Raw genomic sequence first — 56,290 nt, forward strand, 5'->3', positions numbered from 1 at the left:
CGAGGTTAACCCTCGTAAACCAATGCCTGCAACCCCTACTTCCTAAGTCAAGCAAATTATTCCGGACAGCAGTGCGCGAAGGCGGGAACCCAAGTTGTATGCGTCGCCTGCGGTCGGCGAATAGGCCGCAGGCTATGCTGATAACTTAGGTTCCCGCCTGCGCGGGAACGACGGTCTGAAGGTTTCGTGGCGGCCGCTCCAGCCACGAACCACTTCCTGCAATTCCCACGGTGCACCCCTCCCCCGCCTCACGCGGATGCGAACAAAGGCCGAGCCCATGAAATTCAACACCCCCGCCACCACCAACCCCATCGACACCCTGCACCACGTCGGCAAGCCGTACGACCGCGTCGACGGCCCGCTCAAGTGCACCGGCCAGGCGCCGTACGCGTACGAACACCACGCCGCAGTGCCAAACGCCGCCCACGGCGTCATGGTCGGTTCCACCATCGCCAAGGGCACGATCCTCGCCATCGACGATGCGGTGGCCCGCCGCGCCCCCGGCGTTCTGGCCATCGTCACGGCCGCCAACGCCGGAAAACTGGGCAAGGGCCTGAAGAACACCGCCCTGCTGCTGGGCGGCCCGCAAGTGATGCACTACCACCAGGCCGTCGCCCTGGTGGTGGCCGAAACGTTCGAGCAGGCGCGCGCCGCCGCCCACCTGGTCAAGGTCACCTACCGTGAAGGCAAGGGCAGCTTCGACCTGGCGAGCGTGAAGGACACGGGCATTGCCCCGAAGCCCGAGCGCGACTATCCGCCCGACACCCGCACCGGCGACTTCGAACGCAATTTCGACACCGCCCCGGTCAAGCTCGACGCCATCTACACGACACCCGACCAGTCGCACGCGATGATGGAGCCGCATGCGACCACCGCGTGCTGGGACGGCGACAAGCTCACGGTCTGGACCTCGACCCAGATGGTCGACTGGTGCCGTACCGACCTGGCCAAAACGCTGAACATTGCCAAGGACAAGGTGCGCGTCGTCTCGCCGTATATCGGCGGCGGTTTTGGCGGCAAGCTGTTCCTGCGCGCCGACGCCGTGCTGGCCGCGCTCGGTGCGCGCGCGGCCGGGCGCCCCGTCAAGGTGGCGTTACAGCGCCACCACATCTACAACAACACGACCCACCGGCCCAAGACCATCCAGCGCCTGCGCATCGGCGTCGGCCGCGACGGACGTATCCAGGCCATCGGCCACGAAACCTGGAACGGCAACCTGCCGGGTGGCCGGCCCGAGGTCGCGACACAGCAGACACGCCTGCTGTACGCGGGCGCGCACCGCATGACCACCACACGCGTGGCCGTGCTCGATCTGCCAGAGAGCAATTCGATGCGCGCGCCGGGCGAGGCGCCGGGCCTGATGGCGCTGGAAATCGCGATGGACGAGCTGGCCGAAAAACTCAAGATGGACCCGGTGCAGCTGCGCATCCTGAACGACACCAAGGTCGATCCCGAAAAGCCGATCCGACCGTTCTCCGAGCGGCGCTTCGCCGAATGCCTGCGTACCGGCGCCGAACGCTTCGGCTGGAAGTCACGCAATCCGACGCCGGCCCAGGTTCGTGAAGGCCATTGGCTGATCGGCCATGGCGTCGCGGCGGCGTTTCGTAACAGCCCGGTGGTGAAGTCGGCCGCGCGCGTGCGACTTGGCGCGGACGGCATCCTGACGGTGGAAACCGACATGACCGACATCGGCACCGGCAGCTACACGATCATCGCGCAAACGGCCGCCGAGATGCTCGGCCTGCCCCTCGAGCGCGTGAAGGTGACACTCGGCGACTCGGACTTTCCCGTGTCCGCAGGGTCAGGCGGCCAGTTCGGCGCCAACAGCGCCACGGCCGGCGTGTACGCGGCCTGCGTCAAGCTGCGCGAGCAAGTCGCGTTAAAACTCGGCATGCCTGATCCGGTATTTGCCGACGGCGCGGTGCGCGCGGGCGGCGCCAGCCAGCCTCTCGCCAAGGCGGCGGCAGGCGGCGAACTGGTGGCCGAAGACGTCATCGAATTCGGCGACCTGGCCAAGAAGAACCAGCTGTCCACCTTCGGCGCCCACTTCGTCGAAGTGGCCGTCGATTCGATCACCGGCGAAACGCGCGTACGGCGCATGCTGGCCGTGTGCGCGGCGGGGCGCATCCTGAACCCGAAAGCGGCGCGCAGCCAGGTGATCGGCTCAATGACGATGGGTGTCGGTGGCGCGCTGATGGAACACCTGGTGGTCGACGGGCGTCACGGCTTTTTCGCCAACCACGACATGGCCACCTACGAGGTGCCGGTGCATGCCGACATCCCGCACCAGGAAGTGATTTTCCTGGACGAGGAAGACGAGTATTCGTCGCCGATGAAGGCCAAGGGCATTGGTGAACTGGGCCTGTGCGGCGTGTCGGCGGCGATCGCCAACGCGGTCTACAACGCGACCGGCGTGCGGGTGCGCGAGTATCCGGTTACGCTCGACAAGCTGCTGGAGAAGATGCCGCTGCCGGTCTAGACCCGGGCTGCGGCCGGCGCCGCGTCGCCATCGGCCACCACGCGATTGCGCCCGCCGTCCTTGGCGGCGTACAGCGCCTGGTCGGCCGCCTCGATCAGCGCCGCTTCGTCGTTCAGGCGCGCGCGGTCGAACGCGGCCACGCCGACGCTGAGCGTCACATGGCCGTGGTGCGCCGCTGGCGCCTGCGGCAACTTCAACCCTTCGATGTGGGCGCGAATGCGTTCGGCCATCGCGCGCGCCTGCTCGGCGCTCGTGTCGGGCAGGATCGCCGCGAATTCTTCGCCGCCGTAGCGCGCGGCCATATCGCCCGGCCGCTTCAGGATGCCCGCGATCTCTTGCGCCACTTTGACCAGGCAGGCGTCGCCCTCCTGGTGGCCGAAGTGATCGTTGTAGGCCTTGAAGGTATCGATATCGAACAGGAGCAGCGCCAGATTCGACCCGGCGCGCTGGGCGCGGCGCAGTTCGCGCGTCAGCGCCACGTCGAAATGACGGCGGTTGGCAATGCCGGTCAGCCCGTCGATGAACGAGCGGGCGCGCATGGCTTCGGCGTGCTCCAGCAGGCGCCGTTCACGGTCGGCGCTGTCGCTGACGTCGCGGATCTCGATCAGGCAAAAGCGTTCACCGGCGTCGTCGAAGGGCGTGACGGCCACGGCCTGGTCGATCAGGTCACCGTCGAAACTGCCGGCGGGCCGTAACGGGAATGGGGTGCGGTTGCCGGCGTCGGGCACGTGGCCGGTAGCCATGCCGTCGGTCAGCGCCGCCTGCACGGCCGCTTCGACGCGCGAGCCGCGCAAAGCCGGGAAGACCTCGATCAGCGGATGGCCCGTGACGCGCGCCGCGCCGCGGCCGGAGCGTGGCACCAGCCAGCCGCTCCAGTGAACGATGCAGGCCTGCGCGTCGAGCACGATGACGCCGCAATCGATGAGATTGAGCACGCGGGACAACAGCCCGATGTTCGGTTCTTGGGGTTGCACCAGCATCGCGTCAGCCTTGCGGGCCGAGCATGTGCCAGGCCATGGCCACGCACACGATGACCACGCAGACCAGCAAGCCATAGACGAAGATGCGCATCGACGTGGCCAGGCCGGTGACGGCGCGGTTGGCGTTCTCGCCCAGCTTGCCGCGCTTGCGCGCGCTGTTCATCAACATCGAAAAGAAGATGAACAGGGTCGCGCAAATCAACACTACTTTCATGACAGCCTTCGCGTGACTAGGTGCGTACTGCCACGAGCACCAGGGCCACCACCGACAGCAGGCCCGACAGGGCGGCGGTCACACTGAGCCACGTCATCTTCTGGCGCTGGGCATCCATCTTGGCGATGAGTTGCGCATTCTGGTCGGCCAGGTTGGCGATGATCTCGGACGCCGAGCGCATCTGGTTGCGCAGATCGGTCACCTCGGCATCATTGCGCTCGACACTCCTGATCAGGATGTCGAACACGTCTTCTTCTTGCCCCGCCATCTCGGGCGCAACGCCCATTGGCGCATCGGGCATGCCTTGCCGGTTGCGGTTGACGGTGTCCCACAGGCGCCGCGCGCCATTGGCCACCTGCGGCGCCGCGCTGATCACTTCGCTCCAGGGAACGGTTCGTAATACTGTCCACCAACCTGCTGCCATACCTGCTCCTCATCAATCGTTGTATCCCTGAGCATACCATTGCGGCGTGCCGCGGCCAAACCCCGCACGCGCTCGCGTCCAGCCTGAACGTGGCGCGACACGCGAGGGCGCCTTGCGCTACCATGGATCGCATGTGTGGACGACTTGACCAGAGCCAGACGGCCCGTTACTACGCCAGCGTGATCGGCTGGCTCGATGCCGTGTACGACAGCGAATCCGAACCGGCCTATAACGTGCCGCCCGGTACCTACCGCCCTGTGCTGCATATCCAGGACGGCGAACGGCGCGTGGACGACGTGTACTGGAGCTATCAGGCGCGCTGGGCCAAGGGCAAGGTGCCGGTGACAATCAACGCGCGCCTGGACAAGCTCGATAACCGCTACTGGCGCGGCCTGCTCAAAACGGGGCGCGCCGTCGTGCCGGCATCCGGCTGGTACGAGTGGACCGGCGAGAAAGGCAGCAAGCAGCCGTGGCACATCCATCGCAAGGATGGTGCGCCGCTGTTCATGCTGGCGCTGGCCAATTTTGGCAGTTTCACCGAGAACCGCGCCGAGGCCGGTTTCGTGATCGTCACTGACGATGCATCGGGCGGCATGCTGGACATCCACGACCGGCGGCCGGTCGTGCTCGCCGCGCAGGATGCCGAGCGCTGGCTCGATCCGGCGCTCTCGAGCGAAGAAGCGTTGGCGCTGGCCCGTTCAACCGCCCTGCCCCCGGATGCGTTCGCGTGGCACGAGGTCAGCACGCAAGTCAATCGGGCCGGCGCCGGCGGGACCGGGGTGGCGCAGCGCATCGACAACTGATATTCAGTGGGTCGGCGCTGGTTACGGCTCGGCATGGGGCGCGTTCGCCGCAGAATCCGCACCATCCGGCTGCGCCTGAGCGCCATACGCCATGTCGCTACTGGCCTTGAACAGCTCTTGCGCGCTGGTAGGGCCAGCGCTCGTTGCACCATCGACTGGCGCCACGTCGACCTGGGCCACCGTCGCGGCAGGCGCCGCGTGCGGCTGCGATAAAGGTTGGCTGGCTTCCACGGCCGCCAGCGATTGCTGGCCCGCCATGTCGTCGACATTACCGCCACAGGCAGCCAGCAGCAGCACCGCGCCAACGCTCAGGACGTGATCGATACGGCGTGGCATGAAAGTCGAGAATGCATTCATCAGAAGATCCGGTCAGGAATATTGGCTTCTTTTGAGCTGCGGAAACTTTCAAAGTTCAATCACAGGCCAATTTTTCTGATTGGCGTGAGCTGCCATAGCGAACGCGCCATCGAGTTTCCTTAACGAAATTAAACATTTGTATGATGTGGATCGAATCTGGGATGCAACCAAACGCCGCGCTCGGCAGTCTGAACGAATTGCTACCACACGCGAGGTGATTCCATGGGCGAATACATGCAAATACGGGGCCTGCTGCAAGAGGGTGAAGAATACGCCGGTCTTATCCTGGGCAAAGACGAACCCGATTACCACCTGGTCTTGCTGCCAGGCGACAGCGCCGACGTCAGTTGGCCCAGCGCCGCCGACTGGGCCACCAGCCGCGGGGGGGCGCTGCCAACGCGGCGCGAACTGGCGCTGCTGTTCGCCAACTTGCGCGAGTCGTTCGAGCGTAACTGGTACTGGTCCAGCGAGCCGCACGCTACCCGCGCGCAACTGGTCTGGGGCCAGAATTTCGCCAGCGGCATCCAGACCATCTATGGCCGGCCGTATCGCGGGCATGCGCGCACGATACGGCGGATCAGCACGGCAGCTTGAGAAGCGGGGGATCGAGAAGCGGCGACTTGCTGCCGCACGGGCACGCTGGCGTTAGCGCTCCGGCACGCTCGAGCGGCCGATCGGCTGCTCCATATTGGCCAGGTACCAGGCCGTCGCCGCCATCAACGCCACATTGCGGCGCAGGCTGTCGGGGTCGACCTTGTCCAGCGTATCGGCTGGCGTATGGTGGTAATCGAAGTAAGCCGACGTGTCGACGATCGGCGCGAAGCTTGGCACGCCGGCGCGTTCCAGGCCTGCCAGATCGCCCGTCGCCAGCACATCCTGGCGCTGGAACACGCCGGCGCCGATCGGCTGCAGCGCTGCTTGCAGGGGTGCGAACAGCTTGACCGACTGCGGCGTGACGCTGGCGCGCAGGCCGAACGGGCGGCCGACGCCATTGTCGCTTTCGATGGCGCCGAAGTGCCGGCCTGCGTTCGCCTGTTCGGCGGCAAGGTATGTGCTCGCGCCGCGCTGACCATTTTCTTCGTTCATCCAGGCAATGAAGCGGATGGTGCGGCGCGGGCGGTAGTCGAGTTTTTTCAGCACGTCGAACACCGCCATCGCACTGGCCACGGCGGCGGCGTCATCGTGCGCGCCCGGCGACAAGTCCCACGAATCGAGGTGGCCCGAGACAATCACGATCTCTTCCGGCTTCTCCGTGCCCGGCAGGTCGGCGATCACGTTGAAGCTGTCGGCATCGGGCAGGTTTTGCGGGGTCAGCACGAGCTTCAGCTTGATCTGGCCGCGCTTGGCCAGGCGCGCCATCAGCATCGAATCTTCCGCCGTCACGGCGGCGGCCGGGATGCGCGCATCATCGCTCAGACCAGATGAGCCCGTGTGCGGCAAGCGGTACGCCGCGCCGCCGACCGAGCGCACGAGCGCGCCCACAGCGCCCAGTTCGGCTGCCATGCGCGGGCCGTTGCGGCGGTAGTTCGAGCCGGCGCCGTAGGCCTGGCCAGCCAGGCCGCGGTCGGCCATGTGCTGGTCAAAGGCGACGTCGAACAGCACGATCTTGCCCTTGACTTCGGCGGCGCGTGTTTTAAGTTCGTCGAAGCTCTTGAGCACCAGCACCGGTGCGACGAGGCCATCAGCCGGCGTGGCGCCCGAACCGCCCAGCGCCGTGAGCACGACCCGCTGGGTCACGCCTTGCGGGCGGCCCGTGTACTCGACCAGCTCGCCCGTCTCGACCCCGCGCACCCAGTGCGGCACCTTCACCGGCTGCAACGTCACTTTCGCGCCGAGCTTGCGCATGGCCTCGGCGACCTGGGTCACCGCCGCCGCCGCGCCAGGCGAACCCGACAGACGTGGGCCGATCAGGTCGGTCATGTCTTCCGTGCGTTGCCAGGCGTAGTCGCTCGTCATCGCCGCTTCGCGGATCTTGACCAGTGCGGCGGGATCATTGCCTGGGCTCGCGGCCAGGGCCGGGGCGCCCATCAATGTGGCGGCGATGGCGGTCAGGATGGGGAGGCGGCGAAGATGGCGAGCAGAGACGTTCATGCGAGAATCCTTTGCGATGTCGAAAGGATTCAAACAATAGCGCATTCAGCAACTTTTCGCCGCTATTTTCTGGATCAATGGAAATAAATGGGACGAGTATTCAGGCCGGCACGAGGCGTACCAGCGTGATCTCCGACGGCGCGCCGAAGCGCTTTGGCGGCCCCCAATAGCCGGTGCCGCGGCTGGTGTACACCCACATCTCGCGCACCCGGTTCAGGCCAGCCACGAACGGCTGCTGCAGCGGCACGAACAGATTCCACGGGAAGAACTGCCCGCCGTGCGTGTGGCCCGACAACTGCAGATCAAAACCCGCCGTCGCTGCCGCCGGCGCGCTGCGCGGCTGGTGCGCCAGCAGCACGCGCACGCCCACCACTAGCGGCGCCCCGGCGGCGGCCCGTTGCGGATCGCTCTTGTGCTCGGGGTGAAAGTGATGCGCGTTAAAGTCGGCCACGCCGGCGATCATGAGGCGCGCGTCGCCCCTCTGCACGATCACGTGCTGGTTCATCAGCACGCACAGGCCCAGGCGCCGCACCTCGGCGATCCACTCCAGCGCGCCCGAGTAATACTCGTGGTTGCCAGTGACGAAATACACGCCGTCGCCGGCGCGCAGACGGCCCAGCGGTTCGGTATGCAGCGCCAGGCGCTGCACGCTGCCATCGACCAGGTCGCCCGTGACGGCAATGGCGTCGGCGCCGAGCGCGTTGACTTTGTCGACGATGGCGTTCAGGTAGGCGCGCTTGATGGTCGGGCCCACGTGCACGTCCGAGATCTGGGCGATCGTGTAACCGTGCAGGTCGTCAGGCAGGTCACGGATCGGCACATCGACCCTGACGATGCGCGCGACGCGGCGCGCATTGATGTAGCCGATGAACGTCACGGCCAGCGCAATCAATGGCGCAGCCAGCGCGCTTCCATGCAGCACCGGCACCGTTACAGCGCCAGCAAGGGTCAGCACGAGCAGTACCAGGTCGCGCAGCACGGTCGTGACCAGCAGCGACGAAAACAGGCCCATCGATAGCAAGCCGACCCAGGCGACACCATCGGACCAGCGGCGCCGGCGCATCGACGCCGACATCAGCCCGACCGGTACCAGGATCCCCAGCAGGCACAACGACAATCCAGCGATGACGTTGCCACCCATGTTCAACGCCAGATCAGGCAGCAGCCGCATGCCGATATACACCAGCAGCAAGACCATCAGAGTGAGTACGACGAGGAAGCTTCGGCTTGGGCGCATTGGATGGCAGATGAACAGCGAGACGAACTACATGGGGTGCATGCTTGAAGATGCAAGCGAGAATGTTACAGATGGGGCACGTTTGTAAGAATCTGTATTAGCTGATGGAACTATTCGGAACCAAGAATATAGTGAAGTCATACCCGGTGAGCGAGAACATCATTCCGATCTCCGCCAGGGCATAAAGGAAAAAGCCATGTTGAAATCGAAGACCTTTGGTGCTGTGCTGCTGGCCGCCGTCGCCGTATCGCCGGCGGCAATGGCCGGCGATCGTGGTACGAATACGGCCGTCGGCGCCGTGCTCGGCGCAGTCGTTGGCCACACTGTCGGCGGTACCGGCGGTGCTGTGGCCGGCGGTGTGATCGGCGCGGCGGTGGGCAACTCCATCCACTCGGGCCACGACCGTCGTCACGGCGGCAACCGCGGTGGTTACTATGACGATCGGGGCGGTTACTATCAATCGCAGCCAGTGTATGTACAGCAGCGTCCGGTGTATGTCCAGCCGCGCCCGGTGTATGTGGAATCGCGTCCGGTGTACGTGCAACCGCGCCCGGTCTACGTCGAGTACCGTGAACGTGGCCGTGGCTGGGATCGTCATGACCGCCACGACCGTCGCGATCGCGACGACCGTTGGGACCGCGACGATCGTCGGGGCCACGGCCGCTAATCCCGAAAGCCGCGCACTGCGCGGCTTTTTTTGCGCCCGCCTGTTCGCCCGCTTATCCGCTCGCTGTTCCGCCACTTTTCTCTCTCCCTCCGCTCTGTTCCCCCATCGGCGCCATGCGCCACGCTCGGGGGATACCATGTACGACGCAGGCACCGTCATTTCGCTCACCGGCGGCCAGTACCGCCTGTGCGCACCGCTGGCCGGCTCCGCCTATGGCGTCGTCTGGCGCGCCGACAGCCTGCATGCCACCGGCGCCGTGGCGCTCAAGCTCGTCAACCTCGAACAGATGGAACGCGCCCCAAGCACCCTGCGCACCCGCTGGCTGGCCAGCGCCACCACCGAGATTGCCTTCTTGCGGGGCCTGGCGCCGTGGGATGGCCGCCACATCGTGCGCCTGCTCGACAGCGGCGAGCACCTCGGCCTCCCGGCCATGGCCCTGGAAATGCTCGACGGCGACCTGGCCGCCTACCTTGCGGCGCAAGCAGCCGCCGGCCGCACGATCGCGCCGCAACGGGCCCTGGACTGGATCGGCCAGGTCAACCAGGCCCTGGCCAAGGTCCATGCCAGCGGCTGGCGCTACCTCGACCTCAAGCCGGGCAACCTGCTGCTCGACCACGCCGCCGACACGCTCAAGCTGGCAGATTTCGGCACCAACCGGCGCCTGGATGACCTGCGCGCCCATACCTACGCCGGCACCGCCAACTGGCAGGCCCCCGAACAGTTCTTCCCCGATGCCAACGGCTATGCCACCGAAGCGCGCACCGATTATTTTGCCCTCGGCGCCCTGCTGTATTACCTCGTCTGCGGTCGCCTGCTGCGGTTCAGCAGCGCCTGCGGCCAGGCCTGGCAAACGCACGGCCGCGAGGCGGCGGCCACGCTGCTGGCCGAGCGCCGGGCCCGACCGCCCGTGCTGCAACTCGATGAAGCGACGCTGTTCGCCGGCCACCTGGGCCGGGCCGCCGTGCCGGGCCTGGCGTTGCTGCGTCGCCTGCTGGCCGATAGCCCGGCCGAGCGCCCGCAACATGCGCTGGAGATCAGCCGCCTGCTTGGCCAGGCAGCCAGCCTGCTCGGCGCACCGTCGATCCGGGGCGCCGCATGAAGCCCACGCGTCATCGCATGGCATTGGGCGCCGCGACGGCCTGCATCCTGCTCGCGCTGCTGTGCGCCGTGCAGTTGCTGGCCGTGTTGCGCGCGCCCGCCGCCTGGCTCCCGCACACCATCGCGGTGACCCTGCGGGCCGGCGAGTCGATCGTGCTGGGCCGCCACGAACTGGGGGCGCCACGCGCCGCGCCGCGCCAAGTGACGTTGCGGCGCGATGCCGCCGGCGCCTGGTGGCTGCGCAATCTGGAGCCTGCCCAGCCCATCGTGCTACGCTATGGCGACGAGCGCACGCGCAGCAGCGACGTGCCGCTGGCGCGCGGCCAGCAGATCCAGGCCGGCGCCACCCGGTTTGCCGTGCTCGCGCAGGATGACCGGCACGTGGCCCTGTCGGATGGCGAGCGCACCTGGACCTACGACGGCGCCACCCTGCTGCAAGACGGCGCGCTGCAACCGGCCTGCCCCGATGCCCCCATCGCCAGCCGCGCGCTCGCGCTCTGGAACCGCGTCCTGCCGCAAGCTTTCGGTCTGGCACGCCCTGTCAGCATTGGCGGTCTGCTCTATTGTGGCAACCGGCTCGCCAGCAGTGCGCTCGAGGCAGGCACTGCCTTGCTGGCGCGCCTGCCCGATGGGCGCATCGCGTTATCGGTGCGTGGCGAGCAGCCGGTGCTGATCTCGACCATTGTCTCGAACATGAACGGCTGGGAGGATGCCGCCCAGCGCGACCTGCCGCTCGCCGGCAGCGATGCCTTCGCCGTTGGCCGCACCGTTTTTACGCTAGCCCCGGACGGCGACACACTGCGCTTGACCCCGGCGGGTCAGGTCGCGTTGTCGACGGCGCCGCAGACGTTGCTGTCCGACGCAGTGCGCTGGCAGTGGCAAGAACGCACGCTGTTCGCCCTGCCGACGCCCTCGCCGCTGGCCTGGGCCGCCGCCATCGGCGTTTTTCTGCTCGGCGCGAGCAGCGTTGTTCCTCTGCTGCGCCAGCGCGCCAGCATCGTCATGCCGCTGGCCGCAGCACTCATCGCCGCGGTCGCCGCCATGCTGCTGGTGGCCCAGCGCAGCAGCGGCGCCCCCGGCGTCGGCGTCTCGCTCGTGCTGGCCTGGGCCACGCTGTGGCTGACCTTGCGCTATCAACGGCATATCGGCCTGCTGGCCGCCGCCGCCGTGCTGCTGCTGGGCGCCGGCTTGCTCGTGCAACTCGAGATGGGCCTGGGTGCGAGCGACACCGCCTGGCTACGCCATTTCCAGAACACCACCGCGCTGCTGGGCCTTGGCTTGCCGGGCGCACTGCTGCTGTTGTCGAGCGTCGGCCGCAACAACCTGTCGCGCCCCGTTACCGAGCGCGTGCTGCTTGGCCTGGCCGCGCTGGCCCTGGCCGGCGTGCTGCTGCAGGTGTGCTTCGGCAGCGAGACGGGCGTGTTCGACATCCAGCCGTTCGAATTCGCCAAGTTCGCGCTGGCCGCGCTCAGCGCCCATTGCCTGGCGCTGGTCGCGGGCGGCGCGACGCACCAGCAGCGCAACTGGCGCTTCTGGCTGCGCATGGCCGCGCCGGTGCTGCTGTTCTTGTTCCTGCTCGGCGTCGCGCTGGTGCGCGTGGATGATTATTCGCCGCTCGTGCTGCTGCTGGTCTGGAGCGGCGCGATGACCCTGGCCTGGTGCGCCAGCCGTGGCCGGCGCGCCGCCGTCGTCACCACCGCCTGCGCCGTCTGCCTCCTGGTCGCCGGCGGCGCCGCAATGCGGGGCGGCGGCGAACTGCTCGGCGCGCTGGGCTTTTATCCCGAACGGTTCCAGGTCTGGAGCGCGCCCACGGTTCACCCGCACACGGGCCAGCAGATGCTTCTCGGCGCGCGCGCCATCGCCCAGGGCGGCTGGCTGGGGGCCGATGGCGCGTTCGGCCTGGCGGCGCTGGGCGGCGCGGCAGGCGACGCGCTGGCCATCCCGGCAATCCAGGACGACTTCGCGCCGGCCTTCCTGCTCCAGCGCCACGGCCTGGCTGCGGGTCTCGCGCTGTGGACGCTGCAGGCGCTGTTCCTGGTTGCGCTGGTGCGCGTGGCCGCCAGCGCCTGGGGTCGGGCGCTCGCGGCCAATGATTTCCGGCGCGCCTGGCTCGGGCGCTTCCAGTGCTTCGCGCTGTGCGGCGGCGCGGCGTTCGTCGCCGGCCACCTGCTGCTGTCGTGGGGAACCAACCTGGCGATGTTCCCGATCATGGGCCAGCCGATGAGCTTTTTGTCGGCCGGCGGCTCGCACCTGCTGTTTTTCATCTGCCCCCTGCTAGCGTTTGGCATGGCAAGCACCCCATTCAACGAGGAGATCCAATCATGCCGGTCTATGTCCAACACGAAGTCCTGGGCAAGGTAGAAGATGTGTTCAATGCCGACGCGCTATGGCAGGCGCCCGGCCTGGCGCTGTTCTCGCGCCGCGCGCTGCTGCGCGACCTGCTCGAACGCTCGCCGCGCGAATTGCGCGGGCGCGCAGCGACGCGCTGCTTCTCCCACGTGACGCTGGTGCTGCCGCAGGACGACGTCGACGACGACCGCCACCTGACGCGCGGGGCGCGCGTGCGCGACCTGGCGCAGTCGCTGGCCGCCCTGCACCAGAAGGATTTCGGCGACCTGCTCGGCGGCGACGAAGTGCGCTACTTCATTTCGGGCGACGACAGCATCGCCCCGGGCGAAGTGCAGGTCAAGTTCGGCCACGCCGTGTACCTGCCGGCGCCGGGCGAACAGGTGCAGTACACCGTCACTGCCTCACGCGACAGCGCGATCTGGCAACCGGTGTGCGCCATCTATCCGAACCAGCGCCTGACCCTGGTCGGCCTTGACGCCGCCAACGCCACCTTCACGGTACCGGGCTGGCCGTTCGGCCCGGAAGGCGGCCTGCTGCTCGTAAACGACGGGCCTGACGCGCCGCTCGAGCTGCAGGTGCGCCCGAAGGACAGTTTCGAGTGCGTGCTTGACGCGGCCAATGGCTATTACGTCTTGCGCGGCAAGGGCGCGAGCGCCCAGCGCCTGCTGCTCAAGATCAGCCGCACCGGCGCCGCCGTGCGTCCGCCCGCACCTGCACCCGCCCCTGCACCTGCCGTGCCAAGTTCCGCTCTGCAGCGCAGTCCCGCCGTCTGGAAGTCGCGCAGCATCACGCCGCCGGCCGACCTGACCGCAATGCCGCTCGCTGCGCCTGCGCCGGCATCAACACCAGCATCGACGCCGGAAGCCGACGCCACTTACGCGCCGGTCGCGCGCCACCGCATCACGCTGGCCGCGCTGGCCATGCCGCGCCTGAGCCGCTATCGCGAAACGGGCGCCCAGGCCCTTGAGGTGGGCCTGAACGCCCAGTTGCTGCCGACGGCGCCCGGCAAGGACAACGTGATCCGCTTTGCCGTCGACGAGGCCGACGAACTGCACGCGATCACGCCTGCCGGCCGCCAGCGCATCGCCGTGCCGTCGCAGTTCTCGCCAATGGACCAGGCCAGCATCCGCCTCCTGGCTGCGCCGCAATCGATGACGGAGCGTTACAGCGCATTGCTGGTGCTGCCGCAAGGCCCGTCACAACCGGCGGCAGCCGGCTCGCGCCTGACGTTCGGGCGCGGGATGCCATCGCTGGCCGCGCTGCGCGTGCTCGATGCGCCGCAATTCGTGCGCCAGGGGGACGGCGTTGCCGCCAGCGCCGACCGGCTGGGCCTGTCACGCAGCGCGTTCAGCTGGGAGGCATCGAGCGACGGCTTGCGCGTGGTGCGCCTGTCTCCGACCCAGGCGCTGTATCACCTGGATGACCAACTGGCGCTAGTGGCGCAGATCGACGCGGCCACGCAGGATGCGCCATACCTGATCCCGCCGGGTCACCACCTGGTGGCCGGTCACTACGTGCTGCGCTTCGACGCCTGAGGCCTGCATGCCATCGTCGATCCCCATCGCGGCGCATTTTGCTACGCATCTCGCCACGTACTTTGCCGCGTTCGGCGCGGCCCTGGTGCTGACGCTGTGCGCCTGCGCCTGGCTGACGCCGCGCACCTGGTGGCGCCGGCCGAACGCGCGCGCACTGGGCGTGCTGGCTGCCGGCACCGCTGCCGGCGGCGCGCTGCTGCTGGCGCTGTTCGATCGGCCACCGGCTGCGCAGATGGCCGAGGCGCCCGTGTCGACGCTGGACGTGCCGGTGGCCGGCGCGCCCTACCGCGTGCGCGATGCGCTCAATCTGCGCGTGGCGGGCGGCATCGGCGCCGAGCGCCTTCTGGTGGTGCCGGGCGGTGCGCGCGTGATCGCCACGGGCCGGCGCGACGGCGACTGGTGGCAGGTGCGCGCCACGCTCGATGGCAAGCCTGTCGAAGGCTGGGCCAGCAGCCTGTGGCTGCGCCGCGCGGACGAGCGCTGATGGCGCACCCAGGCCCGGCGCCGGCGCTGGCGATCAATCGCGCGCCGTGCGCCATTCCTGCTGCTTCGCCGGTTCTTCATCTTTCGGACAGGTGGTGAAGCGCTGCTTGCCGTGCATTTCGATCATCTCGACGTTGGTCGTCGGCGCGCGGTCGGTCAGGCAGTAGGTGCGATTCCCGGTGATCACGCGCGTGCGCCGCGCGCCGTCGCCGGTGTTGTTGACCAGTTCGACGACGCGCGGCGCCTCCCACATGCGTGGTGGCGCCATCTCGCGCGCATGCTCGATGCCCCGGCGCAGGCGGATCTGCGGGCTGTCCGGCGGCAGCACGATCGTCGGCTGGCGTTCCTTGCGCAGCGCGCGATCGATGTCGCCGATGCTGCGGCGCGCGCTGTTCATGATGGCAGCGGTGTTCGGGGCAACCGGTTCGACCGGCGCTGGCGGCGCGTCGGGCGCAGGCTCGGCTACCTGCGCCTGCGCCTGTGACTGTACTTGTAAAACAGGCGCCGGGCGTACCTGCGTGCGGCGTTTCGGGATTGGCGCAAACTCTGTCGGCGGCGCGATCGACGGCGTGGCATCGCGCAACGCCGGCACCCGCAACCACAACATGGCGTCAGCGTCGCCGGCAACCGTTGGCGGCACGGTGCGCGCCATCTGCCAGGCCAGGATCAGGAGCGCATGCACGAGCAGGGTAACGCCCAGGCCTACCTTGCGCGGATGGGTGGCAAGCGGGGCTGGCAAGGCGATTCGATGACGTGAGGCGGCGCTGTGCATAGCGGCACAGTATAGCCAGCCGGATGGCCGCACTTACTCATCAATTCTCACAGCGTCAGCAAACGGCCTGTCACGCCATGAGCGACGCCTGTTCGTTCGCGGCGCGCAGCGCGATCAGCTTCGCGACCATGTGCGCCGGCAGCGGGCGGCTGACCAGGTAGCCCTGGATCTGGTCGCAGCCATGCGCCACCAGGAAGGCCTTCTGCCCGATCGTCTCGACGCCTTCGGCCACCACCTGCACGTTCAGGCTGTGCGCCATCGTGATGATCGCGTTGACGATGGCGGCATCGTCGGCATTGGTGGTCACGTCGCGGATGAACGCGATGTCGATCTTCAGCTTGTCGATCGGGAAGCGGCGCAGGTAGGCCAGGCTTGAATACCCGGTGCCGAAATCGTCGACCGACACCTCGATGCCGCGCGCGCGCAGGTTGCTCAGGCACTGCATGGTGCGCTCGGTGTTGATCATGAGCGAGGTCTCGGTCAGCTCCAGTTCCAGCAGCGCGGCCGGCACGCCATGCTCGGCCAGCGCGCGCGTCACGTCGCCTTCGAGGTCACCCTCGGCGAACTGGCGCCCCGCGATATTGACCGACACCTGCATCGGTCCCGTCGTCCCGAGCGTCCAGGCCTTGATCTGGCGGCAGGCGCTGTCGATCACCCAGCGGCCGACCCGCACGATCAGGCCCGTCTCTTCCAGCACCGGCACGAACAGGGCTGGCGAGACCAGGCCATGGCCGGGCCGGTTCCAGCGCAGCAGCGCCTCCATGCCGACGATGGTGTCCGGCCCGAGCAGCATCTTGGGCTGGTAATACAGTTCGAATTCGTCGTTCTCGACCGCCTTGCGCAGCGCGTGCTCGAGATCCTGGCGCTGCAGCGCATCGGCATTCATCTGGGCCGTGAAGAAGCGGTAGGTGTCGCGTCCGGCGTGCTTGGCCTCGTACATCGCGGTGTCGGCGTACTTGATCAGCACCTCGGGGTCGGCGCCGTCCTGGGGATGGACCGTGATGCCGACGCTGGCCGTGACGATGACCTCGAAGCCGCGCAGGTTAAACGGCGGATACAGCACCTCGGCGATCCGGCCGGCCACCGTGGCTGCACGCCCCGCGTCCCGGTCGAGCATCAGGATCAGGCCGAATTCATCGCCGCCCAGGCGCGCGACCGTATCGCGTTCGCCGATGCAGGTGGCCAGGCGCGCGCTGAACTGGACCAGCAATTCGTCGCCCATGGCGTGCCCCAGCGTGTCGTTCACGTTCTTGAAGCGATCGAGGTCGAGGAACATCACGGCCACGCGCGGGCCGGCGCCCTGCGTCATCATCAAGGTGCTGTGCAGGGCTTCGTGGAACCAGGCCCGGTTGGGCAGGCCGGTGAGCACGTCGTGGCTGGCCTGGTACTGCAGGCTTTCCTGCGCGCGCCGGCGCTCGGTGATGTCGCGCATTACGCTGACGATGATCCAGTCATTCCCCGACAACAGGGCCTGGCGGTGGATTTCGACGTCGACCAGCCCGCCATCCTTGCAGTGCAGCGTGACTTCGCTGAGCCTGGGCTTGATGCGCCCGCCCATGGCGGGCTCGAACATCTGTTCGAGTTCCTCGTGCGTGGCCGCGCCCAGCGCCACCGGTCCAAGGGTGAGCATCTCGGCGTGCGTGTAGCCGAGCATCGTGCAGGTGGTGTCGTTGACTTCGACGAAGCGCATCGTGTCGCGGCTGACCAGCATGATGGCGTCGGGCGTGGCGTTCATCGCCGTGCGAAAGCGCAGCAGGTCGGCGGTGCGGGCGGCGACTTGCTGCTCGAGCACGAGAACCTGGCCTTCCAGTTCGCCCATATCCTTCAGGCGCAGCAGATTGCGCACGCGCAGCCCGAGTTCGGCGGGATCGACCGGCTTGCTCACGAATTCCCCGGCGCCCGCCGCCAGTCCGGCCTGGCGCATGCCGATGTCTTCCATTCCGGTGACCATGATGATCGGGATGTTTTCGGTGGCCGGGTTGGCCTTGAGAATGGTAGCAACCTGGCAGCCGTCGATGCCCGGCATCGTCTGGGCGATCAGGATCAGGTCGGGCGCCTCGCAGGCGACCGAGCACAGCGCCTCTTCGCCACTGGCGGCGCTCGTCGTGTCATACCCTCCAGGCTCCAGCAGCACGGCCAGCAGATCGCGGTTTTTTGCTTCGTCGTCGACGATCAGGACGGTCGGGGCGGATGTGGTCATGGCGTGCTGGCCTTCATGGAGATGGTGGCGACAGGTGCGCTGGCAGGGCGCGGGGGAGACGAACAGTGGCGAGGAAGGCTGACGGCGGGGAAAGCACGCGGCGGCTACGGAGAATGCGTAGAGCGCCAGGTCGCGTGAGTCTTGGTCAATCAACACAGGTGCCAGACTATTGTACCCGGATGTCAATTGGAAACATTTCCCACGCGATAATAAACCTCGGATATGCACAGTGAGTCACGACCGGACACACGAGCGCTCAATCCTCGGCACAGCACAAGCGCATCGGATTGAAGTACAGCCCCTTGAGGCACTGGGTCGGCGCCACCCGCACAAAACCGAACCGTTCATAGGTCGGCACGGCGTGGTTCGACGTATTGACGGTGAAGTTGCCGTCGCCGCCGCGCGCGATGGCGGCGGCGCGCGCCGCATGCCACAAACGCCGGGCCAGGCCCTGGCGCTGCCACGGCGTGCCGACGAACAGGTGGAACACGTGGCTGTTGTCGCGGATCGAGATGAAGCCGGCCAGTTGGCCGTCGTCAAACGCCACATGGTAGACGTGACCGCGCGCCAGGTAGCCGCGGATGCCCATCTCGTCATTCTCGGCCAGGAAGGTCGACGCCCCAAGCGGCGTCGATTCGTGCACGATGAATTCCAGCGCCAGGCTGCGCAGCAGTGCGGCCATGGCCGGCACCAGGTTCGGCGCGTCGGCAAGATCGAGTGGTCGGATGTCCATGGCGCGTGGTCGAAAGTGGGCATTGGAACGTCAACATACCATGGCATTTAATTTCTTGGTGGCAAGCCAATCAACGTCGCGGGTTGCAGACGATCGTGCAAACGGTAGTACAGTGTCAGCATTGAATCTTCACGCCCACCCATGCCCGCCACGCTTGCCGATTTCCGCTTTGCCCCGCACTTCGACGTCGCCGTTGCCAGCCGCGTGGGCGCCGGGCCGACCACGCGCAGCGAAAACCAGGACAACTTTGTCGTCATCGATTTCGACGGCCGCGCCTGCCATTTGCACGACCAGCAGCCAGCGACCACACTCGTTGCCGGCTGGCCAGTCGGGCATGGCCGCCTGGCGGTGCTCGACGGGATGGGCGGCCATGGTCACGGTCGCGAAGCGGCCGAAGCGCTTGCCGCCGGCCTGCTGGCCATGCCACCCTGCGCGTCGCTGGACGCATTGACGGCCCACCTCGACGCCCTGCACGCCGCGCTGCAGGCGCGTTTCGCCGTCGACGCCGGCAAAACAGGCCGGCCCGGCACCACACTGACGCTGCTCGAACTGCCGCCGGGCGGCGCGCCGCTGCTGTACCACGTGGGCGACTCGCGTTTGTATGAACTCGATGCAAAGCTGGCCACGCCGCTCACGATCGACCATGTGCCGGCCACCGGCGCCGCCCTTGCCGGCCGGCTCGGCGAGGCGGACTGGTGGCGCGAGGTGCATGGCCGCCACGCGCCGCAGATTGCCCAGGCATTCATCCTTGGCAACGCATTTGCCGATCCGGCGCGCCTGTCCGATGGGTTGTTCGCCCTCACGCCCGCGAACCTGCCGTGCTGGCTGACACACTTGCCCGACCGCCGCGCGTTGCCGTTGCGCGCGGATGCCGCTTACCTGCTGGCCACGGACGGCTTCTGGTCATGCGCGCACCCGGACGCCTTTGTCGCGCGCTGGCCGGCGCTGCTGGCCGATGCGCCGCCGGCCGCGACGCTCGTCGAGCGCCTGTTCGGGCTGCTGGAGAACGACCCGCCGCAGGGCGTGCAGCCGGATAATCTGACGGCGCTCGTGCTGCGCCCGCTGCCGCGCCATGCCGATGAAACGGCCTTGCCGCTGCAAGAGGATGGTACGAGTTCTTGAACGTTATAAAGATGGCAATTCAATTTGATGCTTTAAGAAAATAATGTTGTTAATCAACGATCTCGGTGCGCCGTGTCTGCTGAAAACAGCGTAAGCTTGCAATATCGGCTTTCGCCCACTCTTCCCCATCTATTTGCCATGAACCGCTGCCGCAATCCCGCGCATCCGCATTGCACCGTCTGGGTCGCTCCAGGCGAGGTGCTATGCGCGCACGGCCATGCCCAGCCCCAGGCTGCAGCCGGCGCCTACCAGGCCCACGCCGCGCCATTGCCGGGTTCGGCTAGTCCAGCGGTCGATGGCTTGCCTTCCAGTTTCGATACCATCGGCACGGTGCGTACCCGGCGCGATACGGTGATCCCGGCGCCGGTTCCAGCAACTGCCAGCCTGCAGCGCCCGCAATTGCATATCAGCGGGTTCGATCCGCGCGCGGCCGGTGGGCGCCAGGCGATCCGTCTCGAACTGCGCGGCATGCCGATGGATTGCGCGCCCGACGTGCGCATGCTGGTGCGCTCGGCGCTGCGCCTGCACGGCGGCGAAAGCTACGGCTTCCAGCGCACCTCGCGCGGCGACTGGCGCCCGCTGTTCCTTGAATTCTCATCGCGCGGCCTCGAGCACGGCCAGTACCGCATCGAGATCGAACTACACAGCCGCCATGCGCACGCACCGGACGCGGCCCGCACCTGGACCTGCTCGCCCGTGATCCTGGTGCCGCGCCAGGATGCGAGCCTCGGCGAAATCCACCAGACCTTCCTGGCCACGCACAAGAACGTGCGCGTCACGGCCGACGACGCCGGTATCGCCCGCGTCAATGCGCCGGGCGGCGGGCGGATCGATATCGACGTCGTGGCCCGCAATGCGTCCATCGCCCAGCTGAACCTCGATGGCGGCAACGGGACCGGCAACGGCAAGATCGACATGGGCATGACCACCATCGCCTGGGACGAAGACCTGATCGAGATCGACATGCCGGCCCAGGCCGCCGCGCATCCGTGCATCACCGACAGCGCGTGCCTGGTGCACGCCGAAGCCGACTCGGCCACCCAGCGCCACGTGCGCCTGTTTTCGCTCGACGAATTCATGCTCGGCCGCTTCGAGCCCGATGCGCCCGATGCCGATGTCTTGCTGGCCCACCATGGCGAAGCGGGCATGGAAGAAGGCGGCCTGACGCGCCGGCTGTCCGGTCGCCACGCCATCATTCGCCGCAGCCGCGCCGGCTTCGAGATCGAAGACGTGTCGCGCTACGGCTTGCTCCTCGACGGCGTCTGGCCCGGCAAGCACATGCCTGTGCATTTGCGCCTGGGCATGCGTATCGAACTGACGGCCAGCATCAAGGGCATCGTCACGCTCGAAGTGACAGCCCTGCTGCCCCACGCGGTCGTGCTGCACCGGCTCGACGCCGGCGCGCGCGCCGAGTGTTTTTATCTGATGGAGCCTGATGCCGTGCCGGCTTCCGGGCCTGCCGCTGGCCAGGATACGCGTGCCGGCGCTGCCCAGCCATCGACACTGCCGCGCGCCGCCGCCCTGCCGCTGCTGTTCCACCGCGATGGCGGCTTCTGGCAACGCGACCGCGCCAGCGGCCGCGACGCACCGCTGGCCACATCAAACGGCCTCGACCGCGTGCAGCAGCCCGGCATCGGCATGGCGGCGCGCTTCGTGCCTACCGCCTATCCAGAGGCGCGTGCCCACCGCCTCCGCACGCCCGACCGCCGCAGCCTGATCGCCGCCGCCCTCAGCGCCTGACCAGCCGCGCGGCAAGGTCAGTCGCGGCGCCATGTCGGTGGCCAGTTGGGCAGTGGAATGCGTTCTTCGGCATCACCCGGCACCGGCACGAAGCGGTTGTTTTCCCAGTCGCTCGCCGCCTGTTCGATGCGCTCGCGGCTGCTCGACACAAAATTCCAGAAGATGAAGCGCTTGCCGTCAAGCGGCGCGCCGCCGATCACGACGAAGCGCGCGCCGGCGGCGCTACTCACCCGCACCGCCTCCCCCGGCTCCAGCATCGCCATCGTGTTGGCGCCGATCGGCTCGCCATCGATCTCGATCGTGCCGAACGGTGCGTACAGCGCGCATTCTTGCGGCAGGTTGTCGAGTTCGATGGCGGCGCCGGCGACCAGTTGCACGTCGAGGTACAGCGTCTGGCTGAAGGTCGGCACAGGCGAGGTTTGCCCGAACGCGCTGCCCACCAGCAGCCGCACGGTGGCGCCCGGCAAATCGATTTCGGGAATCCGGCCGGCCGGCGTGTGGCTGAACGCGGCCGGCGTTTCTTCGTGCTCGCGCGGCAGCGCCGCCCACAGTTGCAGGCCGTGCGTACGGCGCGTGCGTTCGAGCAGATCCTCGGGTGTGCGCTCGGAGTGCACGATGCCGCTGCCGGCCGTCATCCAGTTGACCGCGCCCGGCTCGATGCGCTGCTCGGTGCCCAGGCTGTCGCGGTGCATGATCGCGCCCTCGAACAGGTAGGTCACGGTGGCCAGCCCGATATGCGGGTGCGGCCGCACGTCGTGGCGCGCGCCGGCCGGCGCTTCCACCGGGCCCATATGGTCGAAAAACAGGAACGGGCCAATGGATTGCCTGGCCGCGGCCGGCAACAGGCGGCGCACGGTGAAGCCGCCGCCCAGGTCTTTGTCGTGGGATGTGAAGCGATGCGCGATGGCCATGGCGAGGGTCTTGAAAAGATGGGAATGCCTGACTGTACACCGAATCGCCGGGTGTACCCCACCCTTGTCTACATCAGTTCGCGCACCACGCGCAGGCCGACGATATCGTTCGCGAGCACGGCCGAAAAACCGTTGCGCAGCGCCGAGCGCAGGTAGCGCGGGTTGTACAACCACGAGCCGCCGCGCAGGATGCGGCGCACCTGGTCGCCGCCCGTTTCCCACGCGCTGCCATCGACCGGCGCGCCGTCGTAGTTCTCGTGCACGACGTCCTGCACCCATTCCCACACATTGCCGTGCATATCGTGCAGGCCCCAGGCGTTCGGCGCGAAGGTGTCGACCTTCGTGGTGCCGTGCCGGAATTCGCCGCGCGGCCCGCCGTTGTAGGTGAACGTACCGTCGAAATTGGCCTGCGTCGTGGCGATCGTGTCACCCGTGTTGAAGGCGGTTTTCGTGCCGGCGCGGCAGGCGTATTCCCATTCGGCCTCGCTCGGCAAGCGATAGCGCTTGCCGGTCGCCTCGCTCAGCCACGCCACGTAGTGCAAGGCATCGAACCAGGTAATGCCCACCACCGGGTGGTCGTCCGTCTGCGGGAAACCCGGCGCGGCCCAGTCGACTTCACCGGCCGGCTGCCAGGCGCTGGCCTGCACGAACGCGCGCCACTCGCCCACCGTCACCGGATAGCGGCCGATGGCAAACGGCCGCTCGATGCCAACCCAGTGCTGCGGCGTTTCGCGCGCGATCCAGGTTTTCTGCGAGCCGGCCGCCATCGCGATGCGCCGTTCGTGCTCGGGGGAGCCCATCTGAAAGCGGCCCGTCTGCACCAGCACCATCGCCGGGGCGCTGCCGCTGCCGTCGATGAAGGCGTCGCGCAGGATGCTGGTGTCGGCGCCCGGCGCTGGCGCAGCGTCACACGGTTCCACGGCAACCGTCGATGCTGCCGCGGTCACCGGTAGGTCGGGCGCCGCAGCCTGCACCGCACCCCGCGCCGCTTCTTCGTCGCGCGCTTTTTTCTGCTGCGCCAGATACGCTGCCGCCGCCGTCAGCTGCGCCGCCTTGCGCGCCGCTTCCTCCTTGGCCGCCTGGGTCTTGGCGACTTCTTCGTCGCGCCGGGCCAGCAGTTGCTGGCGCAGCGATTCCTTGCGCGCCAGACGGGCCTGTTCGGCCTCGAGCCGTTCGCGCCGCTGCTGTTCGCGCAACTGGACGCGGCGCTGCTCGTCCTGCTGCGCCTTGATCACCGCCGCCGCCTCGGCTTCGATCTTGCGCCGCGCGGCCAGCTCGCGCGCCACGCGTTCGTGCTCGGTGCGCTCGCGCGCCTCCTGCGCCGCCAGCTCCAGCGCTGACGGCCCGGCCGCCGCACGAATCGCCGCCAGCAGCGCGTGCACGCTGGCCGGGCGCGCCGAAGGATCGCGGCCGAAGCCACTGCGCAGCACGTCCCACTGGCGCGCGCCCAGCGTCTCGGGCACGGTGCCGCCGGGTTCACCGGGCAGCACGCCGGTGAGCAGTTGGTGGATCATGACCGAGACGGCGTACACGTCCAGGATTGGCTCCGGCGTCAGGCCGTCGTTTGCCGCCTCCGGCGCCCGATAACCGGCCGTGCCGGATGTTGCCGGTGCGTCGAGCCTGGAGACCGGGCCGCTAACCCGCGCGCGCGCCGCGATGCCGAAGTCGAGCAGCTTGACGTCGCCCTTCTTCGTGACGAACACGTTGCCGGGCTTGATATCGCGGTGAACCAGGTGATGGCGCTCCCACGCATAGTCGAGGGCCGCAGCGACCGGATCGAGCAGTGACAACACGCGCGCAAGGGGCAATCGTCCTTCGCGCACCAGCACGGCGTCGAGGTCCTCGCCTTCGAGGTATTCCATGATCAGGAAAAAGCTCGACGTGGCCGGGTCTTGCGCCCATTCATACACGCGCACGATGTGCTCGTGCGCCAGGCGCCGCGCCCGCGTGGCTTCCTGGATCAGCAGCTTGGCGTGGCTGGCGGCGGACGTGGCGTGCGCCGGCAGGATCTTGAGCGCGACCTGCGCGCTGTGCCCCAGTTCGGCGTGGGTGGCAAGGTCGGTGGCTTGCCACACCTGGCCCATGCCGCCGTGCGCGATCAGGCGCTCGAGCCGGTAGCGCCGGTTTTGCGGGCCGATTTCCTGGCCCGTCATCAGGCCGATCTCGGTGCCGGGGCGCGCGGCGGGTATAGATGAAGATGCAGATGCAGATGCAGATGCAGATGCAGATGCGGATTCCGATACAGGCGCGTCCACCAGCGCATCCGGCTCGGCCGGCCGCTCGCCCGGCTTGTAAGCCGCGTCGAGGATCGCGTTCTTGCGCAGGTCGAACTCTTGCCGGCTCAGCAAGCCGTCTTCGTGCAACGCGCGCAGTTCGCGGATCTTGTCGATGGCTGATTGCATTGATCGATCAGGCAGACGGCGCCCCGCCGCACGCGGCGCAGACTCGCTCGCCCGGCTTCACCGGATGACCGTGCACGCACTGGCGCGCGCCGGCCACGACAGCCTGTGCATGCAGGGCCGCCTTGTTGACGTCGTTCTGCATCGTCAAGAGGTCGAGCTGGTGGCGCCGGTCTTTATCTACCTCGTGTTCGCGCCGCGCCTGTTCGTCGCGCACCAGCTGCGCCGCCGCGCGCGCTGCTTCGCTCACGTCGACCTTGCCGGCGCCGGCCACGCCCGCCAGCGCGGTGAGCTGGTCGGCAGCCATGTCGGCATGCACGCGCGTCTTGAGATAATCGGACAGCACCGCCGCATTGCCCGCATCGGCCAGCGCCAGCTTGGCCGTGTCGTCCATCGCGCCCAGCGCGGCGGCGCGTTCCAGCGCCAGGCGCGCCAGCGCGATCTCGTGCGCCCGTTCGCCATCGCGGGCCGCTTCGCTCACGTCGTGCATCGAGCGCGCATGCAGCGCATCGAGTTCGATCGTGCGCTGCAATTTGGCCTGCTGGGCTTCGGCATCGAGCTTGCCGGCGCCGCGGTGTGCGTCGGCGATGCGCTGGCGTGCCTGCTCATCTTCCCAAGCCTGGGTGCGTTCGGCGTCGCGCAGGCGCGCATCGTTGGCCAGCTTCAAGGCCTGATAGCGCGCCTGGTACTCGGCTTCATCGATGTCGCGCATGCGGCGCGCCGCCTCTTCTTCGCTCTCGCGCAGGCGAACGAGTTCGGCGCGCTGGCGCGTCGCGTCCTCGATCAGGCTGGCCTGCTCGATCTTGTGGCGGATCTGCTGCTGCAGCAGTTGCTGCGAGAAGCGCTGCTGCGCCACCTGGCGCGCGTGCTGCGCTTCTTGCTGGGCGGCGGCGACTTCGGCGCGCATGTGCACGGCGGCCAGCGCGCGCAGGTGCTGCCACTGCGCCGCTTCGTCGGCGCGCTGCGCGCCCTTTTGCGCGGCCTCGTGCTGCAGTTCGGCCAGCACTTCGCCGGCGCCCTGGGCCATTGCCTGCTCGCGCGATTTGGCTTCGAGGATGCGGCCATACAGTTCGATCTGGCGCGCACGCACGCCATGGGCGCGGTCGGCGCCCTGCAACGACATCTCGGCCCGCGCGATCGCGTCATCCTGGCGCAGTTCGGCGCGGCGAATGCGCAGGCGCGCTTCTTCTTCGCTGCGCTTGATGCCCTGCCATTCTTCGGCGCTGTACAGTTCGTCGAGGTGGCGCTTGTGCGCCAGTTGCACGTGCTGCTCGTCGGCCGCCAGCCACATGCTGCCCACGCGGGCGCGGTTGGCGTCGTATTTGTCGTGGCGCAGCTCCACCGTCTGCACGCTCGTCACGGCCAGGCCGTAGTCGGCCAGCAGCAATTTGAGACCACCCTGCAGGCGTGCATCGAGTTCTTCGCGCAACGCGCCGCCGGCCGCCATCTCGCGAATGGAACGCGCGCCGATGAATTCGAGCGCCAGCTGGCGCACCGGATGCGCCAGCAGTTCGCGCAGCTCGGCCGCGCCGATGGTGCCGGGCGTGGTCATGAAGTGGCGGGCAAAGGCCGGCACGTTCTCGATCCTGATGCTGACCGTGAAGCGCACCGCGATATCGAGATGCTCGCAGGTGGGAATGTGATCGAACTCGAACGGCACCGGCAGCGCCGTGGTGCGCGTGACGAGGATCTCGGCGTGCTGGTCGCGCAGCAGGTGGTTCAGGCGCGTGAAGAAGCCTTCGAGCTCGTATTCGCCCTGTGGCACTTCGGTCGCCTTGTCGCCCTGCAGGATGAAGCCGCGCGCCGTGGCCGGCACGCGCAGCGTCTTGACGAACAGGCCCGACAATTCACGCAGGCCGAAGAACACGGCCAGTTCATCGGGCGCGGGCACCCAGCGGTTCTCGACCAGCGCCGGCTTGCTGCGCGGCGCCCCAAGAATCACGCCGCAACCGGCGCAATAGCGCGCATCGACCGCATTCTTGCGCTCGCAGCGCGGGCAGCTGGCGCCGTTTACTCCGAACATGTGCAACATAGTCGACTCCGTTTTCTCTCTTGCCTTGCGCTTTTGCGTGCGAATCTGACTGCGAACCTGCCAACGAACCCCTGGATTCTAGCAGGGCGATGCCTGCGGCCACGGTGCGGCCACGCACACCCGTGCGCGTGGCCTCCACCGTTGGATCGCAGTGAAATAATGATCAAATAATGCCGATGCGCTCCACACACGCCAGGCTGGCGCCGCGCGCGCGCAGCGTCTCGCGCATGCCCTGCGGCAGCGCGCCTTCCCACGCCCTGGGCAGCAGGATGCGGTCGCCCGGCCCCGCTTCGCGCGTGATCAGCGCGCACTTGGGCGCCAGCGCGTCGACCGTGTCGACCTTCCCCGTATGCCAGGCGCTCGATGTTCCGGTGGCGATCACCCTGCCCCGCGCCATGAATTCGCGGCCGCGCGCGATGCGGTCGGCCATCACCAGCGCCAGGCCGTACGAGTCGCCCGAAAAACCCGCCTCACCGAAGCGCACCGTCGTTTTCCACTGGCCCTGGCCACGGCCGTCGAAGTGGCGGGCGCCCGCCAGCACCGCGCGCACCTGGCCCTGGCGCAGCGCATCCAGGTCCGGCACGCTGATCGCATCGTCGTCAGCATCGGTTGACCCGGCCAGCGGCCGCACGCTCACTTCGACCCAGCCCAGGCCATCGTGCTCTCCGCCGCTGTGCATCGGGAACCAGGTGCGCGCGCTGGCCACCCCGGCGCCGGGATCGGGCTGGCCGGTCAGCGCGCCCAGGTGCGGCAAGCCGTCCGGGCCGCCGGCCAGCACGCCGTCAGGCACGCGGCCCAAGCCGTGGCCCAACATGCGACCGTCGATCCGGCCCAGATGCCAGGCGTCGGACCAGCCGTTGGCGACCACGGGCCGCGCCGGCTGGAACACGCCGCGCACGATGCGGTCGGCCAGCACGGCGGCCAGTTCCCAGTCGCGCGAGGCCAGGTCGAACGCACGGTCGGCGCTGAGCACCACCTGGTCGCGGCTGTCGAAACGCGGCTCGGTGTGGCGCGCCAGACGCACGATCTGCTGCATGCGCTCGGCCAGCGCGGGCGCGCCGGGCACGCTGCACTTGACGTCGGCGCGCCCGGCGCGCGGGCGGCGCGTGGCGGTGATCGTGACCATGCCGCCGTCGGGCAGGATGCTGCGGCAGCTGGCCTCGAGCATGGGTGCGTTCATGCCGTCACCTCGTCCTGCACGTTTGTCACGCGGCGTGCGCCCGACTCGGTCTCGAGATTGGTCACGATGCGATCGGCCTCGTCGAACAGCACGTCGAGCGGGCCTTCGCCGGCGATTTTCATCCGGGCCAGCAGCGCCCAGGCTTCGTCGAGCGCGGCGGCGGCGCGGCGGCTGTGGCGGGCGCGGCGCAGTTGCTCGTGCTGTGCCAGCGGCTGGCCGGGCGCGGCCAGTTCGAGCGCCGGCATCGTGCCGACCGCCAGGCTGACCAGGTCGAGCCGGCGCAGCAGATCCTGGTGCTGGCGAAAGCGCGCCTGATCGGCCGGCAGCACCGCCATGCGCACGGCGCACATCAGGCACGGGAGCTCCAGGAACAGGCGGCGCAACGCACGCGCATCTTCGCAGGCGGGCACGAAGGCTTCGTTTGGTGGGGCGGTCAAGGTCACGGCGGTCTCAGACGCTGCTTCCGGGACGGCTGCCTGCGCCGCCAGGCGTGCTTCGAGTAGCGCCGCGTAATCGTGCGTCGCACCGATATCGACCGGCACGCAATCGTCGACCGTCACGCCAAAGCGGGTGTACATCAGTTGATTGAAGCCGGAGCGGAAGGTATTCCACTCGTCCAGCGTCGTGCACGGCGGCAGTTCGAGATTGCCCTGGGCCAGTTCGCGCTGCAGCGCCGTTTGCGCCAGCCCGGCAAACCCTGCCAGTTCGACCGCGCTGCCCGCTTCGCTGGCCAGGAACAGGTCAAAGCGCTGGTGCGTCGCGCGCGGGTCGCTGGCATCGACTGCGAACGTCACGCGCAGGCCGATCTCGGGCGCGCCGGCGAACGGCACCAGGTCACAGGTGTATGGGCCCGGATGGACGCACCACGCGGTTTCGCCTTCCAGCGCGGCGATGCGGCTGCCAGATGCCAGGCGCCGGCTGCGGCCACCGCGGTCGACCAGCACGGCGGCGCAAGGCGCAGGAATGGTGATGCCCGATGGCGCCGGCAGCGCGATCGCCATGCCGCCAAGCAGACTCGCGTCGAACGCGTCCTGCCGTGGCGGGCGGCGCAGTGGATTCCTGAACAGTGAACCTAGCATCATCGTCCTTGATTGGGCTCTCGGGAACTACATTACAGAACTACATTACGTTGCCGGAGGTGGCACGGGCCTGACATCAAAGCGCGCGCCATGTTGTTGAAAATGTGCGGCTGGCGAGGCAGCGAATGGCCAGCGGCCTTCGCATTCGCCGTCGGGGTCCAGGCTGCCCTGCACGATCACGCCGCCGGCGCCATCGCGCACGGCAATCGTCGCGCGCGCGGCCAGCAGGTCCGCCGCACAGGGCGCATCCAGGTCGAGTTGCACCACCACGCCGGGCACGCCGGCCTGGTCGACAAAGTGCAGGCGCCACATCCGGTCATCCGTGCGCAATACGTCCAGCGGCGCGCCGCCGTCGGCTGCGCGCAGCAGGCCCGCGCTGCCGGTCCACACCGGCGTCGCGCGCCGCGCATCGGCCAGGTGGCGCAGGCGGCGCAGGCTCAAAGGCGAATCTTGCAGCGCGGCGCGTTCGCCGTGCGTCAGCGGCCGGCTGCCGTCCAGCGCCGCCAGCAGTACGGCGTCACTGAGCAGCAGGCGGTCGCCCTCCACACGGCGCGCCAGCAGCGCACCGGCCTGCAGTTTGCGATCCAGGTTCGTCATGCCCATCGTTGTTCCTCCTTTGTTCCAACCACCTCGTTCAGGCGCAGTATCGCGGCGTCGCGCCGCTTGCGCAGGGTTGGCAGCGAGACGCCGTCGAGCAGGGCCAGCTGGCCCATCGTCGGCAATTCGCCCGTGGCGGGGTCGCACCATTCGGACGGATAGCAGTCGTCGAATGGCCCGAGCAGCTTGAGGTACACCGCCAGGCGCACCGGCAAGCTGTCCTGCGCCATCCGGCGCGCCGCCCAGCTGGCGCGGTCCTCGACCGCCGCTGCCAGTACAAGGTAGTTGGGGGGAAGTGAAACGGCGGGGGCGATCGATGCCGATGGTGCAGTCTGCGCCGTGTCGGGCGGGCGGGCCTCGATGGGGGTGTCGGCCTGCGGCGCCTCGCGCTCTTCCTCTTCCTCTTCCACTTCCTCTTCCTGGCGCGCCTCCAGGATCTGATCCGGGCCAGGCGTGCCAGCCTGTTCCGACTCGTTCAGTACGCGCCAGTAGTCGTCGAGCCAGGCATCGGCCGTGCCAGCGTCCTGCAGCCAGTCGCCATCGCGGTTGGCCGACAAGGCCTCGTACTCGCCGATCTCGCGCAGCATCGCGTCGATTTTATCGGGATGCGATTTGAGGCTGGCGAAGCGCTTTGAGCGCGTGTGCAGCGGGCCGGGCGCGCCGGTGTGCGCTTCCAGGCTTTCGCTCCAGCGCATGATCCATGCCGGCTTGCAGTCGCCGATCGCGCGCAGCTGGCGCGCTTCGATCGGCATCGCTTCGACGCTGCGGCCCAGGATCGCGCCGACCTGCGCCGCGTGTTCGCGCCAGCTCTCGAACAGCCGCGCGATATCGTGGTAGGCCGTGTCGAGCATCCGGTACGCATACATCCGGTTCGGGCTGCATGGCCGGCTGCACGCCACCTGGTAATGATCGCTGTCGACCTTGTCGCGCAAGACCGCATACAGGTCGTTGAATTTCTTGCGCAGGAGCGCGTCGCCACCCGGCTGCGTCCAGAACGGGCCGATGCGGGCGTGTTCTGCGGCCACGGCCGCGCACAGTGCGGCCCAGTCGGCGGGCCGCGCCTGCAGTTCACAGACCAGGCTGACGGCCAGCTCGGCCGTCGTCTCGCCGTAGCTGTTGCCGGGCGCAGCGGCGCGGCTGCCGGCCGCGTGCAGGACCGGGGCGACCGTCTCCACGTACGCGGCGAGCGACTGCTGCCGATCGTGCTCGAGCAGGCAAGCCGGACCGATGCGGGCGAGCGCCTGCAGGGAGCATTGACCCAGCAATTTGCGGACCTGCTCCCAGCCGTGCTCCTGATACCGGGTGCCCGGTAAGCGCATACCTTCCTCGTCCTCGATCTCATTGCGCAGATGTTGCGCAACGAAATAGATGATGCCATACAAACACAGCATTCAGGCGCGCTGGAGACCCTTATTTGTGCCTCTTTTCCAACGACTGACCGGCCATCGACGCCAGCAGGGCCGCCACGACCGGAGCCGCATGGCCGCCGCCGGTCAGCGCCGAGTGACTGACAAAGGCGGCGAACGCCAGCCGGCGCGTCTGGCCCGGCAAGGTGCCCGGCTCCAGGTAGCCCATGAACCAGACCGTGGCCAAATCGTCCTTGCCGGCCGGCGCGGTACCGGTCTTGCCGTACAGGCCCGGGCGCAGCGCCGCCAAAGCCGGATGGCGGAACGCGCCGGCCGCCGTGCCGTAGTCGATGACGCCCTTCATGCCGGCGCGCACGCGGTCGAGCCGCACGCCGAGCGGCGCGCCCTGGCTCGGCGCCGCGCCGCGACCGTCGAGCGCCAGCAGCAGGCGTGGCGCGACGGACCGCCCCTCCCCGACGCTGGCGGCCACCAGCGCCATCTGCAGGGGCGTGGTCTGCATGCGCAGGCCGATCGCCATCTGGCGCAGCTCGTGTCGGCTGTGCACCGGGTCGAGCTGCGACGCGGTGGCCGACAGCGCGTCCCACGCATCCCAGCGGTAGTCGGGCGGCAGCAGGCCGCCGTCGAGCCTCAGCGGCTGGCCGAAGCCCAGGCGCGCCGCCATCCCCGCCACCGGCCGCGCGGCGTCGAGCGTGCCCGGTACGAGCGCGGCGGCGCCGGGCATGCCGCCGTCGGGCTGGCCGAGCAGCGTGCGGTCGCTCAGCTCAGCCGTCCAGGCGAACCACGTATTGACGCTATGCGCCATCGCCCCGACCATGCCGAGGCGGCCGTCCTCGGCGCGGGCGCCGGTGATCTGGTCGCGGAAATTGGTGATGCGGGCGCGGTTGTTATCGTACGGATAGCTCGGCGCGCCGGTGCGGAAGTCGTAGCCGCCGCCGTGCGCGATGCGGTCCACTTGCGCCAATGGCAAGCCACCCAGCAGGGCGTCGAGTTGCCGGTCGTGTTGCGCCGCCTGCTCCAGGCCAAGCGCCGTGATGACTTTGAAAGTCGAGCCGGGCGCGCGGTGGGCGCCGCCGTCGTGCTGGAAGGCGGCGATGCGCAAGGGGCTGCGTGCGGGATCGGCGCGGTCGAAGTCGCGTACCTCGGGCCAGTTGCCGGGGGCCGGCATCGCGCCGCCGCTCGACGCGGCCGCCAGGATATCGCCATTGCCGGCGTCGAGCAGCACCAGACCGGCGCGCCGCTCGGCGGGCGGCGCCTGCGCGCCGCTGCAGGCACGCCCGTCCCAGTGGCCGTTGTGCAGGCCAATGCAGTCGAGCAGCACCTGGGCCCGTTCTTGCAGCGCCAGGTCGAGCGTGAGGTTCGCAGCGTGTTCGCTGCCACCGAGGCGCGCCAGCATGCCGGCCACGCTGCCGTCGTGCTGGCGATGCACGCCGAGCAGCGGCGCCAGGCCGGCCAGCGTGGCGCGTGCCGATGGCGCGCCGTCCTGCCACAGGGCGTCGCCATTGCGGTCGAGCAGGCGCACCGGCGCACTGGCCGGCCGCGCGCCGCGGCTGCCGACGGGCAGCGCCTGCCACGCGAGCACGCCCCGCTCGACTTTCAAATGGCGATAAGCGGCGTCCGCGTTGCCGGACATCCGGGCCAGATCGAGCGGCTCGACCTCGACCTTCACCGACATCGTGGCTGGCAAAGGCGACAGCAGCAGGTGCTGGACGGCGCCGCTGTCCGGACAAGCGCGCCCATCGCACGCGCCACGGGCGACGAGGGTGGCGCCAACGACGCCCCGCACGCGCCCGGCGACCAGCAGTTCGAGCGGCCTGCCCTCGGCCCGCGCGCTCAAGGTGACCAGGCTGTCACGCTGGCCGCCTTCCCAGCCGCCGACACGGCTCCACGGCGCCCACTCCTGCGGCACTTGCGCAAACAGGCGCATCGCTGCGAGGGGCAAACCCGCTTCGCGCACGGCCGGACTGCCGGCCACCGCCGCCTGCCACAGCGCAGGCGCGCCGGGCCGCACGCGCCACGCCACCAGCCGCCGTTCGCTGTTGAACACGCGCACCTGTTCGCGCACGAACGCGCCATCGGCCCGGTGATGCAAACGCTCGAGCAGGCGACGGTCGCCGGCGTCCTGCTGAAAATCCTGCCAGCCCGGCAGCGGCGCGCGTGCTTCCTCGCTCGCCCCGAGCCAGGCCAGCAAGTCGCGTGGCGCCAGTTCGATCAGGCCATCGCGGCCCAGCCGCAGCAAGCCGCGTGCGCGCAGCGCTTCGAACAGCGCCTGGTCTTCGAGGCCGGCGCCGGGAGCCAGCGGCACTTCCCATACGCCGGCAGGCAGGCGCAGCGCCACCGGCGCGCCGACAGCCGGGAAAGCTTGCACGAGTGCCGCGCCAGACGACGGTGTTCCGGGCTGGAAATGCTGCAGCACCAGTTCACCGGCCTGCGGGCAGGCGCCGCTCGGCTGGCGCCTGAAGCGCAGCGCTTCGCCGCGCCACAGCAACCAGCCCGTGGTCCCCAGCGCGGCCTGGCCCTGGCGCGCATGTGTGATGACGCCGCCGGTGGCGTCGCTGACCCAGCTGGCAGTACCGAAGCCGGCGTTCCAGGCGATGCGCAAGCCGGTGCCGGCGTGGCCCGTGATGTCGATGCGCGGCATGCTGGAGCCGTCCTGCGCCAGCAGCACGCTGCGCGGCGGGCCATTGCCCCCGCGCGCCAGCGCCGCCGCCTCGCCGAAGGGATAGCCGACACGCAGCGGCAGCAGCCGTGGCTGGCTTGGGTCGAGCATCTGGTTGCACAGGTCGACCCGGACCGCCGGACCGGCGCGCATGCTGCCGGCAATGACGAGCGCCATTGCGCCATGCTGTGTCAGCGACACGCCGGGCTCGGACGGCACCACGAAATCCAGCCCCGGGGCCAGCGGCTGCAGTGCGGCGAGGGCCTGCGCCCCTGGCACGTCCCGTGCATCGTCTGGCAGCGCGCGGGCATGCATGGCCAGCGCGACCGCGCCGCCCATCACGAGGGCCAGCGCGGCCCAGGCCGGCCCGAGCGAGATGGTCCAGCCCCGCCGCAGATTGCGGGCACGCCGCCGCTTCGTGCGCGACGCGGCGTAGTTGCGGGTCAGGGTGGCGAAGGGGCCGGTCATGCGCGAATCCAGTCAGTGGCGTGGCGCCCATGCGCCCTTGCGCAGGGCTAGCGGAGGGGCGGTGAAACCGCTGAGCGGACTGGCGCCGCGCGCGCGTGTCCAGGCCCGTTTTGGCGCAGCTCACCCCCTGTTTTCTGCGGCTCGTCGCACACCGCTGGAAGCGTTGCGGGGACACGCCTACAGTACACACATCGACACACCAAACCTACCACCAAGGAGAAGCAAAATGAACGTCCTCAAACACATGGAAGCCGTCTTCATCGCCGCCGCCCTGATCGCCGTCCCTGTCGGTTATCTGGCCAAGGTATCTGACGCCAACGCCGATGCGTACAGCCCAAGCAGCGCGGCCATCGCCAGCGGCGCCAAGGTCGCCACCGTGACCGTGACCGCCAAGCGCTTGAGCAGCGTTGAAAAGTCGCAGCTGCTGGCACTGGACACCGTCACCGCAGCGAGCCGGATGTGAACGCCGCATGCCGCCGCCGCGCCCCTGTGAGGCGCGGGGCGGCCACTGATGGCGCCTCGCCCGCCAAACTGTGTCAGTTGTAAGAACTTGCTTCAAGCTTCGCGTCACCGGTCCCGGATTGCTATATTCGGCTTATCCGCTTGTGGATCTGGAGACGACCATGAAATCCCCCCTTATTCTCGCAGCCCTGATCGCCATTGGCGCCGCTGCCACTATCCCGCTGTCTGCACAGGCCCAGCCGCATGTCTCGGTCGTGATCAGCAACGCCCCACCGCCGCCCATCTATGAACGCGTCCCCGGCCCGCGTCACGGCCACGTGTGGGCGCCCGGCTACTGGGAATGGCGCGGCCATCGCCATGACTGGGTGCGCGGCCATTACGTCGTCGCCCGGCCCGGCTATGTGTACGCGCCGCCGAGCTGGCACCACCGTGGCAATCGCTGGGTGATGGAACCGTCGCGCTGGAACCGCGGCCCTGGCCGCCATTACGGCCCGGCGCCGGTGTATGTGCGTGGCCATGACGGCTATGACCGCGACCGTGGTTATCGCGACCGCGATCGCTACCATGGCAATGGCAATGGCAACGGCCGCGGACGTGGGCCGGACTTCGACCGCGACGGCATTCCGAACCACCGCGACCGCGATCGCGACAACGACGGCGTCCGCAACCACCACGACCGGGACCGCGATGGCGACGGCGTGCGCAATCGCCACGACCGCCGTCCGGACAACCCTTACCGTCGTTAACTCGGGGCTTTAGTTCGACACCTGGCGTTTCAGGTGCTTGTCCAGGAACGCCAGGATCTTCGCGCTGGCCTCGGTCTGGTTTTTCTTCTTCGAGAACCCATGGCCTTCGTCGTCGAACACGATGTACTCGACGTCGACCTTGTTCTTGCGGACCGCTTCCACGATCTCGTCGCTTTCGGGCTTGATCACGCGCGGGTCGTTGGCGCCCTGGATCACCATCAGCGGCTTGATGATGCGGTGCGCGTGGAACAGCGGTGACGTCGCCACCAGAAATTCCTTGTCCTTGACCGGGTCGCCGATCTCGTCGTACAGCGCCTTGCGCTGCGCTTCCCAGTACGGCGGGATGCTCTCGAGCGTGCGCACCCAGTTGCTCACCCCGAAGATATCGATGCCGACCTTGAATGCCTCGGGCCGGAACGCCAGCGCCGCCAGCGTCATGTAGCCGCCGTAACTGCCGCCCATGATGCCAATACGCTCGGGGTCGACGTACGACTGGCTCGCCAGCCACGTCTTCGCTTCGATGCAGTCCCACAGTGGCTCCATGCCGTGCTTGCGGTCGTCGGCGCGGAAGAACGTCTTGCCGTAACCCGAGCTGCCCCGGTTATTGATGCCCAGGACCGCATAACCATGGTTGACGAGGTACTGGATCTGCGCGCTGTAGCCGCGCATCGTCTGCCCGCCCGGCCCGCCGTGCACATAGACCACCGCCGGTACTTTCGCGTTCGGCGCCGCGCCCTTCGGCTTGTAGTAGATCGACGGGATCACGGTGCCGTCGAAGGACTTGAAGCGCACCACTTCGGCCTCCACCAGGTCGTTCGGATCGATGGCCGGGTTCAGGCTGCGCGTGAGCTGGGTGGTTTTCTTGCTGCCGAAGTCGTGCACGTACAGATTGTTCGGCGAGCGGTCGCCATTCAGATAGAACGCCATCAGGCGGCCACTCGCCGAAAATGTCACCTGGCGCATCTCGCCGCCTGGCAGCCTGGGCAGCGAGACCGGTTTGCCGGCGGCGTCGAACACCCGCACGTCGATGCTGCCGTCGCGATTGACGATGCTCACCCGGTTACCGCCATTGCGCGAGTAACTCGTGTCGAGCAGATCCCAGTCGGCCTTCTCGACGTCGCTCGTCACGCCAGTGGCGAGATCGTAGGCGGCGATGCGCGTGAATTCGCCACCGGCGTTGGTCGTGAACAGCAGGCGCTTCGATTGCGGGTCGAACGTGGCGGCCGAATGGCTGGCCGGCTCGGTGTGCGGCGTGATGTGCTTCATCTGGCGCGTGGGCAGGTGGTACACATACACGTCGCTGTCGGACGTGGTGTTGGATTTATCGAAGGCGAGCCAGTTGCCGTCGCGGCTGATGTCCGAGACATTCATGCCGCTCTCGTTCTGGTACACCATCGTGCGCGCGTAACTGGCCGCGTCGTACAGGTAGATGTCGAAGAATTTCGGATCGCGCTCGTTGGTGGCGACATAGAAGCCGCTGCCGTCGGGCTTCCAGCCGGCGAACGATGCCTTGAGTTTGCCGGGCGTGAGATCGCGCTCCTTGCCATCGCGTTCAAGCACGTACAGATGATTCTGCTCGTCGCCGCCGGCGTCGCGCGTAAACAAAATGCGGTCGTCGTTGTAGAAGTAGCCAACGGCGTAGGTCGAATCGCCGGTCGATTTCGTCAGTGCGCGCGGCGTGCCGCCACCGACCGGCAGCGTGTACGCATTGAAGATGCCGGATTCGTTACTGCTGAAGAGGATCTGCTTTTCGTCCTTGCTGAACGAGGCGCCCGTGACCGACGTCGTCGCCATGAACTGCTCGATGGTGTAGCGCTTGACGTTCTTGACCGGCGCTTTTGCCGGCGCTTGCTTGACCTGTGGCGCGACCTGCGCGCCGGCGTGCAACGGTGACAAGGTGGCGCCAACAATGAAGGCGAACAGGGACAATCGGACTGCATGGCGGTACTGGCGCATCGCTTCTCCTCAAGTTGGACTGCACCGATCCAGTGTTTCAAAAGTCTTAACTTATGTCAACTAAGCAGGATCGGTTATGCTCTCGCCATGAACGATCTGGAACTCCTGCGCGCTGCCGCTTTCAAGACCGAACTGGCGGCCAGCCGGCACCTGATGGCGCGCGCGGGCCTGGGCGAGCTCGAGGCGCTGACCCGCACGCTCGCACACAGCGCCGGCCTTGCCGGCCTGGCCCACCTGCTGGCCGAACGCGCGGCGCTGCGCCTGCACACCGCGCAACAGGCGGCCCGCCGCGCAGCCCTGGCCGGCGCCTCGCGCACCCGGGGCGGCGGGGCAAGCCAGGCAGCGTGGCGCGCCTGGTTCGACGGCTCAGCGCGGCCCAACCCGGGGCGCTGCGGCCTGGGCGCGGTGCTCGAAGGGCCCGGCGGCGTGCGCGTCGAACTCTCGCGCGACGGCGGCTATGGCAATAGCAGCGAGGCTGAATACCTGGCCTTGAACGCCGTGCTGAAGGTCGCGGTAGATCACCAGGCGAACGATGTGCTGGTGTGCGGCGACAGCCAGGTCGTGATCGACGACGTGAATGGCCCCGACAGCGCAGGCGCGCCAAGCCTGCGTGCTTATCGCGATGCGGCGCGCGCGCTGCTGGCGCAGCTGCCGCAGGCGCAGCTGCGCTGGATCCCGCGTCACAAGAATTCCCGGGCCGATGCGCTGTCGCAGCGCGCCGTGCCACCACCCTCACCCGAACCGACAATATGCTAGAGCCCACCCCGACCGATTTCGCCGCCTGGCGCACGCAACTCGTCGCCCTGGCGGCGCAGGATGCCGGCACCGACGGCGCCCACGACGGCGCGCACCTCGACCGCGTCTGGCGCAATGCGCAGGCGTTGCTCGACCACCACCCGGAAGCCGACCGCCTGGTGGTGCTGGCCGCCAGCTACCTGCACGACCTGGTCAACCTGCCGAAGAACGATCCGGCGCGCGACCAGGCTTCGCGCCGCTCGGCCGAGCTGGCGCGCACGCTGCTCGCGCCGCTGGGCTTCCCGCTTGACAAACTCGATGCGGTGGCCCATGCCATCGAGGCGCACAGCTTTTCGGCTGCGATTCCCGCCACCACCATCGAGGCGAAGATCGTGCAGGACGCCGACCGCCTCGACGGCCTGGGCCTGGTGGGACTGGCGCGCATGTTCTACATCGCCGGACGCATGGAAAGCGGCCTGGCGCATCCGACCGATCCGCTGGGGAAGGAACGAGAACCAAACGACCGCCGCTACGCGCTCGACCACATCGTCGTCAAGCTCGACAAATTGCCCGGCATGATGCAGACCGAGGCCGCGCGCGCGGTCGGGCGCGAACGCCTCGAGCAGTTGATGACGTTCCGCGCGCAGTTCGCCGCCGAATGGAGCGGAACATAGTCGGGACAGCCTTTCATGACACGGCTATTGCGATGCTAAGATAGGCCACCGCCAACCGCCGAGGTGTCCATGACCAGTTCGACCACCGTGCAGTCAACGCCTCCCGCGGCATCTGGCAACCTCAATTTCGTCCTGGTCTGCGTCTTCATCGACATGCTCGGCATCGGCCTGATCGTACCGGTGCTGCCGCTGCTGGTCGGACAATTCGTCGAGGGCGCCGACATGCGCGCGCTGTGGTACGGCGTGCTGGCCACGGTGTTCGGGCTGTTGCAGTTCCTGTTCATGCCGGCGCTGGGCGCGCTGAGTGACCGCGTCGGCCGCCGGCCGGTGCTGCTCTATTCGATGGGCGGCATGTGCCTGAACTTTCTCGTGACGGCCTGGGCGCCCGGCCTGGCCTGGCTGTTCCTGGGGCGCGTGATCGGCGGCATGTCATCGGCCAGCATGTCGGTGGCCTCGGCCTACGCGTCCGACATCTCCACCCGCGAGAACCGCGCCAAGAGCTTCGGCAAGATCGGCGCCGCCTTCGGCCTGGGCTTCATCTGCGGCCCGATGCTCGGGGGCCTGCTGGGCGAGACCAATCTGCACCTGCCGTTCTACGTCGCCGCCGCGCTGTCGGGCGCGAACCTCGTGTACGGCTACTTCTTCGTGCCCGAATCGCTCCCGGCCGGCCTGCGTCCGCCGTTCGCGTGGGCGCGCCTGAACCCGTTCACCGCCCTGCTGCGCCTCGTGCGGCGCCAGGATATCCGCGGCCTGGTCGTCGTACTGTTCCTGGCCACGTTCGCCCAGATGATGCTGCAATCGACCTGGGTGCTGTACACCACCTTCCGCTTCGACTGGACGCCGCGCGACAATGGCATCGCCCTGTTCTGCGTCGGCCTGTCGTCGGTCGTGGTCCAGGCCGGGCTGCTGGGCATCCTGATCCGGCGCTTCGGCGAGGCGCGCCTGGCCTTGCTCGGCCTGGGCTCCGGCGCCGTGACCTTTGCCGCGTATGGCCTGGCGACGCAAGGCTGGATGATGTACGTCTTCATCCTGTGCAATGTACTGGCCTACGCCGCCGGCCCGGCGCTGCAGGGAATCGTCTCGAAATCCTCGCCGCCGGAACAGCAGGGCGAGTTGATGGGCTCACTGCAATCGATCGGCAGCCTGGGCGTCATCATCACGCCGCTACTCGGCACCGGCATCCTCAGCGCGGTAAGCCACCTGCCGCCGTCCGACTGGCGCGTCGGCAGCAGCTTCTACCTGTGCGCGTTCATGCAAGCGCTCGCGCTGCTCGTCGCCTGGCGCTACTTCCGGCTGCAACACCACAGCCGGTGTCAGGTCTGACATTCGGACACGATCTCAGCTTTAGTGGCTGATTGACAAATTGCTGCATCATCTTGGCGCGGTAGTTTCAATAATCGGCCGGCATCTACTGCTATTGAGAACGGTGGAAACTTCGATAGTGTCGAGGCCGTGTCCGAATGTCAGACCTGACACCGATGTTGCGCCGGTATCCCGAGCGCGGTCAGCCACCTGCCGCCATCCGACTGGCGCGTCGGGAGCAGCTTCTACCTGTGCGCGTTCATGCAGGCGCTCGCACTGTTCGTGGCCTGGCGCTACTTCCGGCTGCAAAACCACAGCCGGTGTCAGGTCTGACATTCGGACACGACCTCAGCTTTAGTGGCCTGATTGACAAATCTCTGCGTCATTTTGGCGCGCTAGTTTTCGATAATCGGCCAGCAGCTGCTGCTGTTGAGGACGGTGGAAACTTCGATAGTGTCGAGGCCGTGTCCGAATGTCAGACCTGACACCGATGTTGTGACACCGATGTTGTGTTGGACACCGATGTTGCCTTCGATCATCGGCCGGCAGCTGCTGCTGTTGAGGACGGTGGAAACTTCGATAGTGTCGAGGCCGTATCCGAATGTCAGACATGACACCTATGTTGTGACACCGATGTTGCGGTCACGCCCGGCACGCGCTTGAGCGCGTCGAGCAGCGAGCGGTCGCCGTAGCGTATCAGCTCATCGCGCCCGACCACGATCCGGGTTGCGGTGTCGTCGCGGCGCGGATCGTACGTGGCGCTGCTGCCCTTGATGTCCACTTGTGCGACGGGCGTGCCCGGGTAGTCCTGCTGCGCGCTGGCCAGGCCAGCGAAGCTAGTCAGCACGAGGCAAGGAAGGGAATGGCGGGATCGGATCGGCGTCATGACAGGTTGCTCTCCTCGTGATGATCAAGCATAGAGAGAATATATGCCCGACACCGGTATAATTTAAACACCATTCAGGAATTCATTATTCCTTCATGGTGAATTTTTATTACTACATTATAGAATTCAGCAGTGCCACTCAACTGCACAAGGATGACCGTCCGCCACTGTAGCGTTGGCTGCGGTACACTCGGCCCGTGCCCGCGACGCGAAACTGAGTTTCCGATCGGCACGCCCGTTATAATGCGCACTTTTCGAAGAAAGGCGACTCGCCGTGTCCCGTCTAAAAGTCTTGCCCCAATATGTGATGCCGAAGCAGGCGATGACCACCCTAGCCGGCCGTGTCGCCGGTCACCGTGGCGGGTCGATGACGACCAGCCTGATCCGTTGGTTCGTGGGCAAATACGGCGTCGACATGAGCGAAGCGGCCAATCCGGACATCGCCAGCTACCCGAGCTTCAATGAATTCTTCACGCGCGCACTGCGCGACGGCGTGCGCCCGCTGGCCCAGGCCGATTATGTGTGCCCGGTCGACGGCGCGATCAGCCAGTTTGGCGACATCGACGACCACCAGATCTTCCAGGCCAAGGGCCACAAGTTCACCACGGCCGAACTGGTCGGCGGCGATCAGTCACTGGCGGCGCACTTCCAGCACGGTCACTTCGCCAACGTCTACCTGAGCCCGAAGGATTACCACCGCATCCACATGCCGTGCGACGGCCGCCTGACGCGCATGATCTACGTGCCGGGCAAGCTGTTTTCGGTGAACCCGACAACGGCGCGCGGCGTGCCGGGGCTGTTCGCGCGCAACGAGCGCGTCGTGTGCGTGTTCGATAGCGACGAGTTCGGGCCGTTCGTGATGACGCTGGTCGGCGCCACCATCGTCGGCAGCATGGCCACCGTGTGGCATGGCGTCGTCAATCCGCCGCGCATGGCGCGCATCTGCGACTGGCATTACGAAGCGGGCCAGGTCACGTTGAAAAAAGGCGACGAGATGGGCCGCTTCCTGCTCGGCTCCACCGTCGTGATGCTGTTCCAGAAGGACGCCATCCGCTTCAATCCGGCCTGGGCGCCGGAAGGCAAGGTGCGCCTGGGCGAAGTGATGGGCAATCGCCCGGCGCGTTAGTCAAACCGCGCTCAGCCCTCGGGCAGCGTCGCTTTCTCCAGTTCGGCCTTTGCCTTGAAGGCCGCCGCGATCTGATCCGGCCCGTGACCGTGGGCCGTGCAGGCCTCTTCCATCATCGCCAGAAACGCGCGTGTCTTGGCCGGCATGAGTTTGCGGCTGGGGAACACCGCCCAGCCGTTTGCCGTGGGCATCTCCCATTCCGGCAGCACCCGCACCAGTTCCCCCGTCTGCATATACGGCTCGGCAAACAGCTTCGAGCTGAGCGCGATGCCCGCGCCGCGCGCCGCGATGCGCGCCAGCAGGTCGGGCGAATTGGCCGTCAGCCGGCTCTGCAGCGCGCGCTCCCAGCGCACCTTCCCGCGAATCAAGGTCCATGGCACCGCACCGCCGCTGCGACTCAGGATGCACAACACGTCGTGCGTGATCAGGTCGTCCGGATTCTCGGGAATGCCGTGGCGTGCCAGGTAGGCGGGCGATGCGTACAGGCCCGGTTGCTCCAGGATGAACGGGCGCGCGCTGAGCGTGGCGTCGTCCGGCAAGTCGCCCATGCGGATGGCGATGTCGAAATTCTCGGCCACCAGGTCAACCCGGCGCGGCGTCAGATCCATCTCGAGCGTCACGGCCGGATAGCGCTCGAGAAAGCGCGCGATCACGTGATTCAGGCTGCTGTTGGCGAAGTCGCCCGGGGCCGAGATGCGCAGCTTGCCGCTCGGCTCGCCCTGGCGGTGCTGGGCCAGCGCGCCAGCCGCCTCGACTTCATCGGCCAGGCGGCGCGCATGCTCGTACAGGCTGGCGCCGAACTCGGTCACCACCAGCTTGCGGGTCGTGCGTTGCAGCAGGCGCTCGCCCAGCGTCGTCTCCAGCAGCGCCAGGCGGCGCGAGACGGTCGACTTCGGCAAGTTGACGCGCTCGGCCGCGCGCGTGAAGCTGCCTGATTCGACGATACGGGCAAAAAGCAGCAGGTCATTCGGTTCGACGTCCATGATTGTCCCATCAGCAGAATAATGTTATCCATTTTACTGGGTTTCGCATTGTTTTTGGAAAGGCTAAAGTAGATCCATCGCTACTCCACTCACACAAGGACCACCACCATGAACATCCTGCACATCACCTCGAGCATCCGCGGCGACGCGTCCGAATCGACCCGCGTGTCGCAACAGATCGTCGACAAGCTGGTCGCCGCCAACCCGGGCGCGACCATTGTGCGCCGTGACCTGGGCGCAGCGCCCCTGCCGCTGCTCGACGGCGCGGCCCTCGGCGCCCTGTTCACCCCGGGCGAGCAGCGCAGCGCCGAGCAAACGGTGCGCGTGGAACAGGACGACGCGCTGATCCTCGAAGCGCAAGCGGCCGACGTGATCGTGCTGGGCGCGCCGATGTACAACTTCGCGATGCCGGTGCAACTGAAAAGCTGGTTCGACGCGGTGCTGCGCGCCGGCGTGACCTTCCGCTATACCGACACCGGCCCGGTCGGCCTGCTGACCAACAAGAAGGTGTATGTCGCCACTGCCCGCGGCGGCGTGTACGACGAAGCGCAGGATCCGCAAGTGCCGCAAATGCGTGCGCTCTTGCGCTTCGTCGGCCTGTCGGACCAGACCTTTATCTATTCGTCAGGCATGGCGATGGGACCGGACGCAGTGGCCGCAGGCCAGGCAGCGGCCAACGCCGCCGTCGAAGCAGCGCTGGCATAACGCCGGTAGCACCCGTAGCACCCGTAGCACCCCGGCCGCTGCAAGGCGGCGCAACCAACAGGAGAGCACCATGAGCACCACCGTCACGCATCCAGTCACCACGTCGCCCCTCGTGAAAACACGCGGCGTCGAGCGCATCATCAACGGACAGTTCGTGATGGACGGCGCAGGCGTACGCATCAACCGCGTGCTCACTGCCCCCCTGCAGCGCCGCCTGGATCCGTTCCTGATGCTCGACGCCTTCGGCAGCGACAAGCCGGGCGACTACATCGCCGGCTTTCCGGAGCACCCGCACCGCGGCTTCGAGACCATCACCTACATGCTGGCAGGGCGCATGCGCCACCGCGACAACGCCGGCAACGAAGGCCTGATCACGGACGGCGGCGTGCAGTGGATGACGGCCGGCCGCGGCGTGATCCACTCCGAAATGCCGGAGCAGAACGCCGGCCTGATGGAAGGTTTCCAGCTGTGGCTCAACCTGCCCGCAAGCGACAAGATGACGGACCCGTGGTACCGCGACATCCCGCTCGAGGAAGTACCGCGCTTCACGCTGGACGATGGCGTGACCGTGCAGGTGATCGCTGGCAGCACGCACGGTGTCGACGGCGCGGTGCAGCGGGCGCATACCGAGCCGCTGTATCTCGACCTCGAGATTCCTGCGGGCGTCACGTACGAGCAGCTGGTGCCAGCCGGGCACAATGCGTTCGTGTACGTGTTTCGCGGCGATGTCGTCATCGATGGCAAGGGCGTGCCGCACACGCGCATGGCGATCCTCGACAACGCGGCCGGTGCCGACGGCGTGCGCATCAAGGCGATCGAGCCCACACGCCTGCTCGTGCTGGCCGGGCGGCCGCTGAACGAGCCAATCGCGCAGTACGGGCCGTTCGTGATGAATACGCAGGCCGAGCTGCTTCAAGCGGTCGAAGACTTCCGCGCCGGGCGTTTCGCCTGATCGCATAATGAACCCATTCCTGCAGGGCGCCCGCAAGCCGCCCTGCAGCCTCCTGTGCGCCGGTGGCAGCCATACGCTACACTCTCGGGATGACACAAGCGCAACACAGCCTGCCATGGCCCTGCTAGACACCTTGGGCGACCTGCTCGCCCGCGCCAGCTACGCCATGGGCCTGGAAAATGCCGACCGCTTCCCGCGCGGCCACGCCTGGCCGCACACCCGCTGGAACAAGGCTTACTTCGACATCCCGTCCGACTACAAGGCCGAGCGGATGGAGTCCATCGTCTGCGCGGCCATCGCCAACACGCCGTATGTGTTCGGCGAGATCCGCAATCCCACCCCGCGCATGCAGCGCGCGCTGCTGGCCATCGTCGAGGCGCGCCTGCGCCGCGCCGATGCGCCGGCCGATCTCGTCGCGCTGCTGATCAAGGCCTACCGGCAGCCGCACACGCCGGACATCGTGCCCGGCCTGCGCGCGACGATCGCGGCCAATGCGGGCTTTGATGCGAACATCCAGGCGCACGCGGTGCTCGCCTATCTGGGCGACGCACCGGCCGGGTTTGGCGTGATCGAGGCACACGGGTAATGCGCAACCCGATGCGCTAGCCTTTCGCCGGCGGCGCCGCTGCCGGCGGCGGGCCGGACGTGGCGGCGGGCGCACTCGTGCGCGCCGCTGTGCCGGCTGCGTCCGCCGGCTTGTCGGCCGGTGGCCTGGGCGTGACCACGGCGGCATTGACAAAGTTTTGTGTCGTCTCGAAGGTCTTGAGCAGGTCTCTGAACAGCGGTTCGACCTGCTCCGGCTTGATCGCCCCATTCAGGTAGAACTGGCAGAGCGCGAACACGCCGGTGCGATACGCATCCAGCGGCGCATTGCGCGATGCCAGCACAGTCACTGCGGTGCCGAAGTCATCCTTGAGCGTCGCGCTCCTGCCTGGCAACGTCAGGCCGGCATCGATGCTGGCTTTCACGCTCGTTGCCGTGTCGGGCGGCGGCTCGGCGCAGAAGCGGGGTTGTGGATGGTCAGGGGCGGCGACAATCACCGTTCGCCGGTCGGCCGATAACGATACCGTTCGGACGACCGTACCGATATCGTCTTCGACGACGGGGCGATTGAAGAAGGTGCCAGCGGTTGCTGCGCAGCCGGCCAGCGCAACCAACATGACGAGCATGGAAAATACACGGAACATGATTGCTCCAGGTGCGACCCCAAGCGTCGCCCGGGTAGTCAGAACGTCTGACTCGTGCGCCGGCCATCGGTGCCGCCCAATGCACCCGGGCTTGCGATCGCACAATCCTCTCGCCGCGCTGTGGTTTCCCGCTAGAATATCGCCACATTTCTCTTTCCGGCCCGACTTCATGACTTCCGCCCGCACCTTCCAGTTCAAATCCATCAACTACACCGGCCTGCAACCCGGCCCGCGCGTCATCATCATGGGCGCGACCCATGGCAACGAGGTATGCGGCACCAAGGCGATCCGGCGCGTGATGGACGAGATCGACAACGGCGCGCTGCACATCGCGGCCGGCAGCGTCACGTTCGTGCCGATCGTCAATCCGCTGGCGTACCAGCAAGTCACGCGCAACGGCGACCGCAACCTGAACCGCGACCTGTTCCCGAAAGCGAACCCGCAAGACTTCGAGGACCAGATCGCCAACTGGCTGTGCCCCCTGCTCGGCCAGCACGACGTGCTGCTCGACATCCATTCGTTCGCGGCCACCGGCGAACCGTTCGTGATGGTTGGTCCGCTCGACAATGACGGCACGCTGCAGCCGTTTCGCCACGCCGAAAAAGAACGCGCCTGGGCGCGCCGCCTGGGCGTGCGCCGTTTCGTCGACGGCTGGCTGGCGACGTATGGCGACGGCGTGCAGCGCCGTAGCCGCAGCGCTGACGAACTGGAAACCGTGCTGCGCTATGGCGTGGGCACGACCGAATACATGCGCAGCACGGGCGGCTACGCACTGACCCTTGAAGCCGGCCAGCACGACGATCCGCAAGCGCCCGACGTGGCCTACCGCGCGATCCTGAACACGCTGGCACACCTGGGCTTGATCGCCGCGCCGGATCCGGTGCCGGTGGACTTCGACGAGATGGAAGCGCTGTCGATGGTTGTCGTGCACGACAAGCTGCATGCGGACGATGCGTTCGCGCGGCCGTGGAAAAGCTTCGATCCGGTGGCCGAAGGTGAACTGATCGGCACCCGCGCCGACGGCACGCCGGTGACGGCCGAATTCGGTGGCCGCATCCTGTTCCCGGCCGCGAGCGCGGCGGCCAATACCGAGTGGTACTACCTCACCCGCCCGAACGCGACGTTCGGGCGCGAACAGGGATAGGCTTACGCTGGCGAGAGCAGCTTGAGCATCACGATGCCACTGATGATCAGGGCGATCGCCAGCAGGCGCAGCGCGCCGCTCGGTTCACCCAGCATCAGCATGCCGAAGATCGCGGTGCCCACGGTGCCGATGCCGGTCCAGACCGCGTAGGCGGTACCCAGCGGCAGATGGCGCAGGGCCAGGCCCAGCATGCCCATGCTGGCCGCCATCGTGGCCAGCGTGATGACCGACGGCCACAGGCGCGTAAACCCCATCGTGTATTTCAGGCCGACAGCCCAGCCGACTTCCAGCAGGCCGGCGATGAATAAATAGATCCAGCTCATGTGGTTCCTCTGGTGATGAAAAATGGCCGCAAGTATAGCACCGGCCCCATGCGCCAACCGCCTGGCCGACCCGACCTGGCAGCAAATCGAGGCCTCGTCTGCAGACATTTCCCGAATATCGTAAGATGACGATATTCGGATCGAAAGATCCCGATATAAGGAGCCCAGCGATGGACATCGACGCGATCCACAAGGCCCTGGCCAACCCCGTGCGGCGCCAGATCCTGCACTGGTTGAAGGATCCGCAGCAGCATTTCAGCGAGCAGGAACATCCGCTCGACATCGGCGTGTGCTGCAAGCTGATCGATCAGCGTACCGGCTTGTCGCAGTCGACCGTCTCGGCGCACCTGGCGACACTGCAGCGCGCGGGCCTGGTGGACACGCGGCGCGTGGGCCAGTGGGTTTTTTATCATCGCAACGAGGATGCCATCGCGGCCTTTCTCGCCCAATTGAACGACGCAATTTAGGAGAACAAATGACTACCATGTTTGATCCGATCAAGGTCGGCGCCCTCGAATGGCCAAACCGCATCGTCATGGCGCCGCTGACCCGTTCGCGCGCCGATGGCGGTGGCCGCGTACCCAATGCCCTGATGGCTGAATACTATGTGCAGCGCGCCTCGGCGGGCCTGATCCTGTCCGAAGCGACGTCCGTCACGCCAATGGGCGTGGGCTATGCCGACACGCCGGGCATCTGGTCCGACGAACAGGTCGAGGGCTGGAAGCTGGTGACCGACGCGGTGCACGCTGCCGGTGGCCGCATCTTCCTGCAATTGTGGCACGTGGGCCGCATCTCGGATCCGTCGTTCCTGGACGGCGAACTGCCGGTGGCCCCATCGGCGATCAAGCCGGACGGCCATGTCAGCCTGCTGCGCCCGAAGCGTGAATACGTCACCCCGCGCGCGCTCGACATCGAAGAAATCCCCGGCATCGTCTCGGCCTACCGCACAGGCGCCGAGAATGCCAAACAGGCCGGCTTCGACGGCGTCGAAATCCACGGCGCCAACGGCTACCTGCTCGACCAGTTCCTGCAAGACTCCACCAACCAGCGCCTTGACGCCTACGGCGGCTCGATCGAGAACCGCGCACGCCTGATGCTGGAAGTGACGGACGCCTGTATCGACGTCTGGGGCGCCGACCGTGTCGGCATGCACCTGGCGCCGGCGCGCGACTCGCACGACATGGGCGATTCGACGCCAGCCGAGACGTTCGGCTATGTGGCGCGCGAACTGGGCCGCCGCAAGATCGCGTTCATCTTCACCCGCGAAGGCCACGGTCCGGATCAACTGGGCCCGATGCTCAAGAAACAATTCGGCGGCGTGTGGATCGCGAACCAGCAGCTGACCAAGGAGAAGGCCGAGGAACTGATCGCCAGCGGCACGGCCGATGCCGTCTCGTGGGGCCAGCTGTTCATCGCCAATCCCGACCTGCCGAAACGCCTGCAACTGGGCGCGCCGCTCAACGAGCCGAATCCGGACACGTTCTACCATCCGGGCGCGACCGGCTACACCGACTATCCGGCGTTGCCGACGGCAGCATAAGTACCGTTTTCGCCGCTGTCTCGTCCGCTTTCGCCGACGAGTTGGCGGCGCCCTTTCGAACAGGACCTGCGGGTCCTGTTTTTTTTGCGTGATGACGCCGTGTTTACGTATATGTACCAAGTACATATGTCTTGAAAAAGGTTCGCCCCGGTGGGTGTCAAGCAGGGAACGTTAATGCTATTCTTGCGCGATTGTTATCGCGCGCACGCTTCGATGCGCCTACCGAGAGAGGATTTTCAGTGATCGTTCCAGCACACCGCGCCATGGCGCTTGCCATTGCATCCGCCATCGCCTTCAGCGGCGCCGTCCACGCTGCGCCGACGGCGCAGGCCGCAGAGGCAGCGAGCACCGCGCGCGCGGAGACGCCGTTCCTGTCGCAGGCCGACGCCTTTGCCCGCTCCGCGCGCGTCTCGAACGTGGACTATGTACTGGCCTTCACGCTCACCGGCAAGGAAACCTTCGCCGGCACCACCACCGTCACGTTCGACCTGAAAGATGCCGACGCCCCCGTCACGCTCGACCTGAAGGACGCCACCGTCAAGTCGGTCAGCGTCAACGGCAAGCCGGTCGCCACGCGCTACAACAAATGGTTCGTCACGCTCGACGCGGCCAGCCTGGCCAAGGGCCGCAACACGGTCGTCATCGACTACGAGCGCCTGCACAGCACCAACGGCGAAGGCCTGCATCGCATGGTCGATCCGGCCGATGGCCGCGTCTACACCTACTCGCACTTCGAGCCGGTCGCCGCGCAGCAGATGTTCGCGGTGTTCGACCAGCCCGACCTGAAGGCCAGCTACACGGTGTCGGTCACCGCGCCGCGCGACTGGCATGTGGTCACCACCACGCGCGAGACGAAGATCGATGACAAGGGCGCGAACCGCCACTGGACGTTCAAGACCACAAAGAGGCTGAGCCCGTACAACTTCTCGCTGCACGCCGGTCCGTACCAAGTGTGGGAAGACAATAGCGGCAAGTACCCGATGCGCCTGTTCGCGCGCCAGTCGCTGGCCAAGCAGGTGGTGCCGGCCGACTGGTTCCGCCAGACCAAGGCCGGCATCGGCTTCTTCGAAGAATACTTCGGCATCGCGTACCCGTTCGAGAAGTACGACCAGCTGATCGTGCCTGACTTCTTGTACGGCGCAATGGAAAACGCCGGCGCGATCACGTTCGCCGAAGCGCGCTACGGCGTCGCCAACATGACGGCCGAACAAAAGCAGTCGATGACCGAAGTGATCATGCACGAGATGGCCCACCAGTGGTTCGGCAACCTGGTGACGATGAAGTGGTGGAACGGCCTGTGGCTGAACGAAAGCTTCGCCTCGTTCATGGGCGTGCTGGCGACCGTGGAAGCGACCGAGTTCAAGGACTCGTGGCAGAAGTTCTACCAGAGCGGCAAGCAGCGCGCCTACATCCAGGACCAGACCGCCAGCACGCACCCGATCGAAGTGCCGGTGCCGTCGTCGAGCAATGCCTTCGACAATATCGACGCGATCACCTATTCGAAAGGCGGCTCCACGCTCAAGCAATTGCGCCACCTGCTGGGCGAGGACGTGTTCCGCAAGGGCGTGCACAATTACCTGGTGAAATACTCGTGGCAAAACGCCACGCTCGACGATTTCATCGGCAGCCTGGGCGAAGCGGCGGGCCGCGACTTGTCGGGCTGGACCAAACAATGGCTGTACAACGCGGGCGTGAACACCATCGCCGCCAACTACAGCTGCAGCGGCGGCAAGATCCGCAACTTCACGCTGACGCAGACGGCGCCCGGCAAAGACCTGCCGACGCTGCGCGAGCAGCGCGTGCAGGTGGGCGCGTTCAAGGTCGACGGCGGCAAACTGACGCTCGTGAAGAACGTCCCGGTCACCTACACCGGCGCCAACACCGCGGTGCCGGACATGAATGGCACGGCCTGCCCTGACCTGGTCTACCCGAACTATCAGGACTGGGGTTATGCCAAGGTCAAGCTGGACCAGCGCTCGTTCGACACGGCGCGCACGAGCCTGGCCAAGGTCGAGGATCCGCTGCTGCGCGCGATGCTGTGGCAAAGCCTGTGGGACGGCGTGCGCGACGCCGAACTGCCGCTGAACGACTTCATCACCGTGGCGCTGAACAACGCACCACAAGAAAAGGATTACACGCTGCTGGGCGACGTGCTGGGCAAGGTGGGCGAGTCGAAGGCGTATCTCGACGCGATGCGGCTGAACAATGCTTATACGCGCGAGACGGGCCTCGCTCTGGAAAAGATGGCGTGGGACGGCGTGCTGGCCAACAAGGGCAACGCCGACTTCCAGCGCCGCTGGTTCAATCAGTATGTGCGCATGGCCAGCAGCCCGGACGCACTGGCGCGCCTGGCCGGCATCCTCGATGGCAAGGTCGATGCCGCCGGCGTGCCTGTCGGCCAGCCACAGCGCTGGGCGATCATCGCGCACCTGAACCAGTACAACCATCCGGGCGCGTTCGAACTGATCGCGCAAGAGTCTGCCCGCGACAAGTCGGACGCCGGCCAGATCGCCGCCGTTGCCGCCACCGTCAGCCGGCCGGACGCCGCCATCAAGACAGACTGGGTCAAGCGCATCGAAGACCAGAAGACGCCATTGCCGTTCTCGCGCATCCGCACCGCGATGGGCAGCATCTTCCCGCCCGAACAAGGCGCCCTCAATGAGCAGGATGCCGACGCCCGCCTGGCACGCCTGCCGCAAGTGGACAAGACCGGTGGCCCGGTCTTCATGCGCGCCTATGCCGGCACGATGATCCCGGCGACCTGCACGCCGCAAAGCGTGGCGCGCCTGACCCTGGCGGCGGCAACGATGACGGACCTGTCGGCGTTCACGCGCCGCACACTGCTCGACACGCTGCAGGACGACCAGCGCTGCGTGGCGATCAAGGGCAAGCTGACCGCGCCGAAAGGCTGATCGGCACATGCTCGCCGACGCGGGCCTGATGCCGCGCCGCACGCCCGGCTGGCCGCTTGCGGTCACGCTGGGCGTGCACCTGCTGCTCGGGTGGTGGTGGTTGCAGGCGACGAGCGTGCGGGTGCTGCCGAGCGCCGCGCCGGTGCAGCGTGAGTTCATCATGGTGGCTGTGCTGGCACCAGTGGCGCCGGCTTTTGCTGCATCTTCTGCTGCATCTTCTTCTGCATCGGCTTCTGCGTCGGCTGCTGCTCCGACGCCTTCTGCTCGCCCTTCTTCTCGCCCTTCTTCTCGCCCTTCTTCTCGCCCTTCTTCTCGCCCTTCTTCTCGCCCTCCTTCTCGCCCTCTTTCGCAGCCTTCATCCGCATCGCCCACATCCGCCGCGCGCAGCAGCGCGCGCACAGCGCCCACGATACCTGCGCCCCCTGCGCCTGCCGTCTTGCCCAGCGCGCCGCAGCCGATCGCGGCAGCGGCAGACCCGAGCGCGGACGCCGCGCCAGCGGCCAGCGCCAACGAATCCACCGCCGATCCGCTGGCCACGGCGCCGACGACAGGGACAATGTCAGCTCGCGACGGCATGCGTGCAGACGACAGCCTGGCCGGCCACGGCAAACGCACGGCAGGCGCCATTGACCACGATCGGCGCAAGGGTAAACTGGCGCCGCTCGGCCCAAGCGACAGCAAGTGGCACCGCTTTGCGCAGGCAGTGGGCAATGCGCGCGTGGACAGGTCGCGCACGCTGACGTCGGAAAGTTACACCGGCCCGGACGGCGTCGTGGTGTACCGTTTCAGGCAAGGTGGCCGCACCTGGTGCCGCACCGGCGGCGACATCAGACCGAGCCCATTCGGCGCCCAGGGGGGCGGCGCGCAATTGTTCGACAAGGCCGGCGGCGGCGGCTTTGTCGGCACCGTCGCTTGCCCGAGCCGGGTTCAGTTCAAACCCGACTGAGCCTTTGGCGGCCCACGCGCGGCCGCGCTGCACAGTTGCGCCACCCGGCGCCAGGCGCCGTCGGCCGCGCAGTCCGCAGGCGGGCGTTCTTGCAGCAAGCTGCCCAGATCGATCGATTGCGCTGAATTGACCGTTACCCCGCGCGCCACCGGCACGCAGACGACATCGTGCCAGGCCGCCGCATAACCAGCGGGCGTGGGCAACGGGCCGCGCTGCTTGACGGCAGCCGCCTCGCACGCGGCCATGCTGGCAAACTGGCCGCGCAGGCTGCTGCTCTCGAGCATGACGTCGAGGTTCGCTTGCAGGTACAGCAGCAAGATCATCGTGAACATGGTTTGCAGCCAATCGCGCTGGTGGGGGGCGCACGCGCCCCTGCCGTAAAATGGCCGGGCTTGCGGCCCGCGCCGCTTACGGAGACTTGATCTTGGACTGGGAATATCCGCAACCGTTCATCTTGCCGGTGACACCGCATGCCGCCGACATCGATGGTTTGAACCACACCAATAATGCGGTGTATGTGCGCTGGTGCGAGCAGGCCGGCTGGGCGCATTCCGACAGCCTCGGCCTGTCGCTCGACGACTACCGGCGCCTCGACCGGGCGATGGCGATCCGGCGCGGCGAATACGATTACCTGTTGCCCACGTTCGTGGGCGAGTCGCTGCACCTGGCCACCTGGCTCGTTGGCGGCGACGGCAAGCTGTCGATGGAACGCCGCTTCCAGCTGGTACGCGACAGCGATGGCGCCACCGTGCTGCGGGGCCGCTGGGACCTGGTCTGCATCGAGCTTTCCAGCGGCCGGCCGCGCCGCATGCCTGCCGCGTTCCTGGACACCTATATGCCAGTAATCGTTACTGCAGGCAAGATCTCGACGTAATGTTGCACAACGGTGCCGCTGGCGCGCCTTGCGCAGGCTCATGAACGAGATTGAGCGAACCGGCATCCCCGCGCCTTTATGCCGTCAGAATGAATACATCACCTGCCCGACCATGAGGCTGCGATGTTCAGGATGTCGTCCACGTGCTTGTCACCACCAGCGTTGCTGTGCCAGCTGGCCTGTGCGCTGGTGCTTGGCATGCTGCTGGCCGGCTGCCGCCTGCGCGACCACGGCGACGAGAAACTGGTGGTCGCCGAACTCGTGCGCACGCACCTGTTCGTGGCCCCGAACGGTTCGGACAGCAATCCCGGCACCCGCACCGAGCCCCTGCGCACGCTGGCACGGGTGGCGCAGGTGGTCGCGCCCGGCACCACGGTGCATGTCGCGCCCGGCATTTATTCCGGGGGCGTGCGCACGACCATCGACGGCACACCCGAGGCGCGCATCGTGTTCCAGAGTACCGAACGCTGGGGTGCCAGAATCGTGCCGCAACTCGATGCGCGCCACAGTGCAGCGTGGAGCAATCGCGGCGACTACGTCGACATCATCGGTTTCGAGATCGATGGCAGCCAGTACCAGAGCGGCATGAAATGGCTGTCCGGGATCTACAACGGCGGCTCGCATAACGGCGTGCTCGGCAATCGCGTGCATCACATCGGCAACGACGTGCCGTGCGAGCCCAGGGGCGGTGCGGGCATCATTGCCGACAGCTACCACAAGGGCGTGGATGTCGCTATCACCGGCAACGAGGTGCACGACATCGGTCCGCCCGGCTGCGCCCGCATGGACGGCATCGGGATCGGCACCGCCGCCAGCGTGCGCAACAATATCGTGTACCGAGTCTCGGGCGCCGGCATCGACCTGTGGCACGATGCCAGTGATGTGACCGTGCGCGGCAATACGGTAGTGGCCAATGGCAGTGGCATTGTCGTGGGCGGCGGCGAGTTCTATCACCGCAAGGAGCCCAACGACAATACCGAGGTCAGCAACAACATCGTGTTCGACAACGGTCATGGCATCCGCGAGCATGGCGCGGTAGGCGCGCACAACCGCTTCATCAACAATCTCGTCTACCAGAACGCGCGCGGCGACTGGGATCTGTCACCGCAGCGCCAGCACACTGGCACGGTCAGCGGGCCGCCGCAGTTTGTCGCCTACCTGCTCGATACCGAGCCCGATCTTCACCTGCAACCGGGTTCGCCCGCCATCGGCCACGGCTTGCCCGGCAACGCAGGCCCGCCTGGCAGCGCCGATATCGGCGCGCTGCCGAAAGTGGCGCCCGAATAGCTCGCCGCCTGGCGCCAGCCGGTCGGCCGCTTACAGAATCTCGTGCACGCGCGTGAACGGGCGGCACAGCCGTACGCCATTCGGCGTCACGACGAACGGCCGCTCGATCAGGATCGGATGCGCGAGCATGGCGTCCAGCAGGGCGTCGTCGCTCGTGCCGGGCTGATCCAGTCCCAGTTCGGCAAATGCCGCCTCCTTGCTGCGCATTGCCGCGCGCACTGTCACCCCGGCATCCTGAATCAGACGGGTCAGCGTGTCACGCGTTGGCGGGTTGACCAGGTAATCGATCACCTGGGGTTCGTGGCCGGCCTCGCGGATGGCGGCCAGGGTATTGCGCGAGGTGCCGCAGCGGGCGTTGTGGTAAATCGTGATAGCCATGCTCATATCAGATGGTGTTCCCTTGTCATGTTGTGGTGAATCGGACAATCACATGATAACCACAGCGCATACCCATCACCACTATTTCGCTTGTCCCCCCTCACCGCTCGGGCTAGAATCGCACGCTTGATTTTCTTGCGCGTAGCCAACTGCAACCGTTGCAATGTACTTACGCCAACCCGGAGACCAGATGAGCGATTACCTGCTGCGCCCTGCAACCCTGCCAACCCTGCGCCAGCGCATCTGCCTGCGCGTGCTGCAGTCGTTTGGCTGGAAGATCTTCTTCAAACCACTGCCAGGGCCGCACGGTATTTGCGTGATCTATCCGCACACGTCCAACTGGGACTTCCCGATTGGCCTGTTGGCAACGTGGGCGATGGGCACGCAGTTCAAGTGGCTGGCCAAGGACACGCTGTTCCGCGGCCCGATGGGGCGCCTGATGCGCTACTGGGGCGGCGTGCCGGTCGACCGCAGCGCGCCGATGGGCGCAACACGGCAACTGGCCGAGACCATGCTCGCGGCGGAATCGTTCTGGATCGGCATCACGCCCGAGGGCACGCGCGCCTACCGTCCCAACTGGAAGAGCGGCTTTTATCACCTGGCAGTCACCGCCAACGTGCCGATGGTGCTGGTGCGGTTCGACTATGGCAAGAAAGAGCTGAGCCTGGTCGACACGATGACGCCGACCGGCGATGTCGAGCGCGACATGGACGCCATTCGCGCCGTCTACGTCGACAGCCAGGCGCTGTACCCGGAAAACGCCGCACCGATCGTGCTGGCGCCGCCGCGCGAAGAACAGCCTGCGCAGCGCAAGCGCGCCTGACGCCGGTCAGCGCTGTGCAGCCGGCCCTGCAGCCGGCCCTGCGACCGCAGCAGATGCGGCAGCCGGCGTCCCCGCTGCACGCGAGCTCGCCAATTGGGCCCACGCGATGGCCGCGCTGAGGAACACCTCGCCATTGAGTTTGGCCAGCAAATCGCTTTCCTTGAGCCGGTCCATCACCGGTCCCTTCACTTCGGCCAGGTGCAGCAGCACGCCACGCTGGCGCAGTGAACTGTTCAGCTCCTCCAGGCCGAACAGCGCCGACGTATCGATCGCATTGACCGCCGACAGCACCAGCACCAGGTGATGCGTGCCGCCATGGGCGACCAGTTCTTCGTCGATGCGTTCATTGACGGCATCGACGTTGCCGAAGAACAGA

52 protein-coding genes and 1 pseudogene (1 of these 53 cut by a window edge) are annotated in these 56,290 nt (G+C 67.3%); 27 read left to right on the forward strand and 26 right to left on the reverse strand.

The features are described 5' to 3' along the window. Window positions 1–277: 277 nt before the first annotated feature. Window positions 278–2,479, forward strand: a complete 2,202-nt coding sequence (gene paoC, locus AB2N08_RS13870) for an aldehyde oxidoreductase molybdenum-binding subunit PaoC (protein ID WP_367611243.1) — start codon at window positions 278–280, stop codon at window positions 2,477–2,479. On the opposite strand, the gene AB2N08_RS13875 is transcribed toward paoC, so the two are convergent. The 3 genes from AB2N08_RS13875 to AB2N08_RS13885 are packed head-to-tail and all read right to left on the reverse strand — an operon-like array spanning window position 2,476 to window position 4,097. Continuing rightward, on the reverse strand, window positions 2,476–3,453 hold the full coding sequence (locus AB2N08_RS13875) for a sensor domain-containing diguanylate cyclase (protein ID WP_367611244.1): 978 nt from the start codon (window positions 3,451–3,453) through the stop codon (window positions 2,476–2,478). The genes paoC and AB2N08_RS13875 overlap by 4 nt on opposite strands. Before the next feature lie 10 nt (window positions 3,454–3,463). Beyond that, on the reverse strand, window positions 3,464–3,673 hold the full coding sequence (locus AB2N08_RS13880; protein WP_367611245.1) for a hypothetical protein: 210 nt from the start codon (window positions 3,671–3,673) through the stop codon (window positions 3,464–3,466). A gap of 16 nt (window positions 3,674–3,689) precedes the next feature. Beyond that, window positions 3,690–4,097, reverse strand: a complete 408-nt coding sequence (locus AB2N08_RS13885; RefSeq protein WP_367611246.1) for a hypothetical protein — start codon at window positions 4,095–4,097, stop codon at window positions 3,690–3,692. Window positions 4,098–4,228: 131 nt separating this feature from the next. Here AB2N08_RS13885 and AB2N08_RS13890 point away from each other — a divergent pair, with 131 nt between their 5' ends. Continuing rightward, window positions 4,229–4,900 (forward strand): SOS response-associated peptidase, encoded by a 672-nt coding sequence (locus AB2N08_RS13890; RefSeq protein ID WP_367611247.1) that lies wholly within the window; start codon window positions 4,229–4,231, stop codon window positions 4,898–4,900. A gap of 21 nt (window positions 4,901–4,921) precedes the next feature. Here the strand turns inward: AB2N08_RS13890 and AB2N08_RS13895 are convergent, their stop codons facing one another. After that, on the reverse strand, window positions 4,922–5,257 hold the full coding sequence (locus tag AB2N08_RS13895) for a hypothetical protein (protein ID WP_367611248.1): 336 nt from the start codon (window positions 5,255–5,257) through the stop codon (window positions 4,922–4,924). A 222-nt stretch (window positions 5,258–5,479) separates the two neighbouring features. Here AB2N08_RS13895 and AB2N08_RS13900 point away from each other — a divergent pair, with 222 nt between their 5' ends. Beyond that, window positions 5,480–5,851, forward strand: coding sequence for a DUF1566 domain-containing protein (locus AB2N08_RS13900; protein WP_367611249.1), 372 nt, complete (start codon window positions 5,480–5,482; stop codon window positions 5,849–5,851). A gap of 51 nt (window positions 5,852–5,902) precedes the next feature. On the opposite strand, the gene AB2N08_RS13905 is transcribed toward AB2N08_RS13900, so the two are convergent. Continuing rightward, entirely contained in the window at window positions 5,903–7,348 is a 1,446-nt protein-coding gene (locus tag AB2N08_RS13905) for a M20/M25/M40 family metallo-hydrolase (protein ID WP_367611250.1), read from the reverse strand. 100 nt (window positions 7,349–7,448) lie between these two features. Further along, window positions 7,449–8,585, reverse strand: coding sequence for a metallophosphoesterase (locus AB2N08_RS13910; RefSeq protein WP_367611251.1), 1,137 nt, complete (start codon window positions 8,583–8,585; stop codon window positions 7,449–7,451). A 196-nt stretch (window positions 8,586–8,781) separates the two neighbouring features. Here AB2N08_RS13910 and AB2N08_RS13915 point away from each other — a divergent pair, with 196 nt between their 5' ends. From AB2N08_RS13915 to AB2N08_RS13935, 5 genes are all read left to right on the forward strand, one after another. After that, window positions 8,782–9,252 (forward strand): hypothetical protein, encoded by a 471-nt coding sequence (locus AB2N08_RS13915; RefSeq protein ID WP_367611252.1) that lies wholly within the window; start codon window positions 8,782–8,784, stop codon window positions 9,250–9,252. Between the two features lie 136 nt (window positions 9,253–9,388). Beyond that, complete coding sequence (locus AB2N08_RS13920; RefSeq protein WP_367611253.1) at window positions 9,389–10,351, forward strand: protein kinase domain-containing protein; 963 nt, start codon at window positions 9,389–9,391, stop codon at window positions 10,349–10,351. After that, window positions 10,348–12,711: an FtsW/RodA/SpoVE family cell cycle protein gene (locus AB2N08_RS13925; RefSeq protein ID WP_367611254.1), complete on the forward strand. Its 2,364-nt coding sequence runs from the start codon at window positions 10,348–10,350 to the stop codon at window positions 12,709–12,711. The genes AB2N08_RS13920 and AB2N08_RS13925 overlap by 4 nt, the downstream gene beginning before the upstream one ends. Beyond that, the gene (locus AB2N08_RS13930; protein WP_367611255.1) at window positions 12,672–14,234 is read left to right on the forward strand and encodes a hypothetical protein; all 1,563 of its coding nucleotides are present in this window, start codon (window positions 12,672–12,674) and stop codon (window positions 14,232–14,234) included. The genes AB2N08_RS13925 and AB2N08_RS13930 overlap by 40 nt, the downstream gene beginning before the upstream one ends. A 7-nt stretch (window positions 14,235–14,241) precedes the next feature. Next, window positions 14,242–14,718, forward strand: coding sequence for an SH3 domain-containing protein (locus AB2N08_RS13935; protein ID WP_367611256.1), 477 nt, complete (start codon window positions 14,242–14,244; stop codon window positions 14,716–14,718). A 33-nt stretch (window positions 14,719–14,751) separates the two neighbouring features. Here the strand turns inward: AB2N08_RS13935 and AB2N08_RS13940 are convergent, their stop codons facing one another. The 3 genes from AB2N08_RS13940 to AB2N08_RS13950 all read right to left on the reverse strand — a co-directional run bounded on the left by AB2N08_RS13940 (window position 14,752) and on the right by AB2N08_RS13950 (window position 18,422). Continuing rightward, window positions 14,752–15,456 carry a hypothetical protein gene (locus tag AB2N08_RS13940; protein WP_367611257.1) on the reverse strand — a complete coding sequence of 235 codons (705 nt, stop codon included), beginning with the start codon at window positions 15,454–15,456 and terminating at the stop codon, window positions 14,752–14,754. Window positions 15,457–15,559: 103 nt separating this feature from the next. After that, window positions 15,560–17,689 carry a GGDEF/EAL domain-containing response regulator gene (locus AB2N08_RS13945; protein WP_367611258.1) on the reverse strand — a complete coding sequence of 710 codons (2,130 nt, stop codon included), beginning with the start codon at window positions 17,687–17,689 and terminating at the stop codon, window positions 15,560–15,562. Window positions 17,690–17,945: 256 nt separating this feature from the next. After that, window positions 17,946–18,422, reverse strand: a complete 477-nt coding sequence (locus AB2N08_RS13950; protein ID WP_367611259.1) for a GNAT family N-acetyltransferase — start codon at window positions 18,420–18,422, stop codon at window positions 17,946–17,948. Between the two features lie 141 nt (window positions 18,423–18,563). Between AB2N08_RS13950 and AB2N08_RS13955 the strand changes: the two genes are divergently transcribed. After that, a complete protein-coding gene (locus AB2N08_RS13955; RefSeq protein WP_367611260.1) occupies window positions 18,564–19,544 on the forward strand; it encodes a PP2C family protein-serine/threonine phosphatase in 981 nt (326 codons plus the stop codon). A gap of 138 nt (window positions 19,545–19,682) precedes the next feature. After that, window positions 19,683–21,284, forward strand: a complete 1,602-nt coding sequence (locus AB2N08_RS13960; protein ID WP_367611261.1) for an FHA domain-containing protein — start codon at window positions 19,683–19,685, stop codon at window positions 21,282–21,284. Between the two features lie 17 nt (window positions 21,285–21,301). On the opposite strand, the gene AB2N08_RS13965 is transcribed toward AB2N08_RS13960, so the two are convergent. From AB2N08_RS13965 to AB2N08_RS14000, 8 genes are all read right to left on the reverse strand, one after another. Continuing rightward, complete coding sequence (locus AB2N08_RS13965; protein ID WP_367611262.1) at window positions 21,302–22,195, reverse strand: pirin family protein; 894 nt, start codon at window positions 22,193–22,195, stop codon at window positions 21,302–21,304. A gap of 68 nt (window positions 22,196–22,263) precedes the next feature. Next, window positions 22,264–24,597 carry an SUMF1/EgtB/PvdO family nonheme iron enzyme gene (locus tag AB2N08_RS13970; RefSeq protein ID WP_367611263.1) on the reverse strand — a complete coding sequence of 778 codons (2,334 nt, stop codon included), beginning with the start codon at window positions 24,595–24,597 and terminating at the stop codon, window positions 22,264–22,266. Window positions 24,598–24,604: 7 nt separating this feature from the next. Beyond that, complete coding sequence (locus AB2N08_RS13975) at window positions 24,605–26,626, reverse strand: hypothetical protein (RefSeq protein ID WP_367611264.1); 2,022 nt, start codon at window positions 26,624–26,626, stop codon at window positions 24,605–24,607. Window positions 26,627–26,789: 163 nt separating this feature from the next. Further along, on the reverse strand, window positions 26,790–27,806 hold the full coding sequence (locus tag AB2N08_RS13980; RefSeq protein ID WP_367611265.1) for a hypothetical protein: 1,017 nt from the start codon (window positions 27,804–27,806) through the stop codon (window positions 26,790–26,792). Continuing rightward, complete coding sequence (locus AB2N08_RS13985; protein ID WP_367611266.1) at window positions 27,803–28,885, reverse strand: hypothetical protein; 1,083 nt, start codon at window positions 28,883–28,885, stop codon at window positions 27,803–27,805. Before AB2N08_RS13985 ends, AB2N08_RS13980 begins: the two co-directional genes overlap by 4 nt. Before the next feature lie 45 nt (window positions 28,886–28,930). Beyond that, entirely contained in the window at window positions 28,931–29,482 is a 552-nt protein-coding gene (locus tag AB2N08_RS13990) for a hypothetical protein (protein WP_367611267.1), read from the reverse strand. Next, window positions 29,479–30,801 carry a hypothetical protein gene (locus AB2N08_RS13995; protein WP_367611268.1) on the reverse strand — a complete coding sequence of 441 codons (1,323 nt, stop codon included), beginning with the start codon at window positions 30,799–30,801 and terminating at the stop codon, window positions 29,479–29,481. The genes AB2N08_RS13990 and AB2N08_RS13995 overlap by 4 nt, the downstream gene beginning before the upstream one ends. A 91-nt stretch (window positions 30,802–30,892) precedes the next feature. Continuing rightward, complete coding sequence (locus AB2N08_RS14000) at window positions 30,893–33,973, reverse strand: penicillin-binding transpeptidase domain-containing protein (RefSeq protein ID WP_367611269.1); 3,081 nt, start codon at window positions 33,971–33,973, stop codon at window positions 30,893–30,895. Window positions 33,974–34,199: 226 nt separating this feature from the next. Here AB2N08_RS14000 and AB2N08_RS14005 point away from each other — a divergent pair, with 226 nt between their 5' ends. Both AB2N08_RS14005 and AB2N08_RS14010 read left to right on the forward strand, forming a co-directional pair. Then, on the forward strand, window positions 34,200–34,436 hold the full coding sequence (locus AB2N08_RS14005; protein ID WP_367611270.1) for a hypothetical protein: 237 nt from the start codon (window positions 34,200–34,202) through the stop codon (window positions 34,434–34,436). Between the two features lie 160 nt (window positions 34,437–34,596). Continuing rightward, on the forward strand, window positions 34,597–35,181 hold the full coding sequence (locus AB2N08_RS14010; protein WP_367611271.1) for a thrombospondin type 3 repeat-containing protein: 585 nt from the start codon (window positions 34,597–34,599) through the stop codon (window positions 35,179–35,181). 9 nt (window positions 35,182–35,190) lie between these two features. On the opposite strand, the gene AB2N08_RS14015 is transcribed toward AB2N08_RS14010, so the two are convergent. Next, window positions 35,191–37,137, reverse strand: a complete 1,947-nt coding sequence (locus AB2N08_RS14015) for a S9 family peptidase (RefSeq protein WP_367611272.1) — start codon at window positions 37,135–37,137, stop codon at window positions 35,191–35,193. Between the two features lie 87 nt (window positions 37,138–37,224). Between AB2N08_RS14015 and AB2N08_RS14020 the strand changes: the two genes are divergently transcribed. From AB2N08_RS14020 to AB2N08_RS14030, 3 genes are all read left to right on the forward strand, one after another. Continuing rightward, on the forward strand, window positions 37,225–37,893 hold the full coding sequence (locus tag AB2N08_RS14020) for a ribonuclease HI family protein (RefSeq protein ID WP_367611273.1): 669 nt from the start codon (window positions 37,225–37,227) through the stop codon (window positions 37,891–37,893). Beyond that, on the forward strand, window positions 37,887–38,546 hold the full coding sequence (locus AB2N08_RS14025; protein WP_367611274.1) for an HD domain-containing protein: 660 nt from the start codon (window positions 37,887–37,889) through the stop codon (window positions 38,544–38,546). The genes AB2N08_RS14020 and AB2N08_RS14025 overlap by 7 nt, the downstream gene beginning before the upstream one ends. Before the next feature lie 69 nt (window positions 38,547–38,615). Next, window positions 38,616–39,869 (forward strand): TCR/Tet family MFS transporter, encoded by a 1,254-nt coding sequence (locus AB2N08_RS14030; protein ID WP_367611275.1) that lies wholly within the window; start codon window positions 38,616–38,618, stop codon window positions 39,867–39,869. 583 nt (window positions 39,870–40,452) lie between these two features. On the opposite strand, the gene AB2N08_RS14035 is transcribed toward AB2N08_RS14030, so the two are convergent. Further along, entirely contained in the window at window positions 40,453–40,734 is a 282-nt protein-coding gene (locus tag AB2N08_RS14035; protein WP_367611276.1) for a hypothetical protein, read from the reverse strand. A gap of 322 nt (window positions 40,735–41,056) precedes the next feature. On the opposite strand from AB2N08_RS14035, the gene asd reads away from it, so the two are divergent. Continuing rightward, on the forward strand, window positions 41,057–41,860 hold the full coding sequence (gene asd / locus AB2N08_RS14040) for an archaetidylserine decarboxylase (RefSeq protein WP_367611277.1): 804 nt from the start codon (window positions 41,057–41,059) through the stop codon (window positions 41,858–41,860). Between the two features lie 11 nt (window positions 41,861–41,871). Here the strand turns inward: asd and AB2N08_RS14045 are convergent, their stop codons facing one another. Continuing rightward, entirely contained in the window at window positions 41,872–42,843 is a 972-nt protein-coding gene (locus AB2N08_RS14045) for a LysR family transcriptional regulator (RefSeq protein WP_367611278.1), read from the reverse strand. A 108-nt stretch (window positions 42,844–42,951) separates the two neighbouring features. Between AB2N08_RS14045 and AB2N08_RS14050 the strand changes: the two genes are divergently transcribed. The 3 genes from AB2N08_RS14050 (at window position 42,952) to AB2N08_RS14060 (ending at window position 45,086) form a co-directional block, all read left to right on the forward strand. After that, complete coding sequence (locus tag AB2N08_RS14050; RefSeq protein ID WP_367611279.1) at window positions 42,952–43,548, forward strand: FMN-dependent NADH-azoreductase; 597 nt, start codon at window positions 42,952–42,954, stop codon at window positions 43,546–43,548. Window positions 43,549–43,618: 70 nt separating this feature from the next. After that, complete coding sequence (locus AB2N08_RS14055; protein ID WP_367611280.1) at window positions 43,619–44,500, forward strand: pirin family protein; 882 nt, start codon at window positions 43,619–43,621, stop codon at window positions 44,498–44,500. Window positions 44,501–44,615: 115 nt separating this feature from the next. Beyond that, window positions 44,616–45,086, forward strand: a complete 471-nt coding sequence (locus AB2N08_RS14060) for a hypothetical protein (RefSeq protein WP_367611281.1) — start codon at window positions 44,616–44,618, stop codon at window positions 45,084–45,086. Window positions 45,087–45,102: 16 nt separating this feature from the next. Here AB2N08_RS14060 and AB2N08_RS14065 read toward each other — a convergent pair whose 3' ends face one another. Then, window positions 45,103–45,687, reverse strand: a complete 585-nt coding sequence (locus tag AB2N08_RS14065) for a hypothetical protein (protein ID WP_367611282.1) — start codon at window positions 45,685–45,687, stop codon at window positions 45,103–45,105. A gap of 169 nt (window positions 45,688–45,856) precedes the next feature. On the opposite strand from AB2N08_RS14065, the gene AB2N08_RS14070 reads away from it, so the two are divergent. Further along, window positions 45,857–46,831 (forward strand): succinylglutamate desuccinylase/aspartoacylase family protein, encoded by a 975-nt coding sequence (locus tag AB2N08_RS14070; RefSeq protein WP_367611283.1) that lies wholly within the window; start codon window positions 45,857–45,859, stop codon window positions 46,829–46,831. 2 nt (window positions 46,832–46,833) lie between these two features. Here AB2N08_RS14070 and sugE read toward each other — a convergent pair whose 3' ends face one another. After that, window positions 46,834–47,154, reverse strand: coding sequence for a quaternary ammonium compound efflux SMR transporter SugE (sugE, locus tag AB2N08_RS14075; RefSeq protein ID WP_367611284.1), 321 nt, complete (start codon window positions 47,152–47,154; stop codon window positions 46,834–46,836). A gap of 170 nt (window positions 47,155–47,324) precedes the next feature. Between sugE and AB2N08_RS14080 the strand changes: the two genes are divergently transcribed. The 3 genes from AB2N08_RS14080 to pepN all read left to right on the forward strand — a co-directional run bounded on the left by AB2N08_RS14080 (window position 47,325) and on the right by pepN (window position 51,606). After that, on the forward strand, window positions 47,325–47,621 hold the full coding sequence (locus AB2N08_RS14080; protein WP_367611285.1) for an ArsR/SmtB family transcription factor: 297 nt from the start codon (window positions 47,325–47,327) through the stop codon (window positions 47,619–47,621). 8 nt (window positions 47,622–47,629) lie between these two features. Continuing rightward, window positions 47,630–48,694, forward strand: coding sequence for an alkene reductase (locus AB2N08_RS14085; RefSeq protein WP_367611286.1), 1,065 nt, complete (start codon window positions 47,630–47,632; stop codon window positions 48,692–48,694). A 239-nt stretch (window positions 48,695–48,933) separates the two neighbouring features. After that, window positions 48,934–51,606, forward strand: coding sequence for an aminopeptidase N (gene pepN, locus AB2N08_RS14090; protein ID WP_367611287.1), 2,673 nt, complete (start codon window positions 48,934–48,936; stop codon window positions 51,604–51,606). 158 nt (window positions 51,607–51,764) lie between these two features. On the opposite strand, the gene AB2N08_RS14095 is transcribed toward pepN, so the two are convergent. Then, window positions 51,765–51,971: a hypothetical protein gene (locus tag AB2N08_RS14095; protein WP_367611288.1), complete on the reverse strand. Its 207-nt coding sequence runs from the start codon at window positions 51,969–51,971 to the stop codon at window positions 51,765–51,767. A 71-nt stretch (window positions 51,972–52,042) separates the two neighbouring features. Between AB2N08_RS14095 and AB2N08_RS14100 the strand changes: the two genes are divergently transcribed. After that, the gene (locus AB2N08_RS14100; protein WP_367611289.1) at window positions 52,043–52,552 is read left to right on the forward strand and encodes a hypothetical protein; all 510 of its coding nucleotides are present in this window, start codon (window positions 52,043–52,045) and stop codon (window positions 52,550–52,552) included. Here the strand turns inward: AB2N08_RS14100 and AB2N08_RS14105 are convergent. Then, entirely contained in the window at window positions 52,534–52,884 is a 351-nt protein-coding gene (locus AB2N08_RS14105; RefSeq protein WP_367611290.1) for a hypothetical protein, read from the reverse strand. The two genes, AB2N08_RS14100 and AB2N08_RS14105, sit on opposite strands and share 19 nt — an antisense overlap. 92 nt (window positions 52,885–52,976) lie before the next feature. Between AB2N08_RS14105 and AB2N08_RS14110 the strand changes: the two genes are divergently transcribed. Beyond that, window positions 52,977–53,426, forward strand: coding sequence for an acyl-CoA thioesterase (locus AB2N08_RS14110; protein WP_367611291.1), 450 nt, complete (start codon window positions 52,977–52,979; stop codon window positions 53,424–53,426). Window positions 53,427–53,573: 147 nt separating this feature from the next. Beyond that, a complete protein-coding gene (locus AB2N08_RS14115) occupies window positions 53,574–54,713 on the forward strand; it encodes a right-handed parallel beta-helix repeat-containing protein (protein WP_367611292.1) in 1,140 nt (379 codons plus the stop codon). A gap of 33 nt (window positions 54,714–54,746) precedes the next feature. Here the strand turns inward: AB2N08_RS14115 and arsC are convergent. Continuing rightward, window positions 54,747–55,091 (reverse strand): annotated as a pseudogene (arsC, locus tag AB2N08_RS14120) (arsenate reductase (glutaredoxin)); the annotation flags it as partial. A gap of 190 nt (window positions 55,092–55,281) precedes the next feature. On the opposite strand from arsC, the gene AB2N08_RS14125 reads away from it, so the two are divergent. Then, a complete protein-coding gene (locus tag AB2N08_RS14125) occupies window positions 55,282–55,914 on the forward strand; it encodes a 1-acyl-sn-glycerol-3-phosphate acyltransferase (RefSeq protein WP_367611293.1) in 633 nt (210 codons plus the stop codon). A gap of 6 nt (window positions 55,915–55,920) precedes the next feature. Here AB2N08_RS14125 and AB2N08_RS14130 read toward each other — a convergent pair whose 3' ends face one another. Continuing rightward, window positions 55,921–56,290: the 3' end of a SulP family inorganic anion transporter gene (locus AB2N08_RS14130; RefSeq protein ID WP_367611294.1), read on the reverse strand. The gene runs 1,349 nt beyond the window's last position; the window shows 370 of its 1,719 coding nt (coding positions 1,350–1,719); the start codon falls outside the window, past its right edge — the gene reads right to left on this strand; its stop codon occupies window positions 55,921–55,923.

The sequence above is a fragment of the Massilia aurea genome, from assembly GCF_040790145.1.
Classification (GTDB): Bacteria; Pseudomonadota; Gammaproteobacteria; order Burkholderiales; family Burkholderiaceae_D; genus Telluria; species Telluria aurea_C.

Coding starts and splice junctions, on each gene's coding strand:
- AB2N08_RS14055 (WP_367611280.1), top strand. CDS start 43,619: ATGAGCACCACCGTCACGCATCCAGTCACCACGTCGCCCCTCGTGAAA.
- AB2N08_RS13925 (WP_367611254.1), top strand. CDS start 10,348: ATGAAGCCCACGCGTCATCGCATGGCATTGGGCGCCGCGACGGCCTGC.
- AB2N08_RS14025 (WP_367611274.1), top strand. CDS start 37,887: ATGCTAGAGCCCACCCCGACCGATTTCGCCGCCTGGCGCACGCAACTC.
- AB2N08_RS13960 (WP_367611261.1), top strand. CDS start 19,683: ATGAACCGCTGCCGCAATCCCGCGCATCCGCATTGCACCGTCTGGGTC.
- AB2N08_RS14085 (WP_367611286.1), top strand. CDS start 47,630: ATGACTACCATGTTTGATCCGATCAAGGTCGGCGCCCTCGAATGGCCA.
- AB2N08_RS13915 (WP_367611252.1), top strand. CDS start 8,782: ATGTTGAAATCGAAGACCTTTGGTGCTGTGCTGCTGGCCGCCGTCGCC.
- AB2N08_RS13985 (WP_367611266.1), bottom strand. CDS start 28,885: ATGCTAGGTTCACTGTTCAGGAATCCACTGCGCCGCCCGCCACGGCAG.
- AB2N08_RS14010 (WP_367611271.1), top strand. CDS start 34,597: ATGAAATCCCCCCTTATTCTCGCAGCCCTGATCGCCATTGGCGCCGCT.
- AB2N08_RS13905 (WP_367611250.1), bottom strand. CDS start 7,348: ATGAACGTCTCTGCTCGCCATCTTCGCCGCCTCCCCATCCTGACCGCC.
- AB2N08_RS14125 (WP_367611293.1), top strand. CDS start 55,282: ATGAGCGATTACCTGCTGCGCCCTGCAACCCTGCCAACCCTGCGCCAG.
- AB2N08_RS14105 (WP_367611290.1), bottom strand. CDS start 52,884: ATGTTCACGATGATCTTGCTGCTGTACCTGCAAGCGAACCTCGACGTC.
- AB2N08_RS14035 (WP_367611276.1), bottom strand. CDS start 40,734: ATGACGCCGATCCGATCCCGCCATTCCCTTCCTTGCCTCGTGCTGACT.
- AB2N08_RS13885 (WP_367611246.1), bottom strand. CDS start 4,097: ATGGCAGCAGGTTGGTGGACAGTATTACGAACCGTTCCCTGGAGCGAA.
- AB2N08_RS13970 (WP_367611263.1), bottom strand. CDS start 24,597: ATGCAATCAGCCATCGACAAGATCCGCGAACTGCGCGCGTTGCACGAA.
- asd (WP_367611277.1), top strand. CDS start 41,057: ATGACCACCCTAGCCGGCCGTGTCGCCGGTCACCGTGGCGGGTCGATG.
- AB2N08_RS14080 (WP_367611285.1), top strand. CDS start 47,325: ATGGACATCGACGCGATCCACAAGGCCCTGGCCAACCCCGTGCGGCGC.
- AB2N08_RS13955 (WP_367611260.1), top strand. CDS start 18,564: ATGCCCGCCACGCTTGCCGATTTCCGCTTTGCCCCGCACTTCGACGTC.
- AB2N08_RS13890 (WP_367611247.1), top strand. CDS start 4,229: ATGTGTGGACGACTTGACCAGAGCCAGACGGCCCGTTACTACGCCAGC.
- AB2N08_RS14095 (WP_367611288.1), bottom strand. CDS start 51,971: ATGCGGATGAAGGCTGCGAAAGAGGGCGAGAAGGAGGGCGAGAAGAAG.
- AB2N08_RS14050 (WP_367611279.1), top strand. CDS start 42,952: ATGAACATCCTGCACATCACCTCGAGCATCCGCGGCGACGCGTCCGAA.
- AB2N08_RS14000 (WP_367611269.1), bottom strand. CDS start 33,973: ATGACCGGCCCCTTCGCCACCCTGACCCGCAACTACGCCGCGTCGCGC.
- sugE (WP_367611284.1), bottom strand. CDS start 47,154: ATGAGCTGGATCTATTTATTCATCGCCGGCCTGCTGGAAGTCGGCTGG.
- AB2N08_RS13995 (WP_367611268.1), bottom strand. CDS start 30,801: ATGCGCTTACCGGGCACCCGGTATCAGGAGCACGGCTGGGAGCAGGTC.
- AB2N08_RS13975 (WP_367611264.1), bottom strand. CDS start 26,626: ATGTTGCACATGTTCGGAGTAAACGGCGCCAGCTGCCCGCGCTGCGAG.
- AB2N08_RS13980 (WP_367611265.1), bottom strand. CDS start 27,806: ATGAACGCACCCATGCTCGAGGCCAGCTGCCGCAGCATCCTGCCCGAC.
- AB2N08_RS13910 (WP_367611251.1), bottom strand. CDS start 8,585: ATGCGCCCAAGCCGAAGCTTCCTCGTCGTACTCACTCTGATGGTCTTG.
- AB2N08_RS13950 (WP_367611259.1), bottom strand. CDS start 18,422: ATGGACATCCGACCACTCGATCTTGCCGACGCGCCGAACCTGGTGCCG.
- paoC (WP_367611243.1), top strand. CDS start 278: ATGAAATTCAACACCCCCGCCACCACCAACCCCATCGACACCCTGCAC.
- AB2N08_RS13945 (WP_367611258.1), bottom strand. CDS start 17,689: ATGACCACATCCGCCCCGACCGTCCTGATCGTCGACGACGAAGCAAAA.
- AB2N08_RS13920 (WP_367611253.1), top strand. CDS start 9,389: ATGTACGACGCAGGCACCGTCATTTCGCTCACCGGCGGCCAGTACCGC.
- AB2N08_RS14070 (WP_367611283.1), top strand. CDS start 45,857: ATGACTTCCGCCCGCACCTTCCAGTTCAAATCCATCAACTACACCGGC.
- AB2N08_RS13935 (WP_367611256.1), top strand. CDS start 14,242: ATGCCATCGTCGATCCCCATCGCGGCGCATTTTGCTACGCATCTCGCC.
- AB2N08_RS14045 (WP_367611278.1), bottom strand. CDS start 42,843: ATGGACGTCGAACCGAATGACCTGCTGCTTTTTGCCCGTATCGTCGAA.
- AB2N08_RS14005 (WP_367611270.1), top strand. CDS start 34,200: ATGAACGTCCTCAAACACATGGAAGCCGTCTTCATCGCCGCCGCCCTG.
- AB2N08_RS13895 (WP_367611248.1), bottom strand. CDS start 5,257: ATGAATGCATTCTCGACTTTCATGCCACGCCGTATCGATCACGTCCTG.
- AB2N08_RS14065 (WP_367611282.1), bottom strand. CDS start 45,687: ATGTTCCGTGTATTTTCCATGCTCGTCATGTTGGTTGCGCTGGCCGGC.
- AB2N08_RS14020 (WP_367611273.1), top strand. CDS start 37,225: ATGAACGATCTGGAACTCCTGCGCGCTGCCGCTTTCAAGACCGAACTG.
- AB2N08_RS13900 (WP_367611249.1), top strand. CDS start 5,480: ATGGGCGAATACATGCAAATACGGGGCCTGCTGCAAGAGGGTGAAGAA.
- AB2N08_RS13880 (WP_367611245.1), bottom strand. CDS start 3,673: ATGAAAGTAGTGTTGATTTGCGCGACCCTGTTCATCTTCTTTTCGATG.
- AB2N08_RS13930 (WP_367611255.1), top strand. CDS start 12,672: ATGCCGGTCTATGTCCAACACGAAGTCCTGGGCAAGGTAGAAGATGTG.
- AB2N08_RS13965 (WP_367611262.1), bottom strand. CDS start 22,195: ATGGCCATCGCGCATCGCTTCACATCCCACGACAAAGACCTGGGCGGC.
- AB2N08_RS14015 (WP_367611272.1), bottom strand. CDS start 37,137: ATGCGCCAGTACCGCCATGCAGTCCGATTGTCCCTGTTCGCCTTCATT.
- AB2N08_RS14030 (WP_367611275.1), top strand. CDS start 38,616: ATGACCAGTTCGACCACCGTGCAGTCAACGCCTCCCGCGGCATCTGGC.
- AB2N08_RS14060 (WP_367611281.1), top strand. CDS start 44,616: ATGGCCCTGCTAGACACCTTGGGCGACCTGCTCGCCCGCGCCAGCTAC.
- AB2N08_RS13990 (WP_367611267.1), bottom strand. CDS start 29,482: ATGACGAACCTGGATCGCAAACTGCAGGCCGGTGCGCTGCTGGCGCGC.